This is a genomic window from Phaeobacter gallaeciensis (genome assembly GCF_001678945.1).
Taxonomy (GTDB): Bacteria; Pseudomonadota; Alphaproteobacteria; order Rhodobacterales; family Rhodobacteraceae; genus Phycobacter; species Phycobacter gallaeciensis_A.
In genome coordinates, this window is the sequence record NZ_CP015124.1 from 2,696,485 (window position 1) to 2,754,155 (window position 57,671).

The following is a 57,671-nucleotide window of genomic DNA, read 5'->3' on the forward strand; positions in this document are numbered from 1 at the left end:
TGATGTGTCCGGTCTGAAACTGCGCGGCAATGCGGTCTACAACGCATTCTTCACCGAATATCTGGGCGCGCAGGTGATCGACCTGCCTACCACCGAAGTCTATTCGGCGCTGGAGCGTGGCGTGGTGGATGCGACCGGTTGGACCCAGATCGGCCTGATCGATCTGAAGTGGAACGAATTCCTGAACTACCGGATCGAACCCTGCTTCTTCTCGACCGACCTTGGCACCATCGTGAATCTCGACAAGTGGAACAGCCTGTCCGAGGAATCGCGCAAGATCCTGCAGGATGTCGCAATCGCCCACGAGGCGGAAAGCGCCGCCAAACTGGGTGCCCTGCGCGACGCGGATTTCGCGGCCCTTGAAGAGGCCGGCATGAAAGTCGTGACCTTGGAAGGTGACGCCGCCGACGCCTATCTGGCGGCCGCCACGCAGAAAACCTGGGACCGCATGAAGGGCCTGATGGCCGACAGCCCCCAGGGAGACGGCAACTACGACAAGCTGATCGAGCTGTTCTACGACAAGTAAACAGCCACGGGACGGCACGCCGGATCGCGGGTCCGGCGTGCCGTCTGCCTTTGGAAAGGATGAGAAATGGCAATGGTCGGAAAGCTCTATCAAGGCTTCCTATATGCGATGGCGGGCATCGCGGGGTTCATGCTGGTCTGGCTGATGATTTCGGTCACCCTGTCCGTGGTGATGCGCAATGCTGGGCTTCAGCCCTTTGCCTGGCTTTTCACCTCATCCGAATACGCCATTTTGTACATGACCATGATGGGCGCCCCCTGGTTGGTGCGGGAAAAGGGCCATGTGCATATCGAACTGATCACCGCTGCATTGCCCGCAGAGGTGCGCCGGGTGGTCAGCCGTCTTGTGGCCGCGCTTTGTGTTCTGGTGTCGGTGATCCTGGCCTGGAAGGGCGCAGAGCTGTTTCTGGGCAATATCGCGCGCAACGATCTGGACGTGCGCGCCTACTACTTTCCGAAATGGATCCTGACGATCGCCTTTCCGGTCAGCTTTGGACTGATGGCGATTGAATTTTCCCGTTTCGTATTTGGCAGCGACCTGATGCATTCGGGCGAAGCGGGGATACACGAATAATGGAATGGTTTGAATCACTGGCCCTGCTGCTGGGCTCGATCCTGGTTCTGATGGCCATCGGCATGCCGGTCGCTCTTGCCTTTCTGGCGGCCAATATCGTCGGGGCCTGGTTTTTCATGGGCGGGGCCAAGGGGATCACGCTGCTGCTCAACAACGGGTTTGGCGGGCTGACGAACTATGCGCTGGTGCCGATCCCGCTGTTCCTGCTGATGGGAGAGGTCTTCTTTCACACTGGCCTTGGGGCACGGATGTTCAATGCCATCGACAGGCTTCTGGGTAAGCTGCCCGGGCGGTTGTCTTATGTGACTGTGCTGGGCGGGACAGCGTTTTCGACGCTGTCCGGCTCCTCCATGGGCTCGACCGCGCTGCTGGGCAGCCTAATGGTGCCCGAGATGACCAGCCGCGGATACAAGAAGCACATGTCGATCGGGCCAATCCTGGGCACCGGTGGTCTGGCGATCATCATTCCGCCCTCTGCTTTGGCGGTGCTGCTGGCGACGCTCGCCCGCATCGACGTCGGCGCGCTGCTGATCGCGGGGATCCTGCCGGGGCTGGTGTTGGCCAGCTTTTATATCTGTGTCATCTATCTGCAGACCCGCATCGACCCGACCGCTGCCCCTGCCTATGAGGTTGAGACGCTCACCATCGGTGAAAAGGCGCGGCTGCTGTTCGGAGACGTCCTGCCCATGCTGTCGGTCATGGTTCTGATCGTCATCGGCATGGTTGGTGGGCTGATCACCCCGTCCGAGGCCGCCGCCTTTGGCGCGCTTGGGGTCCTGATCCTTGCCATTCTGTTTCGCTGTCTCAGCTGGGAGGCGATGAAGAAGTCCGTCGTCGGCGCGCTGCGAGTGACGCTGATGGCCTATCTGATCGTGTTCGGCTCAGCCACTTTCAGCCAGCTGCTGGCCTTTTCCGGTGCCTCCAGCGGGCTGATCCGCTGGGCGACTTCCTTTGATCTGGCGCCGGTTGCGATGCTGTTGGTGATGTTCTGTGTGCTGCTGCTGCTGGGCATGTTCATGGAGCAGATCTCGATGATGCTGCTGACCGTGCCGATCTTCTTTCCGCTGGCGGCCTCGCTGGGGTTCGATCCGATATGGTTCGGTTTGATCATCCTGCTGGCGTTGGAGATCAGCTTCACCACGCCACCCTTCGGACTGTTGCTTTTCGTGATGAAAGGGGTGGCGCCCAAGGATACCACGATGCGCGACATCTACATGTCCGCCTTTCCCTATATGGCCTGCTCGATGCTGCTGGTCGCCTTGCTGATCCTGTTTCCTCAGCTGGCGCTGTGGCTGCCGGGGCTGTGACTGCTTTGCCAAAGCACGGAAAGCCATGGGGCAAATTGCTGTGAGCATCGGATCGTAGAAATGGAAACGCTGCCAGCATGTGTTGCTGGCAGCGTTCTTCGTTTTCATTGCTCCGCCCGGGGCGGTGAGGTCAGAGCGCGAACCAGTCTGCCTCTGCCGCATCGGTGCCAAGGACCTTGATCACAAAGTCTGCATTTCCATCACCGTCCACATCGCCCGCGATGCGCTGGAAATCACCACGATCCGCCGCACGAAGTTCCCCTGCGGTGCCGCTGAAGTGAGCACTGCCGATAAAGGTAAAGGCGTCGTCCTCTTCAGTGGAGCTGTCAGCGTCGATCCGGTCCAGTCGGATGATATCGAGATCGTCGCTCGCGAAATCGGCGATAGTGTCGGTCCCTCTCGGACCCGAAAGCCGGAAAAAGAAATCGTCGGCTCCGTCGCCACCGGTCAAAAGGTCGGCGCCGCGGCCGCCCCGCAGGATGTCATCGCCCGCGCCACCGTCCATGGTATCGTCACCAGCGCCGCCGTTCAGTTTGTCGGACCCGCGACCACCAAACAGCTTGTCGTTGCCGCCACCGCGGACCAGCACATCGTCGCCAAACCCACCCCGCACAACGTCATTGCCCGCGCCACCTTCGAGGCTGTCATCGCCAAGGTTGCCTTTCAGCGTGTCGTTGCCTTCGCCGCCGTCAATCAGATCGTCGCCTTCGTGGCCAAGGACCAGATCATCACCGCCCCAGGAGGCGATGTAGTCGGCGTAGGAACTACCCTCGATGACGTCGTCGGTCGCCTCTGGCGCAGCGATTTCCGTGGTGCCGACGTATTCGTGCAGCACGTAGATGGCTTCGCGGGCGTCTTCCACCGACTGCGCCCAGTCGTTGATCCCGGCTGCCGAGCCTTCGGCCATTTCATAGCTCTCGCCATCGGCAGAGAGTGTCATGTACTCGTCCACCCAGTCCTTGCCGGTACCAACGTCATTGACGCCGTCGCCGTTGCGGTCCTTGCCCCAGATCACGTCCAGCAGTGTACGCTGCACTGCCTCAAGGTCGGAGGGATCTCCGTCCATGTCCTGGTACCACTGGACCCAGGCATCTCCATAGGTGGCGATGCGGTCATAGTCAAAGGTCTCTGCGCTGCCATTGGTAAAGCCGAAATAGTCGATTGTCTGAGTGTCGCCGGAACCGGTGACTTCGTTCACCCCCATGAAGGTATGCGCGGTGAGCGTCGCGTCCATGCTGACCGGGTGGAACTTGGAAAAGACACCGGCCAGCAGCCCGGTGGGGTTCCAGCCCGCGTTCATCAGGTCGATCAGCGATTGCGGAATGTTCCCGGCGACATTCGCCTGAACCTCGGTCCAGCTTGTTGCGCCGCCTGCGGTCATGATCAGCTTGTAAAGCGCGAGGTTCTCGCGTGGGGAATCGATCAGGACACCGTCCACCATGATGCGGCCCGACGCATCAGTCGTGATCTCGGTTCCGGCGTTGATCTTGCCAAGCGCCTCTTCCAGAGCGGATTCGACTACCTGATCGGGCGAGCGCATAATGTTTGCCCGCTCCATCTCGATTTCCTGGATGTAATCCAGCTGGTCAGCTGGGACTTCGTATTCGCCTTCTCCGCCTTCGACGAGGTGGATCGGAAAGGTCTCGCCGGTTTCAGGATTATAGCCGATCGGCACGATCTGGCCGTTCTCATCCAGCACCGGTTCACCGTTGCCGCCTCCATCACTTGGGTCAAGATCCCGGGTCAGCACCCAAAGATCACCATATAAGTCGCCTTGAGCGGCGCCGCCGGAAGTTGAAACTGAATCTGCCATAACCGTCTCCATCGTTAAGCACGCCCTGGTGCTGTCGCATTTAACGTTGGCCAGTGTATGCAAGCGCAGTCGCTACACTTTGATCGATATCATCTTTGAGTGGAAATTCTGTCGGCACAGTCCATAGCCTGATTCGCTGACGGCATTTGCACCAGCTTTTCTTACCAGCGCTGCGCCGATGGCAGCGGCTGGCAATTGCTGGGCTGGTGCGATTGGGCTGGGGGTCAACCCAGTTTACGCCATTCCTGTTGCGCGCCCATGCCTTGCCCCGGGGCAGCGGCGGCCCGTCCAGCGGCCTCTCCGGTCGCAAAGGCGGTGCCCATCACCCGAATAGAGGCATAGGCCATCGGATCGGCGCCGATGGTGCGCCCGGCGAAATAGAGGTTATCCACGCCCTTGGCGCGCAAGGCGTCCAGCGGGATGGAGGCACACCCGGTTCCGCCTACGGGGGTATAAATCGGTTGTCCGGGGACCGTGTGATCCTCCATTGGCCAAGCCGCCTTGGCCACCTCGTCGTCGCGCTGGCGCCCGGTGGCAATATCTTCTCCGGTCAGTTCATAACGGGCTGCTGGGTGGCGGCTTTCCCGGATGCCGATCTGCGGGCCGGTCTGCACCAGATAGGCGTTTTCAAACCCAGGCACATCAGAACGCAGCAGCGCGACATAGTCGTGTGCCGCTTCGCGCGCGGCGCGTTCGGCCGTGCTGAAACTGGCGGAACTCAGATCTGGCATCGGGTGGTCGAACATCATCCACCACATCTCACCGGTGTTGGGTACTTCGGTGTAGATGCCGCCGTCATCGCGAGCAGAGGGCCAGCGTCCATTGCGCCTGTAGCGTGCAAAGGCTGCCTTGATGGCCTCGCGGTCTATTGGCTGTGACCGGTCACGCCCGGCGATCCGAATGGGTGCTGAGATTGCCTGCAGGTTGCCGTTGGTATCCCCGGTGCGGCAGGGAATACCGGCGACCAATGACAGGTTGGCATCTCCGGTGGCATCCACAAATGCCTCGGCCACCACCCGGGTTCGCCCGTCCATACCGGCCAATGTCACCGCTTCGATACGATCCGACGTGCGTGTCACAGCCGCCACGCGGGTATGGAGCAACACGTCAACGCCCTGCGCCGCCAGCACCCGGTCTAGTGCCAGTTTGACCGCTTCTGGTTCCAGAAGGATGATCCAGTTGAGCGTCGTCGGCGATTGAAACGGTGCGCAATCCAGCCCGAGGTTGCGCAGCTCATCCAGGACCAGATCGGCTACCCCTCCTACGACTTTGATGGGCTCAGGCCCCTGCTGATAAAAACCGCAGTAGGCCAGCACCTGTGCGTTGGTCGCGGCGCCGCCAAGGAAACCGTATTTTTCGACCAGTAGGACCCGCGCCCCGGACTGGGCCGCGCCAAGTGCGGCACCAACCCCCCCTGCGCCGCCCCCTGCGATGACGACATCATAGTCGCTTTCGGGTTTTGCCATCATGTCCGCCACCCCAGCAGGCGCCGTTCGATAAACCCGATCACTGCGCTGGTGATGACGCCCAGAAGCGACAGGATCACCACGCCAGCGAACAGCCGTTCCAGATCATAAAGCGAGCCCGCTTCGAGGATATAGGCCCCGATGCCATATTCCGCGCCCAGCATTTCTGCCGCGACCAGAAGGATGATGGCGATGGCAAGGCTGATGCGAAGACCGGACAGGATCCCCGGCATGGCGCCCGGCAGGACGATCTTGCGCACGATGGACCACCAGGACAGGCCAAAGCTTTGCCCCATGCGGATCAGCGTGCGGTCGACGTTGTCGACCGCGCTGTAGGTAGCGACCACCGTGGGGGTGAATGTGCCAAAGGCGATCAGCGCATATTTCGATCCTTCTCCAATCCCGAACCAGATCACGAAAAGCGGCAGCAGCGCGATTTTCGGAATGGGGAATATGGCCGCAACCAGCGGCACCAGCCCGGAGCGGATGTAGGAAAACAGGCCGATCAGCACCCCGATACAGATACCAAGGCAGGCGCCGATGGCAGCGCCAACCGCCAGACGGGTCAGCGACGGGCTAAGGTGTTTGAACAGCATGCCGCTGTCATACAGCTCCCGGAAGGTATCCAGCACGTCCGAGGGGCGCGGCAGGGTCAGGGCGGAAATCCAACCCGTGCGGGTGCCCCATTCCGCCAGCAGGATCAGGGCGACAAAAACGGCCACGCCGACCCAGCGACGTGAGTGCGGCGCAAAACCACCGCCCCGGAATGCGACGGGTTTTTCTTGTGTCATGTCAGACATGGATCAGCTCCGCATCTGCAGCCCGCGCCTCTTCGCGCATTAGCTGCCACAGGTGTTTCTGGTGGGCATCAAGATCAGCATCGCCAAAGGCGCGCTCGGACAGGGGTTTGTCGATTTCGACGATCTCCCGGATCTGGCCGGGGCGGCGCGACAGAACCACGACCTTGTGGCCTAGTCGGACCGCTTCGGCCAAGTTGTGCGTCACGTAGACGGCAGTGAACGGCTGGCGCATCCAGAGATCGACCAGATCGTCCATCAACAATTCACGGGTCTGGCTGTCGAGCGCAGAAAGAGGTTCATCCATCAGCATCACGGCGGGCTTAACCGCAAGGGCACGTGCGATTGCGACGCGTTGCTTCATGCCACCCGACAGTTGCTTGGGCAGGGCCTGGGAGAAATCGCTGAGCTTGGTGCGGGCCAGCACATCGTCGATAATCCGCTTTGCCTCGGCGCCCTTGATGCCGTGGTCCTCCAGCACCAGCGAGATATTCCCCGAGACGCTGCGCCACGGCAGCAGGGCGAAATCCTGAAAGATATAGGTGAGCGGGTTTAGGCACCCCTCGGGCGGTGTGCCCAGTTGCAGAACCTGGCCCTTACTGGGGCGCTCAAGCCCGCCGATAAAGCGCAAGAGGGTGGATTTACCGCATCCCGACGGTCCCACGATGCAAACGATCTGCCCGTCCGCGATGTCGAGAGAGATATCCCGCATCACTTCGAAATCGTTATAGGAATGGCTGATGCCGTCCAGACGGATGTCCATGCGCTGTCCTTTGACTACAGGAGAAGGACGGGCGCCCCGCAAAAAGCAAGGCGCCCGGAAGAACGTACAAGGCGTGGCTTAGGCGCCCAGCGTTTTGACGTAGGAATCGTCGACCAGCGTGTCGAGCGTGATATCGCCATCGACAAGACCCTCGGACTGGAACCAGCTCAGCTGGTCCTGAACGCTGGCGATATTCAGCTCCGCACCCTGGCTCAGCCGCATGGTGCCATTGATGATCGAGGGAGCCGCCTTTTCGCGGGGACGGTCTGTGTAGACGTATTTGTGGATCAGATCGACCATCTCGTCCTGATCTGCAGTGCCATCGATCATGGCTGCGGCATAATCATCGACCCCGCGCGAGAAGCCCTGAAGGAAGCTTTCGGTCAGTCCGCGTTCCTTGGCCGCGTTATTGGCCGAGGTGAAGACAGTGGTCACCTGGTAGTCGGGAATGTAGTCCGACACGTTGCCCACCATGTGCCAGGCACCGGCGGCCGCCAGCGGTTTGGCGATATGGGGCACGATGGACCAGCCATCGACCTGGCCCGATTTCATCGCGCCGATAATCGCGCCGACCTTTTGCAGCGGCGTAAAGCTGAGGTTGATGCCTTCGGCAGCGGCCATTTTGGCGCCCATGTAGTGGAAGGACGAGCCGGCCTGTGTGACGGCGTATTTCTTGCCGTCCAGGTCCTTCAGCGTCTTGATACCGGCCTGATAAGAGGCATCCGAGATCAGGTACTTCTGTCCGTCGATGCCGTCCTCTTCGGTCAGGGCGCCGCCGATCACCTTGATCGCGCCCTTGTCCGCGAGGCTGATCAGCCCGCCGGAAATGGCGGTTACGGCATAATCCACATCGCCCGATGCGATGGCCACGGCCATCGGCTGCGCGGCCTGGAAGAACTCCAGTTCCACATCCAGCCCGGCATCCGCGAAATAGCCGCGCTCCTGCGCGATAAAGCTGGCAGAATGCGAGGTGAAGCGCAGCGCGCCCACCTTGATTTTCTTGTTCTGGGCCAGCGCAGGGGCGGCAAGCCCCGTCGCGGCCACGGTTCCGCCCATCAGGGCCAATGCCTTACGTCGATTGAGTTTCATCATGATCTTCCTCCCTTATAGATCAGTGTTACGCCTTCAGATCTGCTCCGATCTCTTCCTTCAGCAGGGCCAAAGCCGTGGTTTCGTCTCTGTCCAGAACCGCATCAAGCAGCGCTTTTTGCCGGGCCTTGCGAGCGGCCCAGTTCAGCTTGCCTTCGCGCAGCAGCGCCAGCCTAAAGCGGCGGCTCTGGTCGAAGAACTTGCGCTGCAAATCGATCAGGCGCGGGCTGTCGCAGGCCGCGATCAATGCCGTGGCAAAGGCGCGGCAGGCATCATCCCATTCCAGCGCCGTCAGATCGTCCGGGGTCGTGGCTACGGCGGCCTCGGCCTTTTGCAGGGCGTGATGGGCGGCAACGACCTGCCCCTCCCAGGCGACATCTCCCAATGCGATCGCGCGCGACAGGGCGATGCTTTCAATTTCCTGCCGGACAAGTTGAATGTCGCGCAGGTCGTCCTCGGTCGCCGAGGTGACGCGAAACCCGCGCTGCGCGGCGCCTTCGACCAGACCTTCAGAGGACAGGATGCGCAGGGTTTCCCGCATGGAATGGTTGGAGCCACCGTAGCGGCTGCGCAGCTCATTCAGCTTCAGCTTCTGATCCGGCAGCAGGGTGCCGAACGCGATGTCCTTCCGTAGCGAGGACGCCAGCAGTTCGACGATGGTGCTGTCTTCATTTTTCTTGCCAGAGAAGATCATTTCATTCCATATACGCAAAAATGTTGGATATTTTTAAAAGTGCCTCACATTACTGTCAACCTTCAACTTTCGGAGCGCCGCATTATGGACATCTCAGGGACGACCAAGCTGCTGCCGATTATCGGTGCCCCCGTCGCGGGGGTGGTGTCGCCGCCGGGTATGAACGACTGGTTTCGCACCCGCGGTATCGACTGCCGAATGCTGCCCCTGGACGTTCCGGCCCCTGTGCTGACCGAGTTCTGGACGCTGCTGCGCGCCTCCGAGACGTTTCTGGGCTGCTCGATCACCTATCCGCACAAACAGGCGGCCTTTCAGGAAGCGGACCGGGTGACGGACCGGGCCGGGCGCATCAGGGCCGTGAATACCCTGCGCCGTGAGGGCGATGTGCTTGTTGGCGACATGACGGATGGGCTGGCCCTTATGGAGGCGCTGCGCGTTTCTGGGGTGCCGGTTGCTGGTCGGTCGGCGCATATCATGGGGGCAGGCGGCGGTGCCGGTCGGGCCATTGCCGATGCGCTGTGCGAAACGGGCGTTAGCGACGTTGTTCTCAGCGACACGGATGAGAGGCGGCTGGCGGAAACGGCAGCCATCCTGCGCGCGCATTGGCCCAAGGTCCGCATTTGGGAGGAAGATCGCGCCGCAGACATTCTGATTGACGCAACCCCGACCGGGAAAGACCAGACCGCTGGTCCGCTGTTCCCGGCTGAGCGGATCAGGGAGTGCATGGCCGTGTGCGATATCGCCGGGCTACAGGGCGAAAGCAAATTCCTGCGACTGGCCGCTGAGCTGGGCAAGCAGATCGTGGACGCCGCAGCCTTGGGGCGGGGGCAAATTTCTGTTCAGACGTCTTTTGTTTTCAAGGATGCCTGAGCCGACGCCGCCCTTCTCCCGTATTTTGATCTAGGTCGACACGGAAGACTAGCTGATCGTCTTGTCTGCCTTGAGCGAGGCCGCGGCGACCAGGCGGGCGTTTTCAAGGTCGTTACCTTCGGCGCGGGCCACGGCTTCGCTGTGCGGGAGACCGTGGTGGAGCCATCTATCGATCAGACGTTGGCGCAAAGTGGAAAGGTCGACGTTCAGAGAAATCGAGAAGTCCCAGAAGCGGCGCAGCTCCCGCCATCCGGGGGCATCAAACAGCAGGTAATTGCCCTCGACGATGACGGTGTCGCATGTCTCGGGAAGTAGGCCCGCGCCAGCAATTGCGATGTCCCGGTCCCGATCGAAAACCGGGAAGATCACCGACGGTGCATCGGGCAGGGCGCCGATAAGGCGCAGCAATCCTTCCACGTCGAAGGTCTCCGGCGCGCCCTTTCTGTCCAGAAGACCGCGCTGGGTTAGAATGGCATTGTCGAGATGGAAGCCATCCATTGGCACGACCTGGGTCTGGCACCCGGCGTCGTTCAGCTTGTTCGCAAGGACTGCCGCCAGCGTGGATTTGCCAGAGGCTGGCGGTCCGGCCAGAGCGACAAGTTTGCGTTGTCTGGACCGCGGCGCTGTCAGAATGGGATCCAGCAGCCTTTCGGCTATGGCTTCTGGCTCGTTCATGCCGCGTCCTGGGCGGGTGGCTCCTTGGCGCCGGTCATGAAGGCCACGGCATCGGACATGGTATAGTCCTTTGGATCGATGGTGCAGAGCCGTTTGCCCAGCCGGTGGATATGGATCCGGTCGGCGACTTCGAACACATGCGGCATGTTGTGGCTGATCAGGATGATCGGGATGCCGCGCGCCTTCACGTCCTGAATGAGTTCCAGCACCTTGCGGCTTTCCTTGACCCCCAAGGCCGCCGTCGGCTCATCCATGATGATGAACTTGGTGGCAAAGGCGGCCGCTCGGGCGACGGCGACACCCTGCCTCTGACCGCCTGACAGCGTTTCGACCGGCTGCTTGATCGACTGCACGGTCATCAGGCCAAGTTCGGTCAGTTTTTCCCGCGCGAATTTCTCCATCGCCGGTTTGTCCAGCATCCGTAGGTATTTGCCCAGAAATCCGGGTTTGCGGATTTCGCGTCCGGTGAACATGTTGTCGGCAATCGACAGGGCGGGGGACAGGGCGAGGGTTTGATAGACGATCTCGATGCCCATGTCGCGGGCCTCGATGGGGGAAGAGAAACTGACCGGTTTGCCTTCGATCAGGATTTCCCCCTCATCCGGGATGGTGGCGCCGCAGATCGCCTTGACGATCGAGGATTTGCCCGCACCGTTGTCGCCGATCACGGCCAGGATTTCCCCGGGGCGCAGTTCGAAATCCGAATGGTTGATGGCGGTGACGTGCCCGTAGCGTTTCACGATACCTTTGGCCTGAACGACTGGTGTCATGCCGAAACCCTCCTGATCCATTGGTCGATGGCGACCGCGATGATGATAAGCCAGCCGATGGCGAAGACCTGCCAGAGCACATCGACCCCGGCCATGCGCAGCCCCGACTGGAAAACGCCGACGATCAGCGCCCCGAAGAGCGCCCCAAGGATCGATCCGCGCCCGCCAAACAGCGAGATGCCACCGATTACCACGGCGGTGATGGACTGCAGGTTGCCTTCGTAAAAGGATTGCGGCGAGATCGAGCCGACCCGTCCGATCGAAGCCCAGCCCGCAATGGCGCAGACCAGACCGGCGAGCATGTAGACCGAGACCAGCGTGCGCTCGGTGCGGATGCCGGACAGTTCCGCCGCCTCCATATCGTCGCCTATGGCGTAGACGTGGCGCCCCCAGGCGGTCTTGTTCAGCATGTACCAGAGCGCAACAAAGATCACGACCATCAGGATCACGCCAAAGGTGATGCGGGCGCCGCCAATATTGAAGGCATTGCCGAAGAACTTCAGGAAAGGCGCTTGATCGTCGATGTCCTGGCTGCGGATCGACTGAGCTCCGGAGAGCCAGAGATTGAGCGCAAAGAAGATCGACCAGGTGCCGAGCGTGGTGATGAAGGGGGGCAGTTTGACCTTGGTGATCAGCAGCCCGTTCATGGCTCCCGCCGCCATACCCCCAGCGAACCCCAGCAGGATCGCAAAGGGGCTGGGCACGCCCAAGTTGACCGCTAGATTGCCCATGATGACCGACATCAGCACCATGATCGCCGCGACCGACAGATCGATGCCTGCGGTCAGGATGATCAGTGACTGCGCTGCTGCGAGCATGCCGATGATCGACACCTGCTGCAGGATCAGGCTGAGGTTGAAGGCGGAAAAGAACCGCCCTCCGGCGATCAGCCCGAAGGCCAGCAGGCTGATGACCAGCACGATGACCGGCACGAAAGTTGGGTTGTTGTGCAGGATATGCTGCACCCGGCTCAGCAGCGTTGTGTTGCGAACTTCGAACTGGGCGACGCGTGTATCACTTCCCTCCAGAACCTGTTCGTAGTGTTGGCCTTTTGAGCCCATTCCGGATGTCTCTGACATGACGACCTCCCCGGCCTGAAGCCTATGCTACGGCCTCTGATACGGTCAAAGGTTTCGTTTGATGGCATTTGGCCGGGGCATTTTCTGCCCCGGTCCTGTGTTTGCGGGATTTAGCCCCAGCACTTCTTCAGGCCGTCGGCCGAGCTGAGCGAGGGGATACCGTCGACCGGCGCATCTGTGATCAGTTCAACGCCGGTGTTGAAGAAATCCAGCCCTTCGGTGTTCGCCGGTTTGGTGCCGTTCTCGGCCCAGGCCTTGATCGCGTCGATACCGAGCGAGGCCATCCGCAGCGGGAACTGCATGGAGGTTGCGCCGATCACGCCCTCGCCGACATTCTGCACGCCGGGGCAGCCGCCATCGACGGAAACGACCAGCACGTCGTCTTCACGGCCCACCGATCTGAGCGCCTCATAGGCGCCGGCAGCGGCAGGTTCGTTGATCGTGTAGACCACGTTGATGCCCGGGTCGATCTGCAGAAGGTTCTCCATCGCCGTGCGGCCACCTTCTTCGTTGCCGTTGGTCACGTCGTGGCCAACGATACGCGGGTCATCTTCATCGCCGATATCGGTGGGGTCCTTGATGTCGATGCCAAAGCCCTGCAGGAACCCGCCGTCGCGCAGGTAGTCCACCGAGATTTCCGAGGCGTTCAGGTCCAGGAGAGCGATCTTGGCGTTTGCAGCCTCGTCACCCAGCTTTGCCGCGGCCCACTGGCCAATCAGCACCCCGGCCTTGAAGTTGTCGGTGGCAAAGGTCGCATCGGCCACATTGGCAGGTTCGAACGGCGTGTCCAGTGCGATCACCAGCGCACCAGCGTCACGGGCCTGGGTGATGACGGGCGTCAGGGCGCGGCTGTCCGTCGGGGTGATCAGGATGCCTTTGGCCCCCGATGCAATGCAGGTCTCAACCGCTGCGACCTGGCTTTCCACGTCGCCGTCAATCTTGCCCGCATAGGTGGACAGATTGATGCCGTTTGCTTCGGCTGCGGCGGTCGCGCCTTCCTTCATCTTCACGAAGAAGGGGTTGGTGTCGGTCTTGGTGATCAGACAGGCGTTGATCTCTGCATGCGCCGCGCCAGCCACCGAGGCCAGGGCGAGCGCGGAAATGGTCATGAGTTTTTTCACGTGGTCCTCCCGAAATTATTGTTCTCAATCCGGCTGGCTCCTCTCCAACCGGACCCGCCTAGAGCGATCTGGGCAGGTCGTGAGCCCTAAAAAGCCTGATTCCTCATAGGGTGTCAATTTGTTTGTTAACTTTACTAACTAATCGCCACGGAGTATCTTTCCTGAAGAAAGGCGGCAAACTATGTTCGTCCGAATGGACCATGTCAGTATCAAAGAACGAAGTGCCGGGGTGAATCAGCGGGGTGTTCGCGATCACAACGAACGCCTCATTCTTTCCATTCTGTTTCGCCACCGCGCCGTGTCCGCCGCCGAGATCGCCCGCCGGACCGGCCTGTCCCGCCCTACGGTCTCCACCATCCTGCGTAGGCTGGAGGACGACGGCTTCGTCCAGCGGGGGGAGCCGGTCAAGGGCAAGGTCGGCAAGCCTTCGATTCCCATCGAACTCGGCTCCGAAGGGGCCCTGTCCGTGGGCATGAACCTGGGCCGCAAGAGCGCGGATCTGCTGCTGCTGGATTTTGCCGGCAACGTGCGCCAGCAGCTGCGTACGACCTATGATTATCCCATGCCGGACGCGATCTTCGAATTCCTTAAAGACGGACTTGAAACCCTACTATCCGGCCTGACCGCAAAGCAGCAGGGTCGGGTCTGCGGCATCGGTATCGGGCGGCCTTTTGAGCTGTGGAAGTGGCATGATCTGACCGGCCCCGCCGCGGAAGAATTTCAATCCTGGCAAGATGTCGATTTTGCCACCGAAGTCGCCTGTTTCAGTGATCTGCCGGTTTTTGTCGTGAACGATGCCACGGCGGCCTGTCAGGCCGAGCATATGTTCGGGCGCGGCAAGGAGTTCCGCGATTACGCCTATTTCTTCATTGGGTCTTTCATCGGCGGCGGGGTGGCGATGAATGGCACCGTTTTCGAAGGCAATCGGGGCAATGCCGGGGCGCTGGGATCGATGCGCACCACCGGCCCCCTGGGCGAAAGCCTGCAACTGATCGATACCGCGTCGCTGCACCTGCTTGAGGCGCGCCTGGTAGAGGCCGGGATCGGTCCCGGAATCCTCTGGCGCAAACCGCAGGACTGGAGCGGTCTGGAACGCTATGTGGAGGCCTGGATCGGCACAACGGCACAGGAGTTGGCAAAGGCGTCCCTGTCGATATGCTCCGTCATCGATTTTGAAGCCATCATCATCGATGGCGCCTTCCCGGTCGCTGTGCGTGAGGAACTGGTCGAGCGCGTGCGCCGCTATCTGGCCAATCAAGACAAGCGCGGTTTGATCTCGCCGCAGATCGAGGCGGGAGTTGTTGGCGAAAACGCCCGCAGCATTGGCGCTGCCGGCGGTCCGATCTTCACGCAGTTCCTACTCGATACCAACGCCGGGCTGGCCGCGCTTTGACCCGGTTTCAACGCAAAATCCCGCGCGCAGGCGCGGCAGCGGCGCAGTACTGCGCGGAGCGAATGTCATGATCCTATGCTGTGGTGAGGCCCTGATCGACATGATCCCGACCCCGACCGATGGCGGGCGCGACGGGTTTGTGCCCCATTCCGGTGGCGCCGTGTTCAACACCGCCATCGCACTTGGGCGGCTTGGCGTGCAGACCGGTATGTTGACCGGCCTGTCCCGCGACATGTTCGGTCAGCAGCTTGTCGAGGACCTGAAGGCCAGCCAGGTGGACACGGCGCATGTCATCACCTCGGACCGCCCGACGACCTTGGCCTTTGTCAAACTGACGGATGGCCACGCGTCCTACAGCTTCTTCGATGAAAACTCGGCTGGCCGGATGCTGCTGCCTGCTGATATGCCGCTGCTGCCGGAGGATATCACGGCGCTCTATTTCGGCGGCATCAGCCTGGTCTGCGAACCCTGCGCCACCGCCTATGAGGATCTTCTGGCGCGCGAAGGCGCATCCCGCGCGGTGATGCTGGATCCGAACATCCGGCCGGGCTTTATCGAAGATATCAACCGTTTCCGCGCCCGCCTGGACAAGATGATGGCGCTGGCGGACATTGTGAAAGTGTCGGATGAAGACCTGAACTGGATTGTTCCAGGGCCGATGCCGCTGCCGGAAAAGGTTGCGGTCGTGCAAGCTAAGGGTCCTTCTGTGGTGGTCATGACCCAGGGCAGTAAGGGGGCGACGGGGTTTCTGGCGGGCGGAGTAGAGGTGTATTCGCCCGCATTGCCTGTCAAAATCGTCGACACGGTCGGAGCTGGGGACACGTTCAACGCCGGCCTGCTGGCCCGGTTCAGCGAACTGGGCGTCTTACAAAAAGCGGCCCTGCGCAACTTGCCCGTAGACATGCTTGCAAATGCGCTGTCTTTCGGAGCAGGTGTCGCCGCCGTGACCGTCTCCCGCGCGGGTGCGAACCCGCCCTGGGCGCGCGAACTCTGACAATATCGCAGCTATTGGCCTTGTTGCGCAAATGGGTCGTGGGGTTCACGGCATGAAACCAGCCTGGTGCTTGAGGCATGAGCAGTTGGGTCTCTACGAAGTACAAGACCACGAACTGGTCGTCTTACAATGAAGCGTTGAAGCAACGCGGATCGCTAACGATCTGGTTCGATCCCGACATGGCGTGGAAGCCCCCGCCGACCGGGAAACGTGGGAGGCAGCCGAGTTTCAGCGATGCGGCGATCCAGACCTGCCGTGATGTTCGGCATGCCACTGCGGCAGACAACCGGGTTCATGCAGAGCCTTCTTCATATGGTCAGGCTGGACTGGACCGTGCCTGACTTCAGCGCCTTGTGCCGCCGCCAGCGAACGCTGAACGTGAGCATCTCCTATCGCCCGCTGAACCTTCTGATCCCCTCTCAGGCATTGCTGCGCAATACCTTGCCGGGCAGCGGACAGCACCGGTATCAAGTCTGAGGGCGAAGGTGAGTGGAATGCCCGAAAGCATGGTGGCTCCAAGCGGCGGATCTGGCGCAAAATACACATCGGAATTCATGAGGAAACGCTGAAGGTCAGAGCCGTCGAGATCACCGGCGGCAATATCGGTGACGCGGCCATACTACCGGACCTGTTGGATCAGATCTGAGCGGATCAGGCCATCGCGACGGTCACCACCTATGGGGCCTACGACTCCCGTAAGTGCCACGAGGCCATTACCGCTCGAGATGCTGCCGCTGTCATCCTGCCGCGCAAGAACGCCGAACCTTGGAAACCCACCAGCGCCGGGGCCATAGTCGGCAACGAGACCGTCAATGCATCTCGATACCTCGGCGGCGCTGTTTGGCGACGATGGAGTGGATATCACCGCCGGAGCCGGGCCAAGTCAAAGATGAACTGCATCAAGCTGCTCGGCCAATCCCTGATGGTGCGTGACTTCGAGCGCCAGGTCGCGGAGCTGCAGGTCCGCATCGCCGTGCTGAACGGCTGCACTGCGCTTGGCATACCTGTCACAGTGGCTATAGGCGAAATCCGTCCGGGGAAAGGGGAAGATCCACCTTCAACCGATTTGCAAAAAAAGGCCGCCGTTGAGGTGGGTTCAGGGCCGAACAGACAGAACTCTCCCGGATTTGATCGGGATTAAAGCGTGGACATGAAACCTGTCCAAACTGTGAAAAGTTCTATCACAGGAGAGGCGGGTCATGCCCGAAGACGCAACGAAGTCACAGCACCATATCGTAGGTGGAGGTATCGCTGGTTTGTCGGCGGCGGTGTTTCTTTGCAGGGACGCAGGTGTGCATGGCGAGGACATATGCATCTACGAACAACTCGGTATCGTCGGCGGGTCGCTTGACGGGGCGGGTGACGCAGAGACCGGCTACCTGGTCCGGGGCGGTCGAATGTTCGAGGAACACTTTGCCTGCACCTTTGATCTGCTCGAAGGTATTCCATTGACGAGCGATCCGGCGAAGTCTGCCAAGGATGATATCTTCGAGTTCAACCGAATGGTGCCGGGCTCATCCAATTGCCGCCTTATTCGGGGCGGAAAGCCGGCAGAAGATCGCTATGATCTCACACTCGGCGCGCAAGATATCGTCGATCTCAACCGACTGCTCTTGTACCCGGAAACCGGATTGGGCGCTCAAAGGATAGACGACTGGTTCCAGCCCACCTTCTTCGACAGTAATTTCTGGTTGATGTGGTCCACAGTGTTTTCGTTCCAGCCTTGGCATTCCTTGGTCGAGATGCGGCGATACCTGCGTCGCTTCATCCACCTATTCCCTGGCTTCACCCGTATCACCGGCATTCTACGGACACGATACAATCAGTACGACTCGATGATTGCCCCGATCCTGACTTGGCTGCAGGCCCGCGGAGTACGCATCGAGACTGACAAATGCGTGACCGACGTGACGATCGAAGGCACGCGGCAGGACCGTCGTGTCACCTCTCTGACCCTGGACGATCACAAAACGGTTGAGGTCGGCTTGGACGACGGCGTCTACCTTACATTGGGGTCCATGACCGATGGATCGGTGCTCGGATCCGCGGACCGCGCACCGCTGCTCAACGAACAAGTCGCAGGTGGCTGGAGCCTCTGGCGGAAGCTGGCGTCGCAGTACGAAGGCTTTGGCAAGCCTGAAGTGTTCTGCGGCGACACAGGCAAGACCGGCTGGAACTCATTTACGGTGACGATGGACGGCCCCGATTTCTTCGAATTCATGGAGGATTTTACCAACAACCGAACTGGTACAGGCGGCTTAGTGACATTTGCCGATTCCGGTTGGACGCTATCTATTGTGCTGTTCCATCAGCCGCATTTCAGGGGGCAAAAACACGGCACCTACACCTTCTGGGGCTATGGGTTACGAGGTGACCGCAAAGGAGATTTCGTGAAGAAGCCAATGTGGGAAGCGACCGGGCTGGAAATCATCGAAGAGCTTTGCGGGCATCTGCGCTTGGCGGGTGATCAGCGAAAATGGTTCGAGAGTGCGAAAATCGTTCCCTGCCGGATGCCCTACATCACAAGCCAGTTCATGCCGCGTCAAGAGGGGGACCGCCCGGATGTGCGCCCGCATGGGGCTCGCAACTTCGCCGTAATAGGACAGTATTGCGAACTCCCTCGGGACTGTGTGTTCACGGTGGAATACTCAGTTCGCTCTGCACGAACTGCGGTCGCGAGTTTGACAGGTCGTGTAACCCCACCTCCTCCCGTGGCGCGTACCGATCTCGACCCAAGAGTGCTTATCCGCGCATCCCGTGTTCTTCTTGGAATATGACGCAATAAGGATTGCGCCGTATCTTGCCTCCGAGGCAAAAGGATCTCTGCCTCGCGCTTTTCAGGCCGCACTGACTTTCGTTGAACTGATCCGGTCGAGGAGGAACGACAGCCGAAATTTGACTGCAAACGACAGTGCGCGCACTGAGGAAGTCGCCTCCCCTTTGGACCATGTTGCGCGGTGCCATGAAAGGATGCTTTGGGGAGGTGCGCAGTAAGTTTGGCCATCCTGTCAAATGTCCGCTCTAGGGCCAGTCATGCCTGTTCCCTCCTCAAGGAGCCTTGGCTTTGCAAAGGCCACTTCGTGCGCCTAGCGGACACCATTGAAGGTGCTAGCGGCCCCCCTTCAAGCGGGCAACGCTTAAACTGTGCCGTCTAGTCGCCGTGGAAACCCTTTTTTCCAGGTAACCTGTTGTTTCTGTGACCTCAGGGTTCGGGGGAGTACTCAGCTTTGCCTCTGCGGGAGTACGCTACATAGGTATGAAAAATGCTTCTGGGCCATGCCGCGATAGGCGCGCCACCCGTCTGCCGTGTTCTGCGCAACTGCATCTGACAAAACGGCAAGGGGGCTGCCATCCGAGCGGGCCAGGATCAGGGTCTGAGCGGCCTTTTCGAAGAAATAGAGATCCTCAAAGGCCTCCGCCACCGTATCGCCGACAATGGTGACACCGTGGTTGCCCATGACCAGTACCGATTTGTCGCCAATCGCATCGGCCAGCCGCTCGCCTTCCTCGGTGGCATCAGCAATGCCACCAAAGGAAAGGTCATAGGCCGTGCGCCCGTAGAATCGGGCTGTGTTATTGTCGATCGGCACCATCGTTGGGTCCTTGAGGCAGGCCAGCGCAGTCGCATACGGCGAATGGGCGTGTAGCACGACCCGTGCCTCGGGCAGGCGGCGGTGCAGGGTGCCGTGTACACACCAAGCCGAGGCATCCGCCGTTGCGGGTGTTTCCCTGGACTGGCTGTCCAGCAACAGCAAGTCCTCTGGCGCGATGGTGTCGAAATGCTGCCATTTGGCGTTTAGCAGAAACTGCTGCCCATCGGCTGAGACCGCTGCGCTGAAGTGATTGCCGACGCTTTCCGACCACCCCAGCATGTGGCAGATACGGAAGGCATTTGCCAGATCCTCCCGCAGGACCTTCTCGGTATCGGGGAGTGTTGCTGCGTAGGTCATGCCTTGAACCGCCCTTCGCTGACCAGCGCGCGATAGGTGGAGCGCATCTCGGAGCGGTCCACGTAGCAGCCGCGCAGATAACGGTCGCCGCTGGTTGCCGTATAGGCGGCGCGGCCATGCACGATGCGGTGGTTGTCAAAGACCATGCATTCGCCGCCCTTCATCAGGAAACGCATCATGTATTTCTCTTCCTGCAGCATCCGACCAAAGCGGCAGAAGGCTGGGTAGTAATCGTCCAGCAGTTTTTGGTCGAGGTCGAAGATATCGGCCATATGCTGGCTGATGGTGAGGCCCTCGACCTCGCCGTGCTGATCCAGCTCGATCACATACTGGCGCGAGCGCGCATCATAGGTGTCATGTTCGCAGTAAAACGGGATCGGCACTTCGGTCAGCAGCTTGAAACCCTCGGGGTCGCGCTGGCGGAAGTCATTGGCCACCGCAACGCCATCGGCATAAAGGCTGTCACCACCTTCAACCGTGTTGACGCGGCAATGCAGGAACTGGATGCCGGGGGCGAACTCCTCTGCCGGGGTGTCGGTGTGCAGCTCCAGCGCGCCAGCGGTATAGGCGGTGTTGGTCGGGTTGATGTGGGTCTTCACATCGAAATAGGTGCCAAAGAAGGTCGGGCGCACGCAGCCCATCAGCTCGGCTGTTTCGGTCAGCCCTTCATCGGAGTCCGGCATGTCAGTTAGGATGGTGAAGCCGTGTACCAGCATCGCCTCGATCCATTTGGCGCGGGTGGCGTCATCGGCCACCAGCTCTGGCTGGGAAAACCGCGGAACCGAGGGGTAATGGTCACCGAACCAGGCGACGCGCGACAGGTCGGCGGGATCGTGGCGGGACTTGCCGCCCGCATAGGTTTCCAGCCAGGACAGGGGCAGGCGGGTGATGTGGTCTTCGTCCTGCCAGCGGATCACCAGCATGTCGCCCTCGAGCTCGGCAGTTTTGGCGCGCGGGGGCACGTCGAGGTGGAAGATATCGAAACTGCGTTCGCGTGTGACCGGGCTGAAGGAACTGGGGCAATTGTCGCGCAGCCAGTAGTAGTTGAAGTAGTGTGTCTTGCCGTCGGGCAGCGTAATGTCGAGGCCTTTTTCGCCAAGACCGGTTACGGCAGGGATAGCGAGGGGGGAGCTGAGATCGTTCATGGAGGAGCCGCGTTTGTTGATTTGCTTTCTGCCATGCAGCATTTCACGGGAAAGGGCCTTGACGACAGCCTGTTTCGGGTGAAGATAACTTAAGCTATGGATTAAGTTATTCGATGGAACATCTCCCGCCACTGCGCCTTCTTGTGACCTTTGAAGCCCTGTCGCGGCATGGTTCGATGCGGGATGCGGCGGCGCGTCTCAACGTGACCCAACCCGCAGTCAGTCAGGCGGTCAAGGCGCTGGAGGAACACGTGGGAGTCGCGTTGTTTGACCGGCGGGTGCGGCCCGCGCGCCTGACAGATGCTGGCGAGATGCTGTCGCGGGCAGTGCGTGAAGGGTTGGGGCGGATTGCGGCCACGCTGGAGGATATCCGGGCGTTGCATGCCATCGGGGAACGGCAGGTGACGGTCTCTTGCACCGTGGGAATGGCGACCTACTGGTTGATGCCAAGATTGCCAATGTTTTACGCGGATTACCCGGATATTACCGTAAACGTGCAGGCTCCGGCGAGCGATTTGCCAGTGATGACACCCGGTATTGATGTGGCTTTGCGCTATGGCAGTGGTGGCTGGCGCGAAGGGCGCACGGAAAAGCTGTTTTCTGAAGCGATTTGCCCAGTCGGTGCGCCTGCTTTGGTAGATCGGCTGTTGGCCGAGGGATGCGCGCTTGCCCAGGCGCCGCTGATCCATGTCCGCAATCCTAGCAATGGCAACTGGGCGGGCTGGGAAGACTATTTTCAGGCTCTTGGCATCCTGCGTCCGCGCGGTGGAGGTCAGGTGTTCAACAACTACGTGCAGGCGGCGCAGGCGGTCTACGACGGGCGTGGGCTTATGCTAGGGTGGCGGTCGATCACGGGGCAGGCAGAACGGGACGGAGCACTGAAGGCCTGGCCTGAGGGGGCATTGGATCTGGGCACAGGATATTTCGTTACGACGGCCAGCGCACCATCGCAGGACACGGGTTTTTTCCTCGAATGGGTGCGCAGGGAAGCCGCTGCGTTTTAAATCCTTTGCACCAGCAGCCAGTCGATCAGCTTGCGCACGTCTCGGTGCCTGCGCAGATCGTCTCGCTCCACCAGAACGAAATTTGTCTGCATGGGAAGGTCCAGATCAAAAGGCGCTACCAAGCGTCCCTCGTCCAGCGCGCGGCGGGCGAAACTGCGCGAGATGAGCGCGCAGCCGTGCCCCGCCGACAGGATCTGCATGGCGATCAAGGAGGAATCGGCCTTCATCCAGTGAGGCGGGCGCGGGGCATCAATGCCGCAGTGATGAAACAGGCGATCCCAATCCGTTTCCGATCCCACGACCTGAACGATATCCGCGCCGTCTAGGGTTTCCTGATCGGGCTCCGGGCCAAAATGGGCAGCATAATCCGGGTGACACACCAGCGTGGCTCCTTCCACGGGGAGCGGGTGAACCGTCTGCTCTGGCCATTCCCCTTCGCCATAGCGGATGTCCAGATCGACCCCGGCGCCATCAATCCGGTCTGACCAAACTGCGGTGGAGAGTTCGACGTCGATCTCCGGAAACTCCAGCGCAAAATCGCGCAGCAGCGGTGCCAGGATAAGGGCTGCAAAACTGATAGAGCAGCGCACGCGGACGACCGATTTGCTTTGCACCCGAAACAGCCCATCGGTGGCCGCCTGCATTTCGACAAAGGATTTGCGGACCGGGATCGCATAGGCCAGCCCGATATCCGTCAGTTGCACGCCTTTTGGCAGGCGCTTGAACAGCTGAATGCCAAGATGATGCTCCAGCTGGCGGATCTGTTGGCTGACGGCGGCAGGCGTCAGGTGCAGCTCCTCCGCGGCCGCGCTGAAGGAACTGTGACGTGCCGCTGCCTCGAAGGATCGCAGCCAATTGACATGAGGCAGCCTGCGCATGGGAGCTCCGTTCTTTGACCGGCCCATCATGCGGTGCTGCCAAATGGGTGGCAAGCCCTCCTGCCACAACCTGAATTGGGTCAAAGCGGTCATAGACATTGTTTGCAGTTCGGGGGCGCCCGCGCGCATCTGGAGGTACGTTTCCAGCAGCCGGATGCACGCCCATGACCGAAGCCCCATCGCAACAGCAGTATGACTTTATCATCGTCGGCGCAGGCTCGGCCGGATGTGTTCTGGCCGAGCGTCTGACCCGCTCCGGTCGCCATCGCGTGTTGCTGCTGGAGGCCGGCGGCAGCGACCGGAAGTTCTGGATCAAGCTGCCGGTTGGCTATGCCGTCACATTTGCAAGGGCGGCATTGAACTGGGGTGATCACGCGGCGCCGGATGTGGCATTGAACGGGCGGTCCATCTACTGGCCGCGGGGACGGGTGGTCGGCGGGTCGAGTTCGATTAATGCGATGGCCTATGTCCGGGGGCTGCCGCATGACTTTGACGACTGGGCGCGCGCGGGGGCCGAGGGCTGGAACTGGACGAAGGCCCGCGACACCTATCAAGCGCTGGAGACCCACTCGGATGGCACGGGCGATGGTCCCGTCTGGGTGCAGGATCTGTCCGATCAGATGCATCCATTCTCGGATCGTTTCCTGCAGGCTGCGCAGGAAGCTGGTCTTGGCACGGCAAAAGACATGAACGCAGAGGGCGCAGAAGGGCTTAGCCATTATCGCAGTACCGTTCGCGGCGGGATGCGCTGGTCCTCCGCCGATGCCTTTCTAAGGCCAGCCCTGCGGCGCCCTAACCTGACGCTGCTGACCCGCGCCGAGGTGCAAGGGCTTGACCTGGAAGGTGCCCGCGTCGTCGGTCTGCAATATACCCGCGGTGGCCAGCGATGCACTGCCCGCGCTGGGGAAGTGATCCTCAGTGCAGGCGCCATCAATTCCCCCCAGCTGTTGCAGCTGTCGGGCATCGGCCCGGCCGATCTGCTGCGGGAGCATGGGATCGAGGTGCGCCACAACCTGCCGCAGGTCGGCGAAGGGCTTCAGGATCATCTTGCCATTTCCTGGCAGTTTCATGCGCGGGAGCAGACACTCAACGCGGTTCTCGGCACCCTGTCCGGGCGACTGCGGGCAGGGGCCGCATATGCCCTGACGCGGCGTGGCCCGCTGTCTGTTCCGGTGAACCAGATCGGAGGCTTTGTGCGCTCTGGTGCGGATGCTCAGGCCCCGAACCTGCAACTGTTCTGCAATCCGGCGTCCTATGAGATCACCCCGAAAGGCAAGGTGGTGATGGACCGGCAGCAAGGCTACTTGCTCTCGGCGCAGCCCTGTCGCCCGACCAGTCGCGGCCGCATCCGGATCCGCTCTGCCGATCCGCGCGAAAGGCCGCTGATCGAGGCGAATTCACTGGCCACGCCCGAGGATCGCGGGATGGCTGTACGTGCCAGCCGGGTGTTGCAGAGATTGGCAGAAACGCCTGCGCTCAAGGCGGTGACATCCGGCTGCAAGACCAAGGGCTTTGCCGATATTGAGGATGAGGCTCTGCTCGAGGCCTTTCGCGCGCGGGCCTCAACGGTCTACCACCCGACCTGCACCTGCCGCATGGGAGAGGGGCCACAGGACTCAGTCGTCGACGGGCGGCTGCGGGTGCATGGCCTGGCCGGGCTGCGTGTGGTCGATGCCTCGGCTTTTCCCAACATCACCTCGGGCAACACCAACGCGCCAACAATGATGCTCGCCGCGCGCGCAGCAGATCTGATCCTGCAAGACAGCAGTTGATCGCCCCCAATCAACACGGAGCAGCATATGCGCCTTGAGACGCTTGAAACCTTTGTCGTCGGCAACCTGCCGCCCCGCCACGGCGGGCGCTATTTCATTTTCGTCCGGGTGACGACGGCCTGCGGCATCACCGGTGTCGGTGAAATCTACAACGCCACCTTCGGGCCGGATGTATGCTGCGCCATGGCGCGTGACATGTTCGAGCGCCAGTTCGAAGGCGCTGATCCACAGCAGGTCGAGCTGTTGTTCCGCAAGGCCTATGGCGCGGGCTTCACCCAGCGCCCGGACGTCAGCGTCATGGGGGTGTTCTCGGGTTTGGAAATGGCCTGCTGGGATATTCTGGGCAAAGCCGCGGATAAGCCGGTTGCGGACCTTCTGGGCGGGCGCGTGCATGACCGCCTGCGCAGCTATTCCTACATCTACCCCACCGGCGGCGACGTCTATCCGGACCCGGATCAACCCAATGCCTACAATGACCCGGGCATCGCGGCCGAGATCGCGGTGCAGATGGCGGATCAGGGCTTTACCGCGCTGAAATTCGATCCGGCCGGGCCTTACACCATCTTTGACGGCCACCAGCCCCGGCTTGAGGATATCAGCCGCTCGGTCGCCTTTTGCCGCGAAATCCGCGCGGCGGTCGGGGACCGTGTCGATCTTCTCTTTGGGACGCATGGACAATTCACCGTGTCCGGCGCGCGGCGGATGGCGCGGGCGCTGGAACCCTTTGATCCCCTTTGGTTCGAGGAACCGGTGCCCCCCGAAAGCCCGGAGGCCATGGCCGAGGTCGCCCGGTTGACCTCCATCCCCGTCGCCGCGGGGGAGCGTCTTTGCACCAAGTATGAGTTCGCCCGGGTGCTTGAGACGGGTGCGGCCTCTATCCTGCAGATGAACCTTGGTCGTGTCGGGGGGCTGCTTGAAGCCAAGAAAATCGCTGCCATGGCGGAGGTCAAACAGGCGCAGATCGCACCACATCTTTATTGCGGACCGATCGTGGCGGCGGCCAATATCCAGATCGCGGCGGCTTCGCCCAATTTCCTGATCCTGGAAAGCATTGGCCGTTTCGATGGGCCCTACATGTCCTGCGTAAAGGGCGGTATCGAATGGGAGGATGGCTATGTCCTCCCTTCGCTGGCGCCCGGACTGGGGTTGGAGCTTGACGATGCCGCAATCGCCGCGCAGCCCTACGAGGGGCGCGAACTGCACCTGACACTCGACATCGCACATGTGACACCCTGAAAGGCAGAGAGACCATGATTGTTCTGAACGAATTCTATATCGGCGGCGACTGGCAGGCGCCTGACAGCAGCCAGACCATGCCCATCCTGACCCCGTCGACGGGTGCGCAGGTGGGGCAGGTGACCCTTGGCAATGCGCAGGACGTGGATCGCGCGGTAGCGGCGGCGCAGGCCGCCTTTGTCAGTTATTCCATGACGACGAAGGATACGCGGCTGGCCCTTTTGCACCGACTGGCAGAGGTGATGCAGGCCCGCATGGAAGACCTTGCACAGGCGATCACTACTGAAATGGGTGCGCCGATCACCATGTCGCGCGAGGTGCAGGCCGCTTCGGGGTTTGGCCATCTTGAGGCGTTCATCGCCACGCTTGAGGCGCATCAGGAAGAAGAAGCCCTGACCAACGGTGATATCGTCAGCCACGAACCGATTGGCGTTTGTGGATTGATCACGCCGTGGAACTGGCCGATCAACCAGATCGCTCTGAAGGTCATCCCGGCGCTGGCGGCGGGCTGTACCTGCGTTCTGAAACCTTCGGAGCATACGCCTCTATCGGCGCAACTCTTTGCTGAGATGATCCACGAGGCGGGCTTCCCGCCAGGGGTCTTCAACCTCGTGTTCGGTGACGGCCCGTCGGTTGGCGCTGCCCTGTCCCGGCACAAGGACGTGGCGATGATGTCCTTTACCGGCTCCACCCGCGCAGGCAGTGCGGTTTCGCGCGATGCGGCGGAGACGATCAAGCGGGTGGCGCTGGAGCTGGGCGGCAAATCTCCGAATGTGATCTTCGCCGATGCCGATCTGGAGGCGCGCGTGACCGAAGGTGTGCGGGAGTGTTTCGACAACACCGGTCAGTCCTGCAATGCTCCCACCCGGATGCTGGTTGAGCGCAGCGTCTATGATCGCGCCCTCGACATCGCCCGCAGCGCCGCCGCGGCCCAGGCAGTCGGCGATCCGCATCAAGAAGGCGATCACATCGGCCCGCTGTTTGATCAACTGCAATATGACCGCGTGCAGCGGATGATCCAGATCGGCATGGACGAAGGCACACCCTTGCTGATTGGCGGACTGGGGCGCCCCGAAGATCTGCCTGCGGAACTGGCACAGGGCTGGTTCGCCCGGCCAACGATCTTTTTCGATGTCACCCCGGAGATGACACTCTGGCGCGAGGAGATCTTTGGCCCGGTTCTGGTGATGACGCCCTTTGACACCGAAGCAGAGGCCATCGCGCTGGCCAATGATACCGATTATGGGCTGGACGCCTATATTTCCACCGGGGACGAGGCACGGGCCCTGCGGATGGCGCGGGCCCTGCGTGCAGGCGGTATTCACATCAACGGGCGGGCCACGGATTACGGTTCGCCGTTTGGCGGGTTCAAACAATCGGGCAATGGCCGCGAGGGCGGGCGGTTTGGACTTGAGGACTTTCTGGAAGTGAAGGTCAGGCCGCCCTTTTCTGCCTGAGCAGCGCGTCAATGACACCAAAGACACGGGACGCGAAAGGATATCGCGCCCCGTTTTTCATAAGGTCCGGCCTTACTGGTCCAATAGCTTTGCCAGCGGCGCCGAAAGGCCGGTGGGAATGACTTCGTACCCCGGTTCTTCCGGCTCGTCGTCGGTCATCTCGGCGGGGAAGCCGGGCGCGGTGATCGACAGGCCGGTGGCCTCTTCCAGCCTGCGGATGATGTTGGGCGAGAGTTCCCGTTCACCGAACCGCGCGATCCCGTCGTTCAGAATTCCAACCATCAGGGGGCTGATCTCCAGTGGAACGTCATGGTCTTCTGCGATGCTCTGGAACAGGCCAATGTCCTTCTTCACCAGATCCATTGTGAAGGAAATGTCGCGCGATCCGTTCAGGATGACCTGGCTTTCGGTCTCATGCACGAAGGAGGTGCCGGAGGAGATCTTCATCGCCTCGTAGGTGGTGTTCATGTCCATACCGGCGGCTTTCATCGTTACCAGCGCCTCGCAGCAGGTCAGCAGATTGGCCGTCGCAAGGTAGTTGGTCATCACCTTGAGGATCGAGGCACTGCCGATATCGCCGGTGTGCAGGACCCGTCGGCCCAGGGTGGTCAGTGTTGGCAACATCCGTTCAAAGGTGTCCCGGTCGCAGCCGGCGAAGATCGAGATATTGCCGGTGTCAGCCCGGTGACAACCGCCGGAGACCGGGCATTCCATGGTGGCGCCGCCGCGCTCGGCGACCAGGGCCGCCAGGCGTTTCACCTCGCCTGCATCAGTCGTCGACATTTCCATCCAGATCTTGGAGCTGTCGACGGCTGGCAGCATTTCCTCGACGACTGCTGCAGAGGCGGCCGGGGAGGGCAGGCAGGTGATGACAGCGTCACAGTCCTGCATCAGCGCCAGGGGGCCACTGGTGGGCTTGGCACCGCGCGGGACGAATTCGGCCACAAGGTCGGGGTTGAGGTCATGCACCGTGACATCAAAACCGTTGCGCAGCAGGCTGCCCGCGAGCTTGCCTCCTACATTGCCGAGGCCAACAAAGCCGATCTTCATAGCGGGTGTTCCTTTATCCGAGTGCTATCGTGACAATCCTGACCGGCGATTGCACAGCGGTAAAGCAACCGCTCTTGGCCCAAAGGGGTGGTTCGGATTGCAGCACATAGTTTCGCGGATCGCTGGGCGGCGACCCCTTGGTTCCAGGCGGGACAACGCGCTGGGCAGGTGGGTAGGTTTGGTGTTTCAAGGCTCATCTCTTGCTCTCTCCAGCGCCCTCGTATTTCTCTGCCGCCCGGTCTTGACCAGGATCAACGCCTTTCGGCGACACCCCCGAGAGACAATTCGAGCGACCCAGCCGCCGCTCTCTGAGCTACCCCCCTGAAATTTGGACACTGACGTAAGCTGCGATTTGCTGTCTGCTGATCTTCGACGAAGAGGAGATCAGAGATGTCGAAACGGAAGAGCCATGCGCCCGAGTTTAAAGCGAAAGTCGGGCTTGAGGCTTTGAAGGGCGAGCGGACGGTCGCTGAGCTGGCAAGCTAGTTTGGCGTACACCCTACGATGGCCTTGTTGCACAAATCGGGTGAGGGGTTCACTGCATGAATCCAGCGTGATAGCTGGGAGGCATGGGTAGTTGGGCCCCGAGTAAGTACAAGACCACGAACTGGTCTGCTTACAATGAAGCATTGCGGCAACGCGGATCACTGACGATCTGGTTCGATCCCGATATCGTGTGGAGGCCGCCTCCGACGTGCAAGCGCGGTCGACAACGGGCTTTCAACGATGAGGCTATCCAGACCTGCCTGACGATGAAGGTCCTCTTTGGCATGCCGCTTTGACAGACGACCGGGTTCGTGCAGAGCGCTTCTGCGCCTGGTCGGGTTGGACTGGACGGTGCCGGATTTCAGCACCCTGTGCCGCCGCCAACGAACTCTGAATGTGAGCATCCCCTATCGCGGCGGCAAGGGGCCGCTGAACCTGCTGATCCCCTCTCAGGCATTGCTCGCAATACTGATCCTCCCCCACTGAAGTGGTCCGCCCCTATAGTTAGGAAACGGAGGATCAAACATGGGAATCAAACGACACAAGCCAGAAGAGATTGTCACGAAATTGCGGCAGGTTGAGGTGCTATGCGGTCAAGGAATGCCGCGTGTTGATGCTATCCGCCAATTGCAGATAACCGAGCAAACGTTCTATCGCTGGCGGAAGCAATATGGCGGCATGGGAACCGACCAACTGCGAGAACTCAAACGGCTTCAGAAGGAGAATGAGCGGCTGCGCTGGGCTGTGTCTGACCTGACGCTGGACAAGCTGATCCTGTCGGAGGCCGCACGGGGAGTATGAAGCGGTTCACGCAGTGATGAACGATCCTGTGGATCGTTCAAGCGCCCAAATGGGCGGAGCCCTTGAGCCCTTCGCGTCGTCGTGCCTGCATTAACCATGTGCGAAGCCGGTTCCATATCTCAGAGCGTCGGGCTTGCCGTGTTTTAGGGCAGCACCGATCCACACAGAGACGGCTGCCAGCTGGGCGTGCCGACGAGGATCGTCTGGTGGCCGACATGATCGAGCTGACCCGCCAGTATGGTCGATACGGGTATCGTCGGATTGCCGCCCTGCCAAGGGATGCAGGATGGTTTGTGAACGACAAGCGTGTCGAACGTCTGTGGCGACGTGAAGGGCTCAAAGTGCCGATGAAACAACCCAAAAAGGGGAGGCTCTGGCTCAACGATGGCGCGTGTGTCCGGCTTAGGCCAGAATATCGCAATCACGTATGGTCGTATGATTTTGTGCATCACAGGACGGATGACGAGAAAGCGTTCCGAACGCTCAACATCTTGGATGAACACAGCCGGGAATGCTTGGCGATCCGAGTGAAGCGGAAGCTGAACTCAACAGAAGTGATCGACGCGTTGACGGATCTGTTCATCCTGCGCGGGGGCCCCGCCTACATCCGATCAGACAACGGCCCCGAGTTTATTGCACAGGCCGTCCGGGACTGGATTGCTGCCGTCGGTGCCAAAACCGCCTACATCGAGCCGGGGTTGCCCTGGGAGAACGGATACTGCGAAAGCTTCAACGCCCGCTTCAGGGATGAGCTGCTCAATGGTGAAGTCTTCTACAGCTTACGGGAGGCTCAAATCCTGATCGAACAATGGAGGAAACACTACAATACCAAACGACCACACAGTGCCCTGGGCTACCGCTCACCGACCACGGAATCCATCGTCCCGATGGAACCGAGGCCGATCATGCACTAACATTCAAAATGGACCAATTGGGTGGGGCTGATCAGCGTATCGACGGTCTTCTGTTTCGGCATGACCGGCATCACGTTCAGTAGGCCGTCTTCGACCGCCAGAGCCACAACTTTGCGAATGATGATCGTGTGTTTTGCCTTGGTTGATTCTGCGAGCCGTTTTGTTCGGTTCTCATCCAAGTGAATCAGGTAATCACGAACCATCCCCGTCGTGATCTTGGTCACGTCATACTCTCCAAAGTAGCAGATCAAGCCATCCTTGGATCGGTTCAAGAGTTTGTTGTCACCTTCTGACCACTTCGACTTACCTTTTTGAATGCCCATGAGCTTCTTGGCGTAATGCTCGTAAGCGTTGCATCTGCCCCCCGATTTGAGGTCTGTTAGCGACGCTGACCCCCTTGTATATTGGCGCTAAGCGCCAATACGGGGCATAGATTTTCACGCATTCAACATTAAGCGGACCGTTCATGCGACGCGCAGCGTAGTGGCTGCATTCAGCCTTTAACTACAACCGCCCCGGTCGTGGCGCCGCCCTACGCTCAGGGTGAAAAGCGCGACAACCGTTGGCATCTTACCAATGTCCCGAGCTTAGCCATTACCACAGCAACGCTTGTACTTTTTGCCGCTCCCGCACGGACACTTCTCGTTTCGTCCAACTTTTCGTCGTCCTCCCCCCCGCAAGACATCCTCGGTTTTGACCATGGGCGGCGCTCCAGCCATCATTTGTTCTAGCTCATAGTTAAATGCATGCTTCTGCCGAACATACGCGCCGAAATGCACTTGCTTGGTCAAAGGATCAACCTTAAGCCCCAACCATTTGTCCGCCTTCTGAAAATACTTGCGACGTAGCATATGCTTACGCAACGTAGGCTCTGCAATGAACTGGGGATCAGAATTGCAATGGATGGTCAGGCCGGACGAGCGATTTTCCATAGGCAGAGTGACATCGCCTCTTCCCCTTGCCGCCATTCTTGAGACCAACCCCTCAATTTGGTTGATACCGTCCTCTCCCATCTCAAGAAGAGACAGCCCTAATTCAACACAGAGCGCATTTGGATTACGATCAACATCATCGATCACACGAACGACAAATTTGTCCTTAAAGCGCGTCAGTAGTCCTTCCGGAGTATCTTGCCCCGGAAGGCCTTCCCGCCGCACAATCATTGCGGCGTCAATATCGCTTGCTAAACTGTCGTCCAAGTTTAAGAGGTCATATTCACCTTCGAGCCAAAGGTTTACTTTTAGGAAATGACCGAGCACGGCCAATTCGTTGGTCGTCATTATCCGGTCGTAGTATAGAGAACGGCGCTCTAAGTATGCTAAGACCCGGATGGGAGAAGAAACCAGTTCCGAGAGAACGTCTAGAGTGAAAAGGTCGACGCAGAGCGGGTTTTCAAATCCTTCGGCAGAATTGGTCTTCAGGAATTGTCGAACTTGAATACTCAATGCCGGATAGTGATCCGAAATAACCGTAATCGGGAACACTCTCTCTGGCCTTTTCAGGTCGACCACATTTCCGGCCGCGTCCCTTACAACTACGTTTTGAACTTGAAGCCCATCAAAACACGCTCGGCACTGGCCATAAGCTTCTTGAATTGCAAGTTGGAAATCTTTTTGAATTTTTACCAAATTGCCGCTCCGCGAAGCGGCCGTCAGCTTTTGTGACTTGCATTGACAGATGATCCCGATCTCACCAAAAGAAACGTATACATCTATTTCACCAACCTTATTCGCACCATCAAAAAGATCCAAGTTCTGGTAGACGTGCTCTTCACCGAAAATTCTTTTTAAGAACTGAAAGGTCATTTCCTCTGTGAAGTTGCCTTTGTTTTTAGATGCCGCCGCCCTGTATGATGCGTCTTGGTACATCCAATGAGCTGGGCACTCATAAACTGCTTCAGTGAGGCTGACGTATTGAAACAGATAGTGTCGTCCATCCAAGAGGACGATGGGGCGCGCTGAGATAATATTGAAGTCAGTTACAGATTGAAAAACCGCATTATCGAAACTGACATCACAAGTGAAAGCATCGAAGAAATTCTCGACAGTTTTTGCTGACAAGCCTGAAGCAGTAACTAGCGCTCCTTGCTCTAGTTCGAATGCTGGAAGCATCGTCCAAAGCTTCGGGTCAGTATGCCTAAGACTTTCAAGGTGATCCTGCGCCTTTTGAGACTGGATGCCAACAATCGCATCAGCGATGATCTTGGCATCTTCGAGGGTAAATCCTACGTTGTCGGCAAGCCATTGCTCATCCTGCTGGTAACGCATTTCCGCAAAAGCGCTGTACTGAAATGCGTAAGCGCTTTCGGTGGCGTAAAAGGCCGCTTCTCTGATCGCCTCTCCCGTTGAAAGGGGGGAGGTATCCGCCTCCCAACCGGAGAAAGCATCTTTGACCATGCATTGATGAATTTCTTCAAGGAGGCGCTCTGCTCGCTCTAGATACTGCGCGATCACTGCTTGATCAGGGAGTTCAATGGACCCGGGGCCTCCAAGCAGCCCGCCGATTAACGATGCAATCTCAGTTCGTACTAGACGTTGCGGTGATTTCCTGTCCGCAATCAGTTTGCCGGTCATCTGGTCTTTGAATCCGATCCAATTGTCTCGGAAACAGAGAATCGCGATTGCGTGTGCAAAGCCCGGACTTCGGCACAGTTCTATAAGCTCCTGAAAGCACTCTTCCTCGGATCGCACTGATGTTAACTCCTTACCGACTATTCCTGCGCCATTCGCGTATCCATAGTAGGCACGCTGTTAGAGGTGGTGGTTCAACCGCCACAATCTTTGGAGGTTTCAACGTAGCCATCACAATCTAACGTGTGACCCCAGCGGGCAACAAAAAGATCGTGGATACAACGGATAATCTTGCCACCCATTTCGGCCTGTGGCGTTTTATCGGCCAACCAACAACTCCTGCGGAGCGTTCCAGGGCAGCAGCTTGTCGTACTCGCTGCGAGGCAGCTTGGTTGCAATCTGGTCCAGCACCCAATTCAGGTACAGTTCGACATTCACCCCATTGAGTTTGCAGGTCTCAACGATGGAGGACAAAATCCCCCACGCCTCCGCACCCTCGTCGCTGCCCATGAACAGCGCGTTCTTGCGCAGCAAAATCGACGGCTTGAACATCCGCTCCACTGGGTTGGTGTCAAGATCAATACGACCGTCATCGACGAAGAGAACCAAATCTGGCCAGAGCTTTTGCGCATAGTTGATCGCCTTCGCCATGCCGCCTTTTGTCAGGTGACGACCTGAACACTCATCAAGGAATGCCTTTAACCGAGCAAGTACGGGTGCGCTGTATTTCTGGCGGTGAGCCTTCCGAACAAAGGGCGGCTTGCCCCTTATCTTCAGTTCCTCAGCATAAAGCTCTGCGATCAACTCGATCACTATTCTGGCGTCTTCCGTCTTGTTTCGCTTATACTCATCAGTGAAATACCTTCGCGTGTGTGCCCAGCATTTCGGGTTGACGATGCCTTCAACATCCGTCCCTTCTCGCCCCAATTGTCCGTAGCCCGCGTAAGCATCCGTCTGCACGATTGCATTGCAACCGCTGAGAAGTTGATGAATTTTATACATCGCTCTGGTCTTGCTGGGAACATACGCGACGATAGGGGGCAGATTGCCACCAAAGGAACGATCATCGCGGTGAATTGCGATAAGGTGGCTTGTGATGGTTTGCCCCTTGCCCGGCGCGAGCATCGGAATGGTAGTTTCATCCATGAAGAGGCGCGCACTGTTATGAAGCAGTTCGCGCATTAGCAATTCGTAGAGGGGCAGAAGAGCTTGTATGGCTATCCGGTTCGACCAAGTCATCAAGGTGCTGCGATTGAGGTCGATGCCGCTTGCCTTCAGTAGCCCCTCCTGCCGATACCACGGCAGTTGGGCACCGAAACGCATGAAAATCACATTCGCTAAGAATCCGTTGCTCATGGTAGTTTGAGGGAAGATACGTGGTATGAAAGGTGTTCCCACCACCTTGTCTGCCGCACGGCATCGGTATTTTGGGTATTTGCGAACGGCCACATAATAACGCGCCGGGACCATTTCCAACGTTTCGTTGATGTCATATCCCCGTATCGACCCACCACATCCACAGGGACATTTTTTGTCTGGCGTACCCATGTAAATTTCGAACCGTTCTAGGTGCTTTGGAAACTCGCGTTTGCCGCGACCGTTTCGATTGCGCGGAGCCAAACGTCTTGGTGTCTGCCTATGACCATGCAGATCGTTCCCAGAGTTTGGCGTTGCACTATTGGGAGTATGCCCCGGGGCTGACTGGTCAGATGGGCCATCGCCTTTTTGCAGTTGATCCTTATTCGGATTGCGGTCTGCTTTTGCGCCAAAGACGATTTTCTTTAGGTTAGCGATCTGTCTTTCAAGCTCGCTAATCTTCCTATCCTTCATCTTGCTGCGCGTCTTTGCCTTTTCTAGCTCAGTACGGAGGCCTCTGATCTCAATTTGACCGTCCCGCCACAGCGCTTCCGCTCGATCAGCAAAGTGGCGAGCGCTTACGCATTCGGAGGCCAAGATGTCAGCCGTTAGGCTGTCGATTGAGTCTTTCATCTTCCGAACGCAGCGAGACGCTGCGCCTTTCGTTAACAAAGGCGGACGCGTGAGCTTCCCTGCGTTTCGGTATGATTTGGATGCGGCGTATGCGGAGGTCTTGCAACCTTGAAAGAGGTGCCAGAGAGAGAATTTTGCAATTAGCTAGTTCGATAGAGGAATTCCTGTGATCTCGCGTAACATGATGATTTTACGTTACAATTTCTGATTAAAGCTTGGGCTATTTGTGTGGGAGGCCATATTGGAATGCAGCCAAGATGCGGCAGGGAGAACGAGACAACCCCACCGATTCGCTATTCTACTCAGCAGGTCTCAACGCGCTTTGGGACCACCGCTACCTTCGATACCCACTCCAATCAGAAAGCATCAAGCGCGCCGCTGTATTCAGTGAAGCTAGGCAACCTTTGGGCGATGGTAGTTCGCAGACTGGACACGCCTCCAGTCGAGGCCTTCGAACAAGGCTTCGAACTGGGCCTTGGTCATGGAAATGTTTGCCTCCGTTAATTTTGGCCAGACGAAGCCCGCACCCTCAATGCGTTTGTAGATCAGCACAAGGCCAGTACCGTCCCACATCAAAACCTTAATCTTGTCGCGGCCTTTCGATCTGAAAACGAAAAATGCCCCGGACAGCGGGTCGAGGTCGAAATTGCTCAGTACATAGTTTGCCAGACCATCCATGCCCTTTCGGAAATCGACAGGTGTCGTGGCGATGTAGATCTTGTAGGTGTTCGACGGCGCAATCATTGGAGTTGCCCCGCGACTTGTACGAGCTTCACAAGCTCGTTCTCGGTAATCCCCAGAGGGAACTCGATAGCCACGCTTCCGCAGAGAATACGCCCATAGCCTGCTTGGCTACCGCCGATTGGTGAAGACGGTTTCACACTGGGGGCGTCGCCCTCGACGCTCACAGTGGCAAATGCCGGACCTTCCACATGGATTTTTTCACCTCGGCTTCGCCGATCTGCAACCGACCATTTGCGGACGAGGCATTCATGAGCGCCGATCTCTGCAGCTACATCTCCGGCTGACTGACCTTCTTCCCGGATGCGTCGAGTGGCCTCCCACTTCAACTCGTTGGGCCAGATGTTCTTTCCGGAAGCTGACTTTCGAATTGTGAAGCCCCAAACCTCGTATTCCGCCATTCTGACCTCCTGTTTGTTACCGGGGGCCTGAATACCATTTGGACTACCCGCAGGTTTAGGGGGCAACTAGGGGGCTAGATGCAACGCTTACTAATGCTCGAAGCTTGTGGCCTTCTTCTGTGCGTGGTCGCTGTTGGCTTTTCTACGGTATGTGTCAGCAAATTCATAAGCGACTTCAGTGGCTTCAAGACGCACCGTCTCTTTGGGCGACCTATGAACATATTTGCCCGCAATCGGGTCCCTATGTCGAATGTAGTAGTACGGACTGCGGTCGGTCTTGTAGATCAACAGCCCCTTACGAAGGTGCTTGATCCAAGTTATTCGATTTTTGGAATCTTGGCCCAAATCAGATCTATGAGAAAAGTGTATAACCGTGTATGACCTTTTAGGACCTAAGCTCTGAGATCTCAACAGACCAAATAAATCAACTATTTCAGCGATTTAGTGGTGCCCGGGGGCGGGTCTTCAGCCCGTGTGAAATTTGGTTCGAGACCCGTTACAGGCACCGTTGACACGGCAAGCATCAGCAAAATAAGGGATATCAGCCCCGTGGAGTCCCGGTCAACAGGCACGATTTGTTCTACGGTTTGTTCTACGGCTCTGTCAGACTCAGCCTTCTGCCCGGTTGTATCTCCGTGTTGGGATCGAGCTGCACGGCTGTCAGGAGGGGCATACCGTGGAGAGCTGTCTCAGGCTCCCCGTATGACTAGTAGAAGGCCAGGAAGGACTTCCCCGGAGGTTCACCTACCTGAGACCTCGAGATGGCGCTGTATGAGTCGACCGGTATACGGGAAAGAGGGCTTCTGCTCGTGTGTGGGCATAGGGGGGGCGAGTGCCACCCCACCCCCGTAGGGTTGTCGTATATGGCCCCGACAACAGATTGGGGCTGGAGGTCGTCAACCAGCTCTGCACGATTGGTGGCCTCCTACTCTGCCTCCCCAACCGCTTTAGCCAACGGTGACAAAACCACAGATCGTAGGGGTGGCAGGCTTCATATATCTTCCGCCATGGTTTTGGCCGGGGGGTATGTCCCCGCTATGCGGACAGTTTGCTATAAGGATATATATAGCTTCTTGTCTGCTTAGGGAGCGTCTGAGTTGAAGACCTCCTCGATCTGGGGATCACTAACCCCCGCCCAACCAGATCCTTCTACCTGGGGGTCACCTTCTTCCAGGAACCGTACAGCACGATCCAGCGAGAAATGACCCACGGAAGTCAGCCCGTGGTTCAGGTGCGGCTCTCGTTGGCCAGAGTGATTGCCCAAAAGGAACAGATGCCGGTGCGTCCGTCTCCGGCCAGCATTCTCGGCTTTAAAGGAAAGCACAACCGCCCCCGTTGCGATTAGCTCAGGCCCTGCTCGCAGAAAATCTACGTCTCCGATACAGCTCCTCTGCAGGAGCTTCTCGGCAGTGGCCTTAGAAGAAGCCAAGTCGGGACGCATTTTCATCAAGCCTAACGGCGTCAGAGGGATATTCCCCTTCCGCATCATCTCCATCTCCAATCGGTCAGGCATCAATTCGTCGAAAGCCACGAGTTCGTCGACCTCGACTTCGACCGGAAGGTTGCTGAGCAGGAAGACACGTTTGCGATACGGCGAATGCACAAGCCGTAGACGTCCTATGGCCTGCATGGTCTCGGCATCCCGTATCTGTGCGTGGATAGCTTCGATGCGGTGATCGCTGAAGCTGGGGACCATCACACCAGATTGGGGCATCGGATTGCGGGAAGATTGAACGTACCCCCGAAGTTGAACCGGCAGGCGTTCTGATGGCTCGGACAAACCTGAGGGACGCGCGGCAGCATCATGCTGGAGTGGCTCTTCATCATCCCAGAACAATGCTCGTGCTTTTAGATCGACTTCGAACGGCGGCGGCATGTTGCGACCAGCGATGAAAATCGCCGAGCAGTCTTCCGCATCATTGCTACCCCTCAGCGCGGCGAAATGGTTAATCTTCACATCCGAGGCGATGTCGTCACTCTCTCGAAGTTTATCCGCGAGATCCTTATGGCTTACCACCAGAGGAGGCTCGCCGAATTCCGCCCAGGTGTTCAGAACCTCCGCGAGCTTTTCGACGTCCCCGGTGGGACCATTCCAATGAGCTTTACTGCCGGTGCGGTCGTATACTTGAACGATGCCAGCGTTTTGCTTGACGTCAATCCGCTCTAGGTCGACTGCCCCAAGCAGCGGCTCTAGAAGGCGGTGGTCGGCGGTTGCATCAAGGCACAAGACAGCACAGTTTTCGGGGATGAGAAGCCCTTGCACATATGCGAGACGGGCAACCTGGCCGCTCTTTCTAGAGAGAGCATAGACAATGCGCGGGACCTCGTCTCTATGAGGTTGAAGGCGCATTTCCTCGCGCAAGATCCGAAGAAGTGTTTTGAGGGATCGGAACAGGACAGGATCACCGGTTGTCTTTGGCTTAGACTGTCGCTCTGGCTCGAAGGGGAAACTGGGAAGAAGGTGATCCAGCCGTACCTCTTCCAAATCACTTGGGTGGATACCCTCGCTGCGGAGGGATTTTAGGAGCGGCTCCCCATCTTCCAAGGCGTTCGAGATCTTCCGGCCAAGGTCAGGGATATTGCCGGTGCGGATATGCGTACGGATTTCGTGCAGCGGGATTTCCGTTTGGGTGTCGACAACCTCGTTGAAAAACGCCTCATCAATCACAACGAGGTCAGGGCGAGACATCAACTGGTTGCGAGGCAAACGCAGGTACTGATGGACCATGATCCGAACCACGTTTCCGTGGTTGTCGGTGCTTACATCCACATCTCGGAATTGCTTTAGGTATCTGCAAGAATCGAAGTAGGCACACTTCTCGCCATCGTCTGCCGAGCAGGCATTGCCATAAACGCTGAGGCCTTCTTGCTCCAGGCCACGGACATAGTCTGGGCGGTCGCACAGCACCGGCAATTCCCTTCTCGGCCCACCCGTCCTGGGCATCACATGAATGACCTCGGCATTGAAACCGCCAAGCCGTTCAATTTCTTGAACGTATTGCTCCGCAAGATCGTGACGTGGCACGTAAACCTCGACCGTCTTGCCCAATGATGACGCGAGGTAGTTCCGCAGATGTTTCAGTGTTGAGTAGGTCTTGCCTGCGCCGGTCGTGATGCGCAGGGCCAAACGTGGAGAATGCTCTATCTCCGCGAAGAAATCCGTGAGTGCAGAATTCAGCCGGTTCTGTCCTTGGCTTGCGTCCACAGGAGACAGCCTTGTAAACGGCTCGCAAGCCGGTAGGAGCATGGTGGTATCAGCCCTGGACTGGAAGCTGTAGCGTTCTGTCTTTAGCTCGTCCCTCCTTCGTTCCGCTTCCGACAAGGCATGCGAGTAGGACCACTTGTTGTCGGACACATCGGCTTCTGCCGAGAAAAGCTCCCAGGTCAAATCCGCAATTTCTGTTAGATCCGGGAAATCGCCTTTCTTTGACCGGCCCCGCATAAGCTCACACGTCGCATCGTTGCTTTTCAGCAGCATGAAACGCTCTCGGCCATCGATCACAAGGCCAGTATCCGGGTCGCGGATAATTCCCTGTACGTCGAGGCGATCCGTATCAGATCGGTGCTGACAATGGCGAGGACGCAAGGCCCGGTCGGATAAATCCGATGGTGGCTGTACAGACAGGCGGAACCCGGACGGATTATGGAGACCAAGGCGTTTGACCACGGGATCTTTAACCCCGTTTTCAAGAATGGGTGCGGCAGTGAAATGTGGCTGAACCGCATTGAACACCGATAGGTCTACCGGCGTTTCCTGTAGCCACGCCTTTGCTTCCTGGTCGGAAACTGGATTGTCCAGCCAGAACCAGAGATGAAGCCGTATCTCGTCGTTCTTGAAGCCCATACTGCCAGACCACTGGTACGCAAATGCTACGCCAGCGAACTCGGGGGGCAGGAGCGATACCACGTGGTCCAGGATTTCAGGGGTGTGTTGCTCGAAGTCCTGCCATTCAGACGGCAGAGGGATACCGTCCAAGTCTACCATGAGCCATTGACGCGAGCAGGCGGCAAAGTTCGCGGGTTGATCGCTGTTTGCCCGCGACGTTCTCCTCACTCCCTTAACGGGACGGTCTGGGGCGAGAACGCCACGGATCACGAACCTTTTGGGGTCCTCTTGTAGTCTGCAAAGCCGTTCATAGAGGTCTTGCAGGCTCCGGACGTTCTGCTGTTCGACATCAAAGAGCGAAGACATCCTAACCGGAAGGAGTTCCAATTGACCGCTCTTCGTGGCACGAACATGTTTAGCGGCGATTGCATGGGAGCGGAGGATCGTAAGTTGGTCCATTGAATAAGGTGTAGTGCTTTCTGGTTGCGTCGGGGGGCGTCAGTATGTGCAACAAGGCTGAGAAACCAAGCAGAAAGTCTGTTTTTGTTCAATTTTTTCAGTTCGTTGCATGAGTTATTTCCCTGGGTTGTGTTACCTAAAACCTATGGTTGAATGAGCGACACTGAGGTCGCAGGATTGGAAAGAAATGAGCGGAACTGACATCAAATCGCTGGGTGCCTTCGTGTGGTCCATTGCCGAGACCCTGCGCGGGGACTTCAAGCAGTCGGAGTATGGAAAGGTCATTCTACCCTTCGTGGTTCTGCGTCGCCTGGACTGTATCCTTGAAGGGACCAAGGACGCTGTTCTCGACCTCTACGACAGCCTGCCTGATGACATCGACGAAGAGACACGGGATATGATGCTCTTCGGGGTCGCCGGTCAGAACATTCAGGTCTACAACCACTCCCGCTTTACCTTCGAAAGCCTCAAGGGGCAGGATGCCAAGGACATCCACAGCAACCTGATGGACTATGTCACCAAGTTCTCCCCGAACGTCCGTGACATCTTCCTTGAGAAATTCCTCTTCACCGACCAGCTCAAGCGGTTGAACGATGCGGGCCTGCTCTTCACCGTGTTCGAGCAGTTCACCCAGATCGACCTCCACCCCGAAGCGATCTCGAACCTCGAGATGGGATACCTCTTCGAGGAGCTGATCCGCCGCTTCTCGGAGATCTCGAACGAGACCGCCGGGGAACACTACACCCCACGCGAGGTGATCCGCCTGATCGTGTCTCTGCTTCTGATCAACGACCAGGAAGCCCTGACCGGTAGCGGTGTCATCCGTCAGGTCTATGACCCGGCAGCAGGAACAGGTGGCATGCTGTCTATTGCCGAAATGGAGATGAAGGCCCTGAACGAGCGGGTCCTGGTCGAGCTGTTCGGGCAGGAGCTGAACCCGGAATCCTTTGCCATCTGCAAATCCGACATGCTGGTCACGGGACACAATCCCGAGAACATCGCCTTCGGCAACACCCTGACCCAGGACGCCCACAAGGGGCGGAGCTTCCACTACATGCTGTCGAACCCGCCCTACGGCGTGGACTGGAAGAAGTACAAGGACGACATCCTTGCCGAGGCCCAGGAACTGGGCATGGAGGGGCGGTTCGGGGCTGGCCTGCCGCGCGTATCGGACGGGCAACTGCTGTTCCTCCAGCACATGATCTCCAAGATGCGCGATGACGAACAAGGCACCCGTATCGGCATCGTCATGAACGGCTCCCCTCTCTTCACCGGCGGGGCCGGGTCGGGCGAAAGCGAGATCCGCCGATGGATGCTGGAGAACGACTGGGTCGAGGCGATCATCGCCCTGCCCACGGATCTGTTCTACAACACCGGTATTCAGACCTATGTCTGGCTCCTGACCAATCGCAAGACACGGGATCGCCAGGGCAAGGTCCAGCTGATCGACGCCAGCAGCGACCGGTTCTGGAAGTCCATGCGCAAATCCCTTGGCTCCAAACGCCGCGAGATCCCGCCAGAGGCCTGCGACGAGATCACCCGGATCTATGCCGAGATGTTGAACGGAGAGGCTGGCTGGGGGGAATACTCCAAGATCTTCAAGACCACCGATTTCGGCTATCGGGAGATCCGTGTCGAACGCCCCCTGAAACTGGCCTTCGAGGTGACCGAGGAAGCCCTAGAGGCCCTGCAAGAGGCAAAACCCTTCGCCAAGCTGGGCGACTCCGAACAGACCGCGATCCTGACCGTGCTGCGGCAGAGCCTGCCTGCGGGCAAACGATGGCTGGACCGTACCGAGTTCGACAAGAATCTGACAGCGGCGCTGAAGGCTGCCGGGATCAAACTGCCCGCCCCGGTGAAAAAGGCGATCCTGTCGGCCCTGTCGGAACGGGACGAGGATGCCAAGATTTGCACCGGCAAGGATGGCAAGCCCGAAGCCGACAGCGATCTGCGCGATCACGAGCTGGTCCCGCTGGCGGAGGACTGGCGGGACTACGTGCAGCGCGAGGTTCTGCCCTTTGTCCCCGATGCCTGGGTGGATCAGAGCCACACCGACGCGCAGGATGGCGGCGTGGGCCGTGTGGGCTATGAGATCAACTTCAACCGCTACTTTTACAAGTACGTGCCGCCCCGCCCGCTGGCAGAGATCGACGCCGAGCTGAAGGCGCTGGAAGCCGAGATCGCGGGCCTGTTGCAGGAGGTTGTGGAGTGATGCTCGCTACTGAGGACGACGATGCCCAAGTCAAACCAGTCTATGGAAGTGGCTGGAAAAGGTGTCGGCTTAAGCATCTCGGCAAAGCGCTAATCGGGCTTACATATTCGCCAGACGACGTGGTGGACCCCGGCATGGGTTATCCAGTTTTGCGAGCAAATAACATCCAAAATGGACGCCTTCATCCAGACGGAATAATCTATGTTGATGCTCGCGTACCCGAAAGATTGCGACTGCGTGAAGGGGATATACTCATCTGCTCTCGTAATGGCAGCAGGCATTTGATCGGGAAGAACGGCAAAGTCACCAGAGAGTTTTCTGGGATGACGTTCGGCGCTTTCAACACCGTGGTCCGATCAGATAGCGCAGACTTCCTGTATTGGGTTCTGCAATCTTCCATCTTCGAAGAGCAAACCGGTGCCTATCTCACATCGACCATTAACCAACTTACAGTAACGACTCTAAACAATCTTAGTGTTTTGGTCCCCGACCTCGAGACCCAACGCCAGATTGCCGACTTCCTGGACCGCGAGACCGCAAGAATTGACCTGCTGATCGAGAAAAAGCAGCGGTTGGTGGCGCTGCTGGATTGTAGGTATGATGCACTACGCGAGAGCATACTCGCGTTGGATGACAACATTTTTCCGAAACGGTCCATGCGCTGGCTAGCCAGGGTTGGATCCGGAGACTTTCTCCCCAACGAGAAAATGAGTCCAAACAAAAGCCCAGACAATCCCTTTCCGGTAGTTGGCGGAAACGGTACGATGGCGTACACGAACCGGTCAAACTCTCCGCCGGGGACGTTGGTAATTGGCCGAGTAGGAGCCTTGTGCGGGAACGTTCATTTCTACGATATTTCGTCGTGGGTTACCGACAACGCCCTTATTGTTCGCCTGATTTCGAAAGACATCTTGCCCAGGTATGCTTTCGAGATCTTTGTGTCAGCCAGATTGAACGAAAAAGCCAACAAGAATGCCCAACCGCTTATTACTGGCGAGACGATCAAAAGGGTTACCTTGCGTCTGCCTGATCCGGGAGAGCAAGAACGGCGCGTCGCCAGTCTCGAGCTGCTAACCACGCAACTCACGGAGCTAAAAGAGCGTATTCTCTCTAGTATCACGCTGCTCAAAGAATACCGCTCCGCCCTGATCACCGCCGCTGTTACAGGGCAGATCGATGTGCAGACCTATGGCAGATCTGGCACCGTGGACCGACGGCTCGACGCCATTCAGGAGGAGATGGAGGCATGACCCGCCAAATCGATGAACTGCCCGGTTTCCTGAAGGGCTGGCTCTCCGCGCATCCCCGCATATCCGAGGTCGCCGCCAAAACTGCTTCGTCAGGCCGCGTCCATCTTTCCGTGTACCGCACGACACATGGCAAGCCGCTGGGTGTCGAGTATGACAAGGACACGCTCCAGAACCTGTGGCTGCGGGCCGGTGATGCCCCCTCCCATATCCCAAGCGGCGTAAAGACGACCCACAAGGCGTGGACTGGCCACGAGTGGGCCAGCCCGGATGGGAAAGGAGCGAACAGCAACCTGCGCGGCTATGCAGATTTCCGTGGCTACGACCTCATCCGTCTGGGCGTAAAAACCCAAGCCGATGCCGAAGAGATTTTGACCCACCTATTGAAATAGCATTTTGCAGGACCCGCCATGACGACCGGACAGCACACGACCAAGGACGTTCACCAGGAGAAGGTTTTCGAGGCTCATATCGTGGGCTGCCTGACCTCGGATCTGGGCTATCTCGAACGGGATCCAGCCACGGACTACGATGTGGGTTATGCCCTCGACCGTGAGCTGCTGTTCCGCTTTCTGCGCAACACCCAGCCCGAAGCGTGGCAAACCCTGGAGGATCACTACAGTACCCAGGCCGAGGCGGAGGTTCTGAAGCGGCTGGAAAAGGCCCTGAAGGAACAGCCCACCCACCAGGTTCTGCGTCAGGGGATCAAGCTGGTCCCGAACATCAACTTCTCCCTGTGCTACTTCAAGCCCGCCTCGAACCTGAACCCGGATCTGACACGGCTGTTCGAGGGTAATATCCTGTCGGTCATGCGGCAGGTGCGGTACTCCAAGAAGAACGCCAATGCCATCGACATCGTCACCTTCGTGAACGGCATCCCCGTGACTACGATGGAGGTCAAGAACCCGTTGACCGGGCAGACGTTCAAACACGCCGAAGCGCAGTATCGCAAGGATCGCTCCCCCGGTGGTGAGCCTCTGTTGACCTTCAAACGCGGTGCCATCGTGCATTTCGCCGTGGACCCAGACAACGTGTCGATGACCACACGGCTGATGAACGGCAAGACGCGGTTCCTGCCCTTCAACCGGGGACGGGATGGTGGGGCTGGCAACCCGGATGTGCCGGGGGAGAACCGGGTGTCCTACCTCTACAAGGATCTGCCGGGGGCAAAGGCGGTCTTTTCGCGCGAGGTTCTGCTGGATCTGATCGGGCGGTTCATCCATCTGGAACGATCCGGCGGCAAGGAGGTGTTGATCTTCCCGCGCTTCCAGCAGCTCGACGCGGTGCGGCGTGTCCTGGCAGATGCACGGGCGAATGGCGCTGGGCAAAACTACCTGATCCAGCACAGTGCGGGGTCGGGAAAATCCAATACCATCGCCTGGACGGCCCATCAGATCATCAACCTGCATGACGAGGCCGACCGCCCCCTGTTCGACACTGCGATCATCGTGACCGACCGCTTGGTTCTGGACCGGCAGCTACAGAACACGATCAGCGGCTTTGCCCAGACCGAAGGTGTAGTGAAGAAGATCGACGGCACCTCCCGAGATCTCAAACAGGCTATCGAACAGGGCAAGCGGATCATCATCACGACGATCCAGAAGTTCGGCACGGAGCATCTGGCTACCATATCGGGGCAGTCCTCCAAGAACTTCGCCGTGATTATCGATGAGGCGCATTCCTCCCAGTCTGGGAAGGCGGCGCAAGCCATGAGCGATGCCCTGACACGGGAGAAGACATCCTCCGAAGACATCGAGGATATGATCCTGGCCCATCAGGCCGCCAGAGGGCCGCAGAAGAACATCTCCTTCATGGCGTTCACGGCCACCCCTCGGAACGTGACGCTGGAGCGGTTCGGACGCATGGGCGAGGATGGCAACCCGCACCCGTTCCACCTCTACTCGATGCGTCAGGCTATCGAAGAGGGGTTCATCCTCGACGTCCTCCAGAACTACATGACCTACTCGGCCTACTACAAGCTCGAGAAGGCCATCGAAGAGGACCCCGCGTTCAAGGGGAGGAACGCCCAGCGGACTGTCGCACGGTATGCCTCTCTTCATCCTTCGGCAATTGGCCAGAAGGTCGAGATCATTGTCGAGCATTTCCGCCGCCATGTGCGGAGCGAACTCGGCGGACAAGCGAAGGCCATGGTGGTCACCCAAAGCCGTGAACATGCCTTCCGGTACTGGCAGCAGATCAAGGCCTACATTGAGGAGAAGGGATATTCCGACCTCAAAGCCCTGGTGGCGTTCTCAGGCGATCTCCGTATCGATGACACTGACTGGTCCGAGGCTGCCGCCAACGGCTTCCCCGAAACGGAGCTACCACAGAGGTTCGACACGGATGAGTATCAGGTTCTCGTAGTTGCCGAGAAATACCAGACCGGGTTCGATCAACCGAAGCTGGTAGCGATGTACGTGGACAGGAAGTTAGCAGGGCTTCAGGCTGTGCAAACACTCGCACGGTTGAACCGGACCTTCCCGGACAAGAAGCGGACCTTCGTCCTTGATTTCCAGAACACCATGGAGGAGATCCGCGACGCCTTCGCCCCGTTCTTCGAGGCTACGGAGCTGGAGGAACGCACGGACCTCAATCAGATCTATGATCTCGAAAGCAGGATCTCGAGTTCGCCGTACATCATCCGGGACGAGGTCGAGAGGTTTGCAAATGTCTTCTTCACGGGAAATCTCAGTAGCCAGGAACGCATCCGCCTGGAAGGGCTGGTGAAGGAGACTGTTGGCCGTTTCGAGATGGACGACGACGAAGCCCAGCAGGAGGAGTTCCGGCAGCTCCTTAGAAGCTACATGCGGTTCTACTCCTTCGTTGCGCAGATCGTCTCTCTCGGGGATCCGTGGTTGGAACAGCTCTTCACGTACGTCTCTTGGCTTTCGCGTCTGCTGCCGTCACGGGAAGTCCCTGCCGATATCCAAATCTCGGAGGACATGCTCCAGCTCTCGGCATTTCGGGTGCAGAAAGGCGAAGAGGGATCGGCGTCCCTTCAGGCTGGTGACACGACCAAACTTGCGGCCATCACCGAGTTCGGTGCCAACCGCTACACGGAGGAGGAAGAGCGTTCCCTGTCTGAGATTATCGACTCCTTCAACGAGCGACACGGGACCAATTTCTCGAGAGAGGACTTCCTTCGATTCGAACGTGTGAACCGCGAAATCATGGACGATGAGATGACGGACATGATGCGCAATAACCCTGCGGATGTGGTCTACGGGGCATTCGAACGTGCCTTCTTCCAAGGGATGGTAAGGATGTTCCAGCAGGACAACGAGATGCGGAGTGCCGTGATGACCGACAAGGTGGCCAGGGATCAAGCCACGCGACACTTCTTCAATCGGGCGATGCGGATGGCCAACGAGAGCCGCACCTGAACCACGGGCTGACTTCCGTGGGTCATTTCTCGCTGGATCGTGCTGTACGGTTCCTGGAAGAAGGTGACCCCCAGGTAGAAGGATCTGGTTGGGCGGGGGTTAGTGATCCCCAGATCGAGGAGGTCTTCAACTCAGACGCTCCCTAAGCAGACAAGAAGCTATATATATCCTTATAGCAAACTGTCCGCATAGCGGGGACATACCCCCCGGCCAAAACCATGGCGGAAGATATATGAAGCCTGCCACCCCTACGATCTGTGGTTTTGTCACCGTTGGCTAAAGCGGTTGGGGAGGCAGAGTAGGAGGCCACCAATCGTGCAGAGCTGGTTGACGACCTCCAGCCCCAATCTGTTGTCGGGGCCATATACGACAACCCTACGGGGGTGGGGTGGCACTCGCCCCCCCTATGCCCACACACGAGCAGAAGCCCTCTTTCCCGTATACCGGTCGACTCATACAGCGCCATCTCGAGGTCTCAGGTAGGTGAACCTCCGGGGAAGTCCTTCCTGGCCTTCTACTAGTCATACGGGGAGCCTGAGACAGCTCTCCACGGTATGCCCCTCCTGACAGCCGTGCAGCTCGATCCCAACACGGAGATACAACCGGGCAGAAGGCTGAGTCTGACAGAGCCGTAGAACAAACCGTAGAACAAATCGTGCCTGTTGACCGGGACTCCACGGGGCTGATATCCCTTATTTTGCTGATGCTTGCCGTGTCAACGGTGCCTGTAACGGGTCTCGAACCAAATTTCACACGGGCTGAAGACCCGCCCCCGGGCACCATTTCCTTCGTTCAAGGCATTGTTTTGCATCAGTTTTTGGGCTGATCAAGACGAGGCGTAGAACTGTTTTGGGACCTTGGTGCGATGATTGATGGAGTTTGGTAGTCGCTCGTGAGAAGAGTGGAGCCAAGAGGGGTTACCAGCCACCCTTCACGACGCTTCTTGTACCGGCTGCCGCCAAAGCCTGCATTCCAACCGATGTGCCGTTTCGGCCTGTAGATCCGCTCGATCTCGTAAGCCACATACCATGGCAAATCGGTATGCAGGGGTCGCCACTCTATCTCGTCACCATGTTCGGCAAGGGCCTTTTCCAGGGCATGGCATGTCGGGCTGGAATGATGAAGTGCCACGCGAGCGTGTAGCTTTTGCATGGTCACACCGATGTACCCCTCACGAAATGGATTGTCGAAGGATGGTAGATGGCCCCAGTATACCATGTGCGGTGCGGTTAGGTAGGTTCGTGACGACATCGGAAAGTGCCTCCTAGAGAACAGGTGCCGCGACCATACAATGAGGAGAAAAGTGAGTCAAAACAATGATTTAGTTGTAATAGTTGGGGCAAGAACTGGGGGAGCAGTAGGGGGAACAGCACGGCCTTAGCACAGGGAACTAGAAGCAGCTCAACATGCTGTCTTGAGCCACTTTTCTAGCACGGGTATCGGATACCCCTTCCCGTAGCCGTGTCCCACGCCATCCGTATGCCACCCTCCGATCTGATCTGCGATGTCAGAAGGGCATTCCACGGCCCTCAACCGATCACGCATCGAGTGGCGGAAACCGTGCATCGTGGCCCCCTTCGGCACGTAGGCCTTGAGCCACTTGTTCAGGCCAGCACTTGCAGAATTGGCGTTGGTCTTCCCTTTGGTGTTGTACCTGGGAAAGGCAAACCTACTGCAACTTTCTTGCGCGTGAATTTTCTCGGCTGCCCATTCTGCGGAACCGAGCAGGGGGACGATTCGCTCACTGCTTTCTGTCTTGAGGCTTCTCCACGGGTGAGGGACTATTCGAGCCACCCAACTGCCGCTTTCATCCCGGTAGATGTCCTCTCTCAAGAGACCAGCAGCTTCGGCCAAGCGCATGCCGGTATCGGCGACCATGGCCACCAACCATCGCATTTCGTCGTCGATCTCTTTACACTTCTCCTGAACGGTTCGGATGTCCTGCACGGGGATGGAGCTACGACCTGACACCCCGGCGTTGCGATCATAGTAGACGTTGGCGAAGGGCGAGGTGGTGGACAGCCCTTCCTCAGCCACGGCGAAATTGAAGACCGCCCGGACGGTGCCGAAGATCCGGGTAATGCTGCTGCCAGCCAATCCCCGCTTGATTAGGGCATCACGGAACTTGTTTGCGTCTGCTTTGGTGTAGTCTGTCAGTGGTTTGTCTCCGCAGACGTCGATCACGTAGCCGCAGGATCGATGTGCGGCACGGTGGAAGGTCTCAGGGCGTCCCTGACCTTTGAGACGTAGGTACGTCAACACAGCCTCCGACAGGGTCAGACCATCGGATGTGACAGAGGTGTCTTCCGGCGAGAGAGGAGCCTGCCGGGTCAGACCATGCCGGAGCAGATGTTTGCCAGGGAGTTCCGCATCCTGAGTGCGAAGGTGATACCAGTATTCGTCCAGTTTGCATGCAGCCCTGTTTGCCCGCGATAGAGCGATGGAACGGGATCTGGTCCTCAGAGAGTAGGAGATCTTGCCCGACGAGTAATGCTGTCGGAGGTCCACCGGGATACGGCGGGTGAAGTAATAGATGCCTTCCTTCACGAAGACATGGCTGCGTGAAATGTTCTCCAATTTGTTCTACGCCTCGTCTTGATCAGCCCAAAAACTGATGCAAAACAATGCCTTGAACGAAGGAAATGGTGCCCGGGGGCGGAATCGAACCACCGACACGAGGATTTTCAATCCACTGCTCTACCCCTGAGCTACCCGGGCACGGGAAGGCGTCTCGCCTTGGGTGTGGGCCTTCTATGCTGTGGGGCGGGCGGTGTCCAGAGGCTTTTTGAAAGAAATTTTTCAATGCCGGAACTGTGAGTGCTTTTCTCCAGAGGACCGCGATCTTTCGGTCTCTTCCAGCGCCTTTTCAATGTCTTCCGGGTCCCGGCTGGGGGCCGCATAAGCGCCGTTCAGCCATTTCGCCAGATCAAGATCCGCGCAGCGCCGAGAGCAGAAGGGGCGGTAGGAGCGGGCGGTTTCCTCGCCACAGATCGGGCAGCTCATCGCAGAATCTCCCCCAGGGTCGGGCGGCCGCGTTTGCGTTGCAGTTCGAAGTGGCCCAGGTTGGTCCAGCCGACCAGAACCGTTTCTTCGCTGTCGGCGCGCAGCGCGGCCCGCAGAGTGGTTTCAAAGACGCGCCGGTCCTTTTTTGGCATCGGCGCCAGATCCAGCACGATTTGTCCGCCAAGTCCCCGAACACGCAGCGCCCGGGGCAAGTCTTTGGCGCAGGCCATGTTGGCCTTGAGGCCGGCCGCGAGGGAGGTATCGGTGCCGGTGTTGACGTCGACGGCCACGAGTGCGCGCGTGGGTTCGATATAAAGGAACCCGCCGCCCGGCAGCGGTTCGCGGATACCCTGGGCCTGGTCAAGCGCGTCCAGCACACCGTGGGTCTCAAAGCCGCCCGGAGTGCGTTCGACCTCGGCCGGTTCGACCCAGTCGCGCCAGGCGCGGATATGGGGGCCGTCGCCTTCGGCGAGGGTTTCCACCTCGGTTCCATGATCGTTCAGGACCTGATCGGCCAGGGCTGCCATGGCGGCGATATCCTCGGCCACCTCATCGGCATCCGCGCCCGCGCAGGCAGAGCGCAGGATCAGGCCGTAATCTGTACCCTCCATGGCCAGATGGGCAACCTCCAGCAGGCGGTCACGCTCATCCTCGTCCCGGATCGAGCGGGAGATGTTCAGCCCCGGCGCCTCGGGGGTGACGATGGCGTAGCGGCTTTTGAACAGCAGTTTCTGGGTGACCGGGATCGCCTTGCCCGGCTCGGCATAGCCGGTGACCTGCACCAGAAGCTGCTGGCCCGGGGCCATGCCTTTGACCTGCCGCAGGAAGGCGGCGCCATCAGGCGTGCTGAGGAACATACTGCCTTGGCCCTTGACCGGCCGGTCGGCGCGAGCGCGGTAGACGGTGCCGGGCACGGGGGCATCGCCATCGATCAGGAAATCCTCAAGCTTGCCATCGACCATCAGCGCGGCGGCCTCGTGGCCTTCGACGTGGTCCAGAACGATCGTGCGGCCCTTCATGCGGCGGCCTCCTTGTATAGTGGCCAGCCCGCGGCCTGCAGAAGATGGGCGGTTTCGCAGAGCGGCAGGCCGACGATCCCGGTAAAGGAGCCGTTGATCCAGGGGATGAGCGCCCCCGCTGGTCCCTGAATGGCATAGCCACCGGCCTTGCCCTGCCAGTCATCACTGGCGAGATAGGCGTTCAGTTCCTCATCGCTGAGGCGCTTCATCTTGACCTGGCTGACTACGTCCTTTTGCCAGACCCTCTCGCCGCGGCGCACCGCGACCGACGTGATGACACGGTGGCGGCGGCCAGACAGGGCCAGCAGGAATTCGGCGGCCTCTCCGGCATCGGCAGGTTTGCCCATGATTCGCCGCCCCATCGCGACGGTGGTATCGGCACAGAGCACAACATCATCGGCCCTTGCTGGCACGGCCTGCACCTTTTCACGTGTCACGCGGGCGCAGTAATCGCGCGGCAGCTCACCCTTGTGAGGGGTCTCGTCGATATCCGGCGGGCGGACCGCGTCCGGGGTAACGCCAAGCTGTGCCAGCAGTTCCAGCCGCCGCGGGCTGCCAGATCCCAGAATGAATGCCATGAGGGGCCCTTTTATCTATACCGTGCCAATGCTGCCGTGGGCCCTTGTTTTAGGAGTAAACCCCCAAAAACAAAAGCCCGGCATCTGGGCCGGGCTTTGGTCATCAAGTCGGATCGGTCGCTTATTTGAAGCGGTAGTTGATCCGGCCCTTGGTCAGGTCGTAGGGGGTCATTTCCACCTGAACCCGGTCGCCAGCCAGAACACGGATGCGGTTCTTGCGCATCTTGCCTGCCGTATGTGCGATGATCTCATGGCCGTTTTCCAGCTCGACCCGAAACGTCGCATTGGGCAGGAGTTCCTTCACGACACCGGGAAATTCGAGCGTATCTTCCTTGGCCATGTTCTCTCCATCATTGCGTTACCCCGTCAATCTGCGGGGATGAGCGCTTAAATGAGCCTATTTTCCCAATTTTTCAAGGGCGCAATCACGGCATGAGGCGAATTGTGCAGGTTTTTGTCCTGCTGTTCTGTTCGTCCCAGTGGCTGCGGTTGCGGACGACCCCATTGCGACGGACCTCGGCGACCTGTGCGATGTCCACTTCGGCTAGGGTCCAGCCGGGCTGGTCCAGGGTGCCTTCGGCAAAGACGCCGGTCGGAGGGAAGCCGGTATCCGGCGGACCAAAGATGCCACCCATGCCGCATCCCACGTCAACCGATTCGGACCAGTCTGCCTGCCCCACGATTGAGGCCATGGCGGTGATGCACTGGTTTTCCAGCGCCCGCGACATGGCGCCGATACGCACCCGCCAATAGCCCGCCAGCGCCTCGGTACAGGAGGGAACAAGGATGATATCTGCCTCTTCCAGCGCCCGGCCCAGCAGGGGGAATTCGCTGTCATAGCAGATCAGCACGCCGATCTTGCCAAGCGCGGTGTCAAAAATCTTGAGCGGTCCGCCCCCGGTGACATTCCAGGGATCGCGCTCGAACATGGTCATGATCTGCTTGTCCTGATGGTCCCGCTCTCCGGTCGGCGCGTAGAATTCGGCGCGGTTCACCGGGCGCTCGAAACCGGCATTCACCGGGGCCGAGGCGCCGAGGATATGAACACCGTGTTCGGCGGCCAGTTTCAGGTGCAGCGCGGCGGCATCCTCCATCCGATCCGATACGGCATGCAGCGACCGCTCCAGATCAAGGGCGGCGTCAGCGCCATCCAGCGTCGCCAGCTCCATCGCGCCATATTCGGGAAAGACCAGAAGGTAGGCACCCTGTTTGGCGGCATCGCCGACCCATTTTGCCAGCTTGTCCTCGTATTGAGCCCAGCTGTCGAGCCAATCGAGCGGGTAGGCGGCGGTAGCGATTTTCATGGGCGAGATCCCTTTTGTCTGGCGGGTACCCCGCCGGTCGTTTCAAAGTGAGCCTACAGCTCCCGGCTCCAGAATTGCAGCGCCTTTTTGCTTTCGGCGCGGTCGCCAATGTCTGTCCAGGTGAACTCTGCAAGCACACCCGGCATCGGGCGGTAGCCGCGTTTGCGCCAGAACACATCATTGCTGCGGTAGTCTGCGGGGCGCAGTGGGTGATCCTCTGGGCGGATCACGCTGCAAAAGGCCGAAAGCCTGAAACCAAGGGTGCGCGCGTGCGCTTCGCGGTGGTCAAAGAAGGCATGGCCGATACCCTGTCCTCTGAACTCTGGCAGCAGCACGGATTCGGCGCAGTAGAACACATCCTCGACAGGCAATTCGCCCTTTGAGATCTGCGTCGCATCGCCATGGCTGCTCAGCGGCATGCCCGTCGCTGCGCCGATCACACGTCCTTCGGATATGGCTGCCACCAGCACCGCATCGGGCGTGTCGCGGTAGCTACGCAGATAATGCTGCTCATAGGCTTCGTCCCCATCATAGAGATAGGGAAAGGCGCGGAACACTTCGATGCGCAGCCGTGCCAGATCCGGCAGGGCGGCCTCCAATGCCTCGCCCGAAAGGGCTTTGACCTTAACCGCCATCAGGCCGAGACCTGCGCCATCCAGTCAGAGAGGTTGTAATAGGTGGTGACGCGGGAGATCTTGCCGTCCTTCAGATCAAAGAAGGAGCCTGCAGGCAGACGGTAGCTCTGGCCGCGCGCCTCGGGCAGACCCGCGTCGGTTTCCAGATAGGTGCCGTTGACGATGTATTCGGCGGCGGCGCGGCTACCGTCCGGGGTGGAAAACACCACCATGTCAGTCAGCTCCTCACGGTAGCAGCGGCTCATGTGGTCGCAGAACTCGGCGAATTTTTCCTTGCCAACGCGGATGTTGCCCTCGTTGACGTGATGGGCCACGTCGTCAGACAGGCAATCGATCATGCCTTGGGTGTCGCCTGCGTTGAAGGCCGCGAAATAGCGCGTGATGGTGTCGCTCATAACAGCTCCGTCGGTTCGCCCCAGCGGGCTTTCAGGTGTTGAATGATCTGGTCGCGGGTCTGCCGGTAGCTGTCGAGCTTGGCCTCGCGGGTTTCGCCAAGGCCGGTCGGATCCATGATCGGCCAGTATTCGACTTCGAGGTGAAAATAGCGGGTCAGCTCCAGCGCGCGGCGTTGGCTGGCAGGCGACAGGGCCACCACTAGATCAAAGGACGACAGATCATCGCCCCATTGCTCCATCTCGTCGAAAGAGCGCGACCGGTGGCGCGACAGTTCCACCCCGATTTCCTGGCAGACAGCGATGCAGAAGCCGTCGATTTCCATGTCGTTCTTGACGCCGACCGACTGCACGTAGGTCCCGGCGCCATAGAACTTCTTCATGATCCCCTCGGCCATGGGGGATCGGACCGCATTGTGGTCACAGCAGAACAGGATGGACTGCGGTAACTGCTCCACCCGTCAGCCTCCGAAATGCAGGACGCAGATCAGGGTGAACAGGCGGCGGGCGGTGTCGGTATCCACCTCGGCCTTGCCCTCCAGGCGTTCCTGAAGCACGCGGCTGCCTTCGTTGTGAATGCCGCGCCGGGCCATGTCGATGGTTTCGATCTGGCTGGGGGGCAGGGTCTTTACGGCGGTGAAATAGCTTTCGCAGATCTGGTAGTAATCCTTCACCACCTGACGGAAGGGCGACAGCGACAGATGAAATTCCGCCGCCTTCTGCCCGTCTTCGGTGGTGATATCAAAGACCAGCCGTTTATCCCGGATCGCCAGCCCCAGATGATAGGGGCCGGGGGGGACAGCGCGCCCGTCACGGGCAGGCAGGGTAAAGGAGTTCTCCTCGATCAGGTCAAACAGCGCCACCTTGCGCTCCTGCTCGATCTCGGGGGTCGGGGGCGGCAGGTTGCTGTCGTCCAGCTCGATATGACTGATGCGGCTCATGGCGTGCGATCTCTTAACCGGGAATCGCATCCTCACTAGCCGATGGCGCGCGGCGCGGCAATCTTTTGAGGGCTGCCTTGCGCCGCGTCCGGCCGTGATCAGTCGTTCAGCGCGTTCAGACGCTGGGTGACGGACAGGCCGTGCGCCTCCAGGCTTTCGCTTTGCGCCAAGGTTTCTGCCGCCGGGCCGATGGCACGCAGCGCTTCGGGCGTCATCCGGGCCAGGGTGGTGCGTTTGAGAAAATCCATCACCGACAGGCCCGAAGAGAACCGCGCCGAGCGCGCCGTGGGCAGCACGTGGTTGGGGCCGCCGACGTAATCGCCGATGGCCTCGGGCGTGTATTGACCCAGGAAGATCGCCCCGGCGTGGATGGTCTTCTGGCTCAGTTCTTCGGGATCGCCGGTGCAGAGTTCCAGGTGCTCGGGCGCGATACGGTTCGACAGGTTTGCGGCCTCATCGAGATCGCGCACGGTGATTACCGCGCCGAAATCGCGCCAGCTGGCTCCGGCGATGGCGCGGCGCTCCAGTGTTTCAAGGCGCTTGTCCACGGCTTCGGCCACCGCGCGGCCAAAGGAGGCATCGTCGGTGATCAGGATCGACTGGGCGCTTTCATCGTGTTCCGCCTGGCTCATCAGGTCCAGCGCGATCCAGTCGGGGTTGTTGTCCTTGTCGGCGATCACCAGGATTTCCGACGGCCCGGCGATCATGTCGATGCCCACCTTGCCGAAGACGCGGCGCTTCGCGGCGGCGACAAAGGCGTTGCCGGGGCCAGTGATTTTATCCACCGGCGCGATGCTTTCTGTGCCATAGGCAAGCGCCGCAATCGCCTGAGCGCCGCCGATGCGATAGATCTCATCCACCCCGGCCAGCCGCGCCGCCAGCAGCACCAGCGGGTTCAGCACCCCGTCGGGCGTGGGCACGGTGATGGCAAGACGCTCGACCCCGGCGACCTTGGCCGGAATGGCATTCATCAGCACCGAAGAGGGGTAAGAGGCCAGCCCGCCCGGCACATAGAGGCCTGCAGCAGAAACCGCAGACCAGCGCCAGCCAAGGATGGCTCCCGCCGGATCGGTCCATTGGGCATCTTCGGGCATCTGCCGTTCGTGATAGGCGCGGATGCGATCCGCTGCGAGTTCCAGCGCCGCCCGTTCCGCAGCAGGGACGCCTGCGATCGCGGCGGTCACTTCGGCCTCGGAAATCGCCAGCTTGTCGGCGCTCAGCTCCAGCCGGTCGAACTTCGCTGTCAGGTCGATCAGGGCCGCATCGCCGCGGCTGCGTACATCGGCAATGATCTCCGCGACAGTGGCGTCCACGTCCGGGCTGTCCTCGCGCTTGGCGCTCAGAAGCGCGGCAAAGGAAGCCTCGAAATCGGCATCAGAGGTATCAAGGAATACAGGCATCTGGTCACTCCGGCTGGTGCGACCGGGACATATAGAGCGAACCGCGCCGGGACAAGCCTTTGCCGCCGGGTGCAGCAGTTTGCCCTGCCGCAGCCCGCCGGGCAGCGGCGTCAGTCGTCGCCGTGATCAGGCGCCTTGCCGGAAGGCGCAGTATAGGGCCGGGTCACATCGCGCAGCGAAACATCGATGGCCTCGACAGAAAGACGGATGGCGCCATCGCCGGCCAGGGTCAGCACCAGGTGGCCCGCCCCGTCGTCGCCGGGTTCAAAGGACAGCGACAACAGCGACAGCACAAGATCCTTGTCGCTGCGATCGACCCCTTGCGAGGCGACGCCCAGCACATTGTCGACCACCAGCAGCGATTGCACCCGCTCGTAAGCGCGGGCGCGCTTTTCGGCTGCGGCGCGATCCTCCCAGCGGAACCGGTTGATCAGCAGCGCAAAGCGGTGCCGGGAGGCCTGCCAGCGCATTTCAGTGACCGGGAACACCGAATCCTGCACCAGCGCAGAAATGACTTTCAGGTCCTCTTCTTCCTGCGCGCCAAGGTTCAGCGGCGCCTCGCGGCCCTCTTCAAAGGTTGCGTCTGCCATCAGGTCCCCTTGATCCGTTCAATTTTTGCGCCAACGCCGGACAGCTTGCTCACCACGTGTTCATAGCCGCGGTCCAGATGGTAGACCCGGTTGACCAGTGTTTCACCCTCGGCCGCAAGTCCCGCCAGAATCAACGAGACCGAAGCGCGCAGATCGGTGGCCATCACCGGGGCACCTTTCAGGCGCTCAACCCCGGTTACGGTGGCGGTGCCGCCCTGCACGTCGATGCGGGCGCCCATGCGGGTCAACTCCGGCGCGTGCATGAAGCGATTTTCGAAAATCTTTTCTTCCAGAACGCTGACCCCATCGGCGGTGCACATCAGCGCCATCATCTGCGCCTGCAGATCGGTCGGGAAAC

48 protein-coding genes, 1 tRNA gene and 3 pseudogenes (2 of these 52 only partly in view) are annotated in these 57,671 nt (G+C 59.2%); 18 read left to right on the forward strand and 34 right to left on the reverse strand.

Annotated elements, in window-relative coordinates; all coding sequences use genetic code 11:
- The 3 genes from dctP to JL2886_RS12840 form a co-directional block, all read left to right on the forward strand.
- A protein-coding gene (dctP, locus tag JL2886_RS12830; protein ID WP_065272366.1) for a TRAP transporter substrate-binding protein DctP crosses the window boundary here: on the forward strand, positions 1–526 show its 3' portion. The gene continues 473 nt to the left of window position 1, outside the view; 526 of the gene's 999 nt are visible here — the last part of the coding sequence; the start codon falls outside the window, past its left edge; its stop codon occupies positions 524–526.
- Positions 527–592: 66 nt separating this feature from the next.
- Positions 593–1,099 (forward strand): TRAP transporter small permease, encoded by a 507-nt coding sequence (locus JL2886_RS12835; RefSeq protein WP_065272367.1) that lies wholly within the window; start codon positions 593–595, stop codon positions 1,097–1,099.
- Positions 1,099–2,406, forward strand: a complete 1,308-nt coding sequence (locus JL2886_RS12840) for a TRAP transporter large permease (RefSeq protein WP_065272368.1) — start codon at positions 1,099–1,101, stop codon at positions 2,404–2,406. Before JL2886_RS12835 ends, JL2886_RS12840 begins: the two co-directional genes overlap by 1 nt.
- A 130-nt stretch (positions 2,407–2,536) precedes the next feature.
- Here the strand turns inward: JL2886_RS12840 and JL2886_RS19605 are convergent, their stop codons facing one another.
- From JL2886_RS19605 to JL2886_RS12870, 6 genes are all read right to left on the reverse strand, one after another.
- Entirely contained in the window at positions 2,537–4,219 is a 1,683-nt protein-coding gene (locus JL2886_RS19605; protein WP_197492316.1) for a calcium-binding protein, read from the reverse strand.
- 224 nt (positions 4,220–4,443) lie between these two features.
- Positions 4,444–5,688 (reverse strand): FAD-dependent oxidoreductase, encoded by a 1,245-nt coding sequence (locus JL2886_RS12850; RefSeq protein WP_065272370.1) that lies wholly within the window; start codon positions 5,686–5,688, stop codon positions 4,444–4,446.
- Positions 5,685–6,485, reverse strand: coding sequence for an ABC transporter permease (locus tag JL2886_RS12855; RefSeq protein ID WP_065272371.1), 801 nt, complete (start codon positions 6,483–6,485; stop codon positions 5,685–5,687). The genes JL2886_RS12850 and JL2886_RS12855 overlap by 4 nt, the downstream gene beginning before the upstream one ends.
- On the reverse strand, positions 6,478–7,245 hold the full coding sequence (locus tag JL2886_RS12860; RefSeq protein ID WP_065272372.1) for an ABC transporter ATP-binding protein: 768 nt from the start codon (positions 7,243–7,245) through the stop codon (positions 6,478–6,480). Before JL2886_RS12860 ends, JL2886_RS12855 begins: the two co-directional genes overlap by 8 nt.
- Positions 7,246–7,323: 78 nt before the next feature.
- Complete coding sequence (locus tag JL2886_RS12865) at positions 7,324–8,337, reverse strand: ABC transporter substrate-binding protein (protein ID WP_065272373.1); 1,014 nt, start codon at positions 8,335–8,337, stop codon at positions 7,324–7,326.
- A 25-nt stretch (positions 8,338–8,362) separates the two neighbouring features.
- A complete protein-coding gene (locus JL2886_RS12870; protein ID WP_065272374.1) occupies positions 8,363–9,028 on the reverse strand; it encodes a GntR family transcriptional regulator in 666 nt (221 codons plus the stop codon).
- An 84-nt stretch (positions 9,029–9,112) separates the two neighbouring features.
- Here JL2886_RS12870 and JL2886_RS12875 point away from each other — a divergent pair, with 84 nt between their 5' ends.
- Complete coding sequence (locus tag JL2886_RS12875) at positions 9,113–9,898, forward strand: shikimate dehydrogenase family protein (protein ID WP_065272375.1); 786 nt, start codon at positions 9,113–9,115, stop codon at positions 9,896–9,898.
- A 48-nt stretch (positions 9,899–9,946) separates the two neighbouring features.
- On the opposite strand, the gene JL2886_RS12880 is transcribed toward JL2886_RS12875, so the two are convergent.
- From JL2886_RS12880 to JL2886_RS12895, 4 genes are all read right to left on the reverse strand, one after another.
- On the reverse strand, positions 9,947–10,573 hold the full coding sequence (locus JL2886_RS12880) for a nucleoside/nucleotide kinase family protein (protein WP_065272376.1): 627 nt from the start codon (positions 10,571–10,573) through the stop codon (positions 9,947–9,949).
- Entirely contained in the window at positions 10,570–11,364 is a 795-nt protein-coding gene (locus JL2886_RS12885) for an ATP-binding cassette domain-containing protein (protein WP_065272377.1), read from the reverse strand. The genes JL2886_RS12880 and JL2886_RS12885 overlap by 4 nt, the downstream gene beginning before the upstream one ends.
- Complete coding sequence (locus JL2886_RS12890) at positions 11,340–12,422, reverse strand: ABC transporter permease (protein WP_065272378.1); 1,083 nt, start codon at positions 12,420–12,422, stop codon at positions 11,340–11,342. The genes JL2886_RS12885 and JL2886_RS12890 overlap by 25 nt, the downstream gene beginning before the upstream one ends.
- Before the next feature lie 110 nt (positions 12,423–12,532).
- Positions 12,533–13,543 carry a sugar ABC transporter substrate-binding protein gene (locus tag JL2886_RS12895; RefSeq protein WP_217593298.1) on the reverse strand — a complete coding sequence of 337 codons (1,011 nt, stop codon included), beginning with the start codon at positions 13,541–13,543 and terminating at the stop codon, positions 12,533–12,535.
- Between the two features lie 181 nt (positions 13,544–13,724).
- On the opposite strand from JL2886_RS12895, the gene JL2886_RS12900 reads away from it, so the two are divergent.
- The 4 genes and pseudogenes from JL2886_RS12900 (at position 13,725) to JL2886_RS12915 (ending at position 18,707) form a co-directional block, all read left to right on the forward strand.
- On the forward strand, positions 13,725–14,936 hold the full coding sequence (locus JL2886_RS12900; RefSeq protein ID WP_237028370.1) for an ROK family transcriptional regulator: 1,212 nt from the start codon (positions 13,725–13,727) through the stop codon (positions 14,934–14,936).
- A 67-nt stretch (positions 14,937–15,003) separates the two neighbouring features.
- Positions 15,004–15,930, forward strand: coding sequence for a carbohydrate kinase family protein (locus JL2886_RS12905; protein ID WP_065272381.1), 927 nt, complete (start codon positions 15,004–15,006; stop codon positions 15,928–15,930).
- Between the two features lie 77 nt (positions 15,931–16,007).
- Positions 16,008–17,071 (forward strand): annotated as a pseudogene (locus JL2886_RS12910) (IS5 family transposase).
- Between the two features lie 58 nt (positions 17,072–17,129).
- Complete coding sequence (locus tag JL2886_RS12915; RefSeq protein ID WP_065272382.1) at positions 17,130–18,707, forward strand: oleate hydratase; 1,578 nt, start codon at positions 17,130–17,132, stop codon at positions 18,705–18,707.
- 444 nt (positions 18,708–19,151) lie between these two features.
- Here JL2886_RS12915 and JL2886_RS12920 read toward each other — a convergent pair whose 3' ends face one another.
- Both JL2886_RS12920 and JL2886_RS12925 read right to left on the reverse strand, forming a co-directional pair.
- Positions 19,152–19,880 carry a class II aldolase/adducin family protein gene (locus JL2886_RS12920; protein WP_065272383.1) on the reverse strand — a complete coding sequence of 243 codons (729 nt, stop codon included), beginning with the start codon at positions 19,878–19,880 and terminating at the stop codon, positions 19,152–19,154.
- Positions 19,877–21,025: a TauD/TfdA family dioxygenase gene (locus JL2886_RS12925; RefSeq protein WP_065273690.1), complete on the reverse strand. Its 1,149-nt coding sequence runs from the start codon at positions 21,023–21,025 to the stop codon at positions 19,877–19,879. Before JL2886_RS12925 ends, JL2886_RS12920 begins: the two co-directional genes overlap by 4 nt.
- A gap of 113 nt (positions 21,026–21,138) precedes the next feature.
- On the opposite strand from JL2886_RS12925, the gene JL2886_RS12930 reads away from it, so the two are divergent.
- Positions 21,139–22,029 (forward strand): LysR family transcriptional regulator, encoded by an 891-nt coding sequence (locus JL2886_RS12930; protein ID WP_065272384.1) that lies wholly within the window; start codon positions 21,139–21,141, stop codon positions 22,027–22,029.
- Here the strand turns inward: JL2886_RS12930 and JL2886_RS12935 are convergent.
- Positions 22,026–22,907: a LysR substrate-binding domain-containing protein gene (locus tag JL2886_RS12935; protein ID WP_065272385.1), complete on the reverse strand. Its 882-nt coding sequence runs from the start codon at positions 22,905–22,907 to the stop codon at positions 22,026–22,028. The genes JL2886_RS12930 and JL2886_RS12935 overlap by 4 nt on opposite strands.
- A gap of 164 nt (positions 22,908–23,071) precedes the next feature.
- On the opposite strand from JL2886_RS12935, the gene JL2886_RS12940 reads away from it, so the two are divergent.
- The 3 genes from JL2886_RS12940 to JL2886_RS12950 are packed head-to-tail and all read left to right on the forward strand — an operon-like array spanning position 23,072 to position 27,372.
- Positions 23,072–24,679: a GMC family oxidoreductase gene (locus tag JL2886_RS12940; protein ID WP_065272386.1), complete on the forward strand. Its 1,608-nt coding sequence runs from the start codon at positions 23,072–23,074 to the stop codon at positions 24,677–24,679.
- A 27-nt stretch (positions 24,680–24,706) separates the two neighbouring features.
- On the forward strand, positions 24,707–25,915 hold the full coding sequence (locus JL2886_RS12945; protein ID WP_065272387.1) for a mandelate racemase/muconate lactonizing enzyme family protein: 1,209 nt from the start codon (positions 24,707–24,709) through the stop codon (positions 25,913–25,915).
- Between the two features lie 14 nt (positions 25,916–25,929).
- Positions 25,930–27,372, forward strand: a complete 1,443-nt coding sequence (locus tag JL2886_RS12950; protein ID WP_065272388.1) for an aldehyde dehydrogenase family protein — start codon at positions 25,930–25,932, stop codon at positions 27,370–27,372.
- Between the two features lie 72 nt (positions 27,373–27,444).
- Here JL2886_RS12950 and JL2886_RS12955 read toward each other — a convergent pair whose 3' ends face one another.
- Positions 27,445–28,422: an NAD(P)-dependent oxidoreductase gene (locus JL2886_RS12955; protein WP_065272389.1), complete on the reverse strand. Its 978-nt coding sequence runs from the start codon at positions 28,420–28,422 to the stop codon at positions 27,445–27,447.
- Between the two features lie 569 nt (positions 28,423–28,991).
- On the opposite strand from JL2886_RS12955, the pseudogene JL2886_RS19240 reads away from it, so the two are divergent.
- Both JL2886_RS19240 and JL2886_RS19245 read left to right on the forward strand, forming a co-directional pair.
- Positions 28,992–29,367 (forward strand): annotated as a pseudogene (locus JL2886_RS19240) (transposase); the annotation flags it as partial.
- A 66-nt stretch (positions 29,368–29,433) separates the two neighbouring features.
- Positions 29,434–30,623: pseudogene (locus tag JL2886_RS19245) on the forward strand (IS3 family transposase).
- Here the strand turns inward: JL2886_RS19245 and JL2886_RS19730 are convergent.
- The 6 genes from JL2886_RS19730 to JL2886_RS12995 form a co-directional block, all read right to left on the reverse strand.
- On the reverse strand, positions 30,620–30,946 hold the full coding sequence (locus JL2886_RS19730) for a phage integrase SAM-like domain-containing protein (protein ID WP_065272390.1): 327 nt from the start codon (positions 30,944–30,946) through the stop codon (positions 30,620–30,622). The pseudogene JL2886_RS19245 and the gene JL2886_RS19730 overlap by 4 nt on opposite strands.
- 264 nt (positions 30,947–31,210) lie before the next feature.
- The gene (locus tag JL2886_RS19735; protein WP_065272391.1) at positions 31,211–33,196 is read right to left on the reverse strand and encodes an SEC-C domain-containing protein; all 1,986 of its coding nucleotides are present in this window, start codon (positions 33,194–33,196) and stop codon (positions 31,211–31,213) included.
- A 315-nt stretch (positions 33,197–33,511) separates the two neighbouring features.
- Positions 33,512–35,182, reverse strand: coding sequence for an IS66 family transposase (gene tnpC, locus JL2886_RS19250; RefSeq protein WP_082996081.1), 1,671 nt, complete (start codon positions 35,180–35,182; stop codon positions 33,512–33,514).
- Positions 35,183–35,575: 393 nt separating this feature from the next.
- On the reverse strand, positions 35,576–35,926 hold the full coding sequence (gene tnpB, locus JL2886_RS12985; protein ID WP_065272393.1) for an IS66 family insertion sequence element accessory protein TnpB: 351 nt from the start codon (positions 35,924–35,926) through the stop codon (positions 35,576–35,578).
- A complete protein-coding gene (locus JL2886_RS12990; protein WP_065272394.1) occupies positions 35,923–36,324 on the reverse strand; it encodes a hypothetical protein in 402 nt (133 codons plus the stop codon). The genes tnpB and JL2886_RS12990 overlap by 4 nt, the downstream gene beginning before the upstream one ends.
- A gap of 1,081 nt (positions 36,325–37,405) precedes the next feature.
- Complete coding sequence (locus JL2886_RS12995; RefSeq protein WP_197492317.1) at positions 37,406–40,537, reverse strand: DEAD/DEAH box helicase family protein; 3,132 nt, start codon at positions 40,535–40,537, stop codon at positions 37,406–37,408.
- A 259-nt stretch (positions 40,538–40,796) separates the two neighbouring features.
- Here JL2886_RS12995 and JL2886_RS13000 point away from each other — a divergent pair, with 259 nt between their 5' ends.
- The 4 genes from JL2886_RS13000 to JL2886_RS13020 are packed head-to-tail and all read left to right on the forward strand — an operon-like array spanning position 40,797 to position 47,451.
- Positions 40,797–42,821, forward strand: a complete 2,025-nt coding sequence (locus JL2886_RS13000) for a type I restriction-modification system subunit M (protein ID WP_082996082.1) — start codon at positions 40,797–40,799, stop codon at positions 42,819–42,821.
- On the forward strand, positions 42,821–44,071 hold the full coding sequence (locus tag JL2886_RS13010; RefSeq protein WP_082996083.1) for a restriction endonuclease subunit S: 1,251 nt from the start codon (positions 42,821–42,823) through the stop codon (positions 44,069–44,071). Before JL2886_RS13000 ends, JL2886_RS13010 begins: the two co-directional genes overlap by 1 nt.
- Positions 44,068–44,460 carry a hypothetical protein gene (locus tag JL2886_RS13015; RefSeq protein ID WP_065272398.1) on the forward strand — a complete coding sequence of 131 codons (393 nt, stop codon included), beginning with the start codon at positions 44,068–44,070 and terminating at the stop codon, positions 44,458–44,460. The genes JL2886_RS13010 and JL2886_RS13015 overlap by 4 nt, the downstream gene beginning before the upstream one ends.
- 18 nt (positions 44,461–44,478) lie before the next feature.
- Positions 44,479–47,451 (forward strand): type I restriction endonuclease subunit R, encoded by a 2,973-nt coding sequence (locus tag JL2886_RS13020; protein ID WP_065272399.1) that lies wholly within the window; start codon positions 44,479–44,481, stop codon positions 47,449–47,451.
- Positions 47,452–48,852: 1,401 nt separating this feature from the next.
- On the opposite strand, the gene JL2886_RS13025 is transcribed toward JL2886_RS13020, so the two are convergent.
- From JL2886_RS13025 to murA, 14 genes are all read right to left on the reverse strand, one after another.
- The gene (locus JL2886_RS13025) at positions 48,853–50,028 is read right to left on the reverse strand and encodes a DUF6538 domain-containing protein (protein WP_065272400.1); all 1,176 of its coding nucleotides are present in this window, start codon (positions 50,026–50,028) and stop codon (positions 48,853–48,855) included.
- Between the two features lie 66 nt (positions 50,029–50,094).
- Positions 50,095–50,169, reverse strand: a tRNA-Phe gene (locus JL2886_RS13030).
- A gap of 81 nt (positions 50,170–50,250) precedes the next feature.
- On the reverse strand, positions 50,251–50,454 hold the full coding sequence (locus JL2886_RS13035; RefSeq protein WP_065272401.1) for a DNA gyrase inhibitor YacG: 204 nt from the start codon (positions 50,452–50,454) through the stop codon (positions 50,251–50,253).
- Entirely contained in the window at positions 50,451–51,473 is a 1,023-nt protein-coding gene (locus JL2886_RS13040) for a ribonuclease E/G (protein WP_065272402.1), read from the reverse strand. The genes JL2886_RS13035 and JL2886_RS13040 overlap by 4 nt, the downstream gene beginning before the upstream one ends.
- Positions 51,470–52,051 carry a Maf family protein gene (locus JL2886_RS13045; protein ID WP_065272403.1) on the reverse strand — a complete coding sequence of 194 codons (582 nt, stop codon included), beginning with the start codon at positions 52,049–52,051 and terminating at the stop codon, positions 51,470–51,472. Before JL2886_RS13045 ends, JL2886_RS13040 begins: the two co-directional genes overlap by 4 nt.
- A 121-nt stretch (positions 52,052–52,172) precedes the next feature.
- Complete coding sequence (infA, locus tag JL2886_RS13050; protein ID WP_005620785.1) at positions 52,173–52,391, reverse strand: translation initiation factor IF-1; 219 nt, start codon at positions 52,389–52,391, stop codon at positions 52,173–52,175.
- Between the two features lie 85 nt (positions 52,392–52,476).
- The gene (locus tag JL2886_RS13055) at positions 52,477–53,355 is read right to left on the reverse strand and encodes a carbon-nitrogen hydrolase family protein (RefSeq protein ID WP_065272404.1); all 879 of its coding nucleotides are present in this window, start codon (positions 53,353–53,355) and stop codon (positions 52,477–52,479) included.
- A 53-nt stretch (positions 53,356–53,408) separates the two neighbouring features.
- Entirely contained in the window at positions 53,409–53,990 is a 582-nt protein-coding gene (locus JL2886_RS13060) for a GNAT family N-acetyltransferase (protein ID WP_065272405.1), read from the reverse strand.
- Positions 53,990–54,385 carry a ketosteroid isomerase-related protein gene (locus JL2886_RS13065; protein ID WP_065272406.1) on the reverse strand — a complete coding sequence of 132 codons (396 nt, stop codon included), beginning with the start codon at positions 54,383–54,385 and terminating at the stop codon, positions 53,990–53,992. The genes JL2886_RS13060 and JL2886_RS13065 overlap by 1 nt, the downstream gene beginning before the upstream one ends.
- On the reverse strand, positions 54,382–54,840 hold the full coding sequence (locus tag JL2886_RS13070) for a low molecular weight phosphatase family protein (protein WP_065272407.1): 459 nt from the start codon (positions 54,838–54,840) through the stop codon (positions 54,382–54,384). Before JL2886_RS13070 ends, JL2886_RS13065 begins: the two co-directional genes overlap by 4 nt.
- Positions 54,841–54,843: 3 nt before the next feature.
- Positions 54,844–55,323, reverse strand: coding sequence for a UPF0262 family protein (locus JL2886_RS13075; protein ID WP_065272408.1), 480 nt, complete (start codon positions 55,321–55,323; stop codon positions 54,844–54,846).
- A 98-nt stretch (positions 55,324–55,421) separates the two neighbouring features.
- On the reverse strand, positions 55,422–56,723 hold the full coding sequence (gene hisD / locus JL2886_RS13080; RefSeq protein ID WP_065272409.1) for a histidinol dehydrogenase: 1,302 nt from the start codon (positions 56,721–56,723) through the stop codon (positions 55,422–55,424).
- Positions 56,724–56,833: 110 nt separating this feature from the next.
- On the reverse strand, positions 56,834–57,313 hold the full coding sequence (locus JL2886_RS13085) for a DUF2948 family protein (protein WP_065272410.1): 480 nt from the start codon (positions 57,311–57,313) through the stop codon (positions 56,834–56,836).
- Positions 57,313–57,671: the end of a UDP-N-acetylglucosamine 1-carboxyvinyltransferase gene (murA, locus tag JL2886_RS13090; RefSeq protein ID WP_065272411.1), read on the reverse strand. Its footprint extends 910 nt past the window's final position; 359 of the gene's 1,269 nt are visible here — the last part of the coding sequence; its start codon lies beyond the right edge, outside the window; it ends in the stop codon at positions 57,313–57,315. Before murA ends, JL2886_RS13085 begins: the two co-directional genes overlap by 1 nt.

What these genes read in the sequence shown, in the direction of transcription:
- JL2886_RS13060 (WP_065272405.1), bottom strand. Translation starts at nt 53,990, where the DNA reads ATGGCGGTTAAGGTCAAAGCCCTTTCGGGCGAGGCATTGGAGGCCGCC.
- JL2886_RS12945 (WP_065272387.1), top strand. Translation starts at nt 24,707, where the DNA reads ATGCGCCTTGAGACGCTTGAAACCTTTGTCGTCGGCAACCTGCCGCCC.
- JL2886_RS13015 (WP_065272398.1), top strand. Translation starts at nt 44,068, where the DNA reads ATGACCCGCCAAATCGATGAACTGCCCGGTTTCCTGAAGGGCTGGCTC.
- JL2886_RS12935 (WP_065272385.1), bottom strand. Translation starts at nt 22,907, where the DNA reads ATGCGCAGGCTGCCTCATGTCAATTGGCTGCGATCCTTCGAGGCAGCG.
- JL2886_RS19605 (WP_197492316.1), bottom strand. Translation starts at nt 4,219, where the DNA reads ATGGCAGATTCAGTTTCAACTTCCGGCGGCGCCGCTCAAGGCGACTTA.
- JL2886_RS12855 (WP_065272371.1), bottom strand. Translation starts at nt 6,485, where the DNA reads ATGTCTGACATGACACAAGAAAAACCCGTCGCATTCCGGGGCGGTGGT.
- tnpC (WP_082996081.1), bottom strand. Translation starts at nt 35,182, where the DNA reads ATGAAAGACTCAATCGACAGCCTAACGGCTGACATCTTGGCCTCCGAA.
- JL2886_RS12955 (WP_065272389.1), bottom strand. Translation starts at nt 28,422, where the DNA reads ATGAAGATCGGCTTTGTTGGCCTCGGCAATGTAGGAGGCAAGCTCGCG.
- hisD (WP_065272409.1), bottom strand. Translation starts at nt 56,723, where the DNA reads ATGCCTGTATTCCTTGATACCTCTGATGCCGATTTCGAGGCTTCCTTT.
- JL2886_RS12840 (WP_065272368.1), top strand. Translation starts at nt 1,099, where the DNA reads ATGGAATGGTTTGAATCACTGGCCCTGCTGCTGGGCTCGATCCTGGTT.
- JL2886_RS19730 (WP_065272390.1), bottom strand. Translation starts at nt 30,946, where the DNA reads ATGGGCATTCAAAAAGGTAAGTCGAAGTGGTCAGAAGGTGACAACAAA.
- JL2886_RS12860 (WP_065272372.1), bottom strand. Translation starts at nt 7,245, where the DNA reads ATGGACATCCGTCTGGACGGCATCAGCCATTCCTATAACGATTTCGAA.
- JL2886_RS12905 (WP_065272381.1), top strand. Translation starts at nt 15,004, where the DNA reads ATGATCCTATGCTGTGGTGAGGCCCTGATCGACATGATCCCGACCCCG.
- JL2886_RS19735 (WP_065272391.1), bottom strand. Translation starts at nt 33,196, where the DNA reads ATGACCGGCAAACTGATTGCGGACAGGAAATCACCGCAACGTCTAGTA.
- JL2886_RS13055 (WP_065272404.1), bottom strand. Translation starts at nt 53,355, where the DNA reads ATGAAAATCGCTACCGCCGCCTACCCGCTCGATTGGCTCGACAGCTGG.
- JL2886_RS12940 (WP_065272386.1), top strand. Translation starts at nt 23,072, where the DNA reads ATGACCGAAGCCCCATCGCAACAGCAGTATGACTTTATCATCGTCGGC.
- JL2886_RS12915 (WP_065272382.1), top strand. Translation starts at nt 17,130, where the DNA reads ATGCCCGAAGACGCAACGAAGTCACAGCACCATATCGTAGGTGGAGGT.
- JL2886_RS12925 (WP_065273690.1), bottom strand. Translation starts at nt 21,025, where the DNA reads ATGAACGATCTCAGCTCCCCCCTCGCTATCCCTGCCGTAACCGGTCTT.
- JL2886_RS13035 (WP_065272401.1), bottom strand. Translation starts at nt 50,454, where the DNA reads ATGAGCTGCCCGATCTGTGGCGAGGAAACCGCCCGCTCCTACCGCCCC.
- JL2886_RS12950 (WP_065272388.1), top strand. Translation starts at nt 25,930, where the DNA reads ATGATTGTTCTGAACGAATTCTATATCGGCGGCGACTGGCAGGCGCCT.
- JL2886_RS12865 (WP_065272373.1), bottom strand. Translation starts at nt 8,337, where the DNA reads ATGATGAAACTCAATCGACGTAAGGCATTGGCCCTGATGGGCGGAACC.
- JL2886_RS13045 (WP_065272403.1), bottom strand. Translation starts at nt 52,051, where the DNA reads ATGGCATTCATTCTGGGATCTGGCAGCCCGCGGCGGCTGGAACTGCTG.
- JL2886_RS12885 (WP_065272377.1), bottom strand. Translation starts at nt 11,364, where the DNA reads ATGGATCAGGAGGGTTTCGGCATGACACCAGTCGTTCAGGCCAAAGGT.
- infA (WP_005620785.1), bottom strand. Translation starts at nt 52,391, where the DNA reads ATGGCCAAGGAAGATACGCTCGAATTTCCCGGTGTCGTGAAGGAACTC.
- JL2886_RS13000 (WP_082996082.1), top strand. Translation starts at nt 40,797, where the DNA reads ATGAGCGGAACTGACATCAAATCGCTGGGTGCCTTCGTGTGGTCCATT.
- JL2886_RS12880 (WP_065272376.1), bottom strand. Translation starts at nt 10,573, where the DNA reads ATGAACGAGCCAGAAGCCATAGCCGAAAGGCTGCTGGATCCCATTCTG.
- JL2886_RS13010 (WP_082996083.1), top strand. Translation starts at nt 42,821, where the DNA reads ATGCTCGCTACTGAGGACGACGATGCCCAAGTCAAACCAGTCTATGGA.
- JL2886_RS13065 (WP_065272406.1), bottom strand. Translation starts at nt 54,385, where the DNA reads ATGAGCGACACCATCACGCGCTATTTCGCGGCCTTCAACGCAGGCGAC.
- JL2886_RS12930 (WP_065272384.1), top strand. Translation starts at nt 21,139, where the DNA reads ATGGAACATCTCCCGCCACTGCGCCTTCTTGTGACCTTTGAAGCCCTG.
- JL2886_RS12870 (WP_065272374.1), bottom strand. Translation starts at nt 9,028, where the DNA reads ATGATCTTCTCTGGCAAGAAAAATGAAGACAGCACCATCGTCGAACTG.
- JL2886_RS12990 (WP_065272394.1), bottom strand. Translation starts at nt 36,324, where the DNA reads ATGGCGGAATACGAGGTTTGGGGCTTCACAATTCGAAAGTCAGCTTCC.
- JL2886_RS13040 (WP_065272402.1), bottom strand. Translation starts at nt 51,473, where the DNA reads ATGAAGGGCCGCACGATCGTTCTGGACCACGTCGAAGGCCACGAGGCC.
- JL2886_RS12890 (WP_065272378.1), bottom strand. Translation starts at nt 12,422, where the DNA reads ATGTCAGAGACATCCGGAATGGGCTCAAAAGGCCAACACTACGAACAG.
- JL2886_RS12920 (WP_065272383.1), bottom strand. Translation starts at nt 19,880, where the DNA reads ATGACCTACGCAGCAACACTCCCCGATACCGAGAAGGTCCTGCGGGAG.
- JL2886_RS12850 (WP_065272370.1), bottom strand. Translation starts at nt 5,688, where the DNA reads ATGATGGCAAAACCCGAAAGCGACTATGATGTCGTCATCGCAGGGGGC.
- tnpB (WP_065272393.1), bottom strand. Translation starts at nt 35,926, where the DNA reads ATGATTGCGCCGTCGAACACCTACAAGATCTACATCGCCACGACACCT.
- JL2886_RS12835 (WP_065272367.1), top strand. Translation starts at nt 593, where the DNA reads ATGGCAATGGTCGGAAAGCTCTATCAAGGCTTCCTATATGCGATGGCG.
- JL2886_RS12900 (WP_237028370.1), top strand. Translation starts at nt 13,725, where the DNA reads ATGTTCGTCCGAATGGACCATGTCAGTATCAAAGAACGAAGTGCCGGG.
- JL2886_RS12875 (WP_065272375.1), top strand. Translation starts at nt 9,113, where the DNA reads ATGGACATCTCAGGGACGACCAAGCTGCTGCCGATTATCGGTGCCCCC.
- JL2886_RS13085 (WP_065272410.1), bottom strand. Translation starts at nt 57,313, where the DNA reads ATGGCAGACGCAACCTTTGAAGAGGGCCGCGAGGCGCCGCTGAACCTT.
- JL2886_RS13020 (WP_065272399.1), top strand. Translation starts at nt 44,479, where the DNA reads ATGACGACCGGACAGCACACGACCAAGGACGTTCACCAGGAGAAGGTT.
- JL2886_RS13075 (WP_065272408.1), bottom strand. Translation starts at nt 55,323, where the DNA reads ATGAGCCGCATCAGTCATATCGAGCTGGACGACAGCAACCTGCCGCCC.